Below are 55413 nucleotides of genomic sequence, written 5' to 3'. Positions count from 1 at the left end.
CCAAAGAATCCAACCCCCAGCTAAAAGCTACCAGAGCTGGAGCAAGGCCAAAAGAAACCATGTCAGAGAGGGAATCATATTGCACACCAAAGGCACTTTGAGTGTCGGTCAGACGTGCAACCCGCCCATCCAGGCCATCCAAAACCATAGCCACAAAAATTGCGATCGCGGCAGCCTCAAAGTTTCCGCTCATACCGGCAATAATTGCGTAGAAACCGCTAAAAAGGGCTCCGGTGGTGATTAGGTTGGGCAAGAGATAGACACCGCGCGCGCGCACCTTTTTGCCATTCTCTGCAACCTCTTCCTCAATGTGCTCGTCGACGGGCAGACGAATTTCCTCATTCAGACCACTAATTGGGTCTTCGGGCTGCTTATCATCCCCTTGAACGCTCATAGACTCTCCGTTAATGCATTTTGCAGCCAGCGAGTGTACGCCATTGCCCTGTGTGGGCACAGGGCAAAAAAAAACGGCGGGATATCCCGCCGTTTTTTTTAGTTAAACAGTTCTCAACCGTTGCCTTCTGTCCGATCAATAATTTTATTCGCTTTGATCCAGGGCATCATGGCACGAAGCTTGGCACCCACCTGCTCAATTTGATGCTCTGCCCCAATACGGCGCTCAGCCTTTAAGCGCGGCTGTCCAGCGAGAGATTCCAACATAAAGTCCTTTGCGAATTTCCCGGTCTGAATATCCTTCAAAACGCGCTGCATTTCTGCTTTAGTCTCATCGGTAACAATCCGCGGCCCAGTGACATAATCACCGTACTCTGCAGTATTGGAAATAGAATAGCGCATGTCAGCAATACCGCCCTGATACATCAGGTCGACAATCAACTTCAGCTCATGCAGGCACTCGAAATAGGCCATCTCAGGCGCGTAACCGGCCTCAACCAGAGTTTCGAAACCAGCGGTCACCAGGGCGGAAACCCCCCCGCACAATACAGCCTGCTCTCCAAAAAGGTCTGTCTCAGTCTCCTCCCGGAAATTGGTTTCAATAATTCCAGAGCGGCCGCCACCATTTGCACTGGCGTAGGAAAGTGCCAGTTCTTTCGCATTGCCGGAAGCATTCTGATAAACCGCAATCAGAGTTGGCACACCGCCCCCTTCAAGATAAGTGGAGCGTACAGTATGCCCGGGACCTTTTGGCGCAATCATAATGACATCTACATCTGCGGGCGGCTCAATCAGTTCGAAGTGCACATTGAACCCGTGAGCAAAGGCGAGCGCCGCACCAGATTTTAAATGAGGGGCCACTTGCTCTTTGTAAATATTGGCTTGGTACTCATCCGGTGCCAGAATCATTACCACATCAGCATCTTTGACCGCACTCTCTACCTCGGCAACACGCAGGCCGGCACTCTCCGCTTTGCTCCAGGAGCCAGAACCTTTGCGCAAACCGACAACAATATTTTCTACACCGGAATCCTTGAGATTATTGGCGTGGGCATGCCCCTGAGAACCGTAACCGATAATCGCAACATTTTTCCCGCGAATTAAAGACAGTTCACAATCTTTATCGTAATAAACTTGCATGACTAAATTCCTATTTCCTGCTATCTAAACACTTAATACTTTTTCACCGCGGGCAATTCCAGAAACCCCGGAGCGCACGACTTCCATAATGGTGTGCTCTCCCAATGCCTGTAAAAATGCATCGAGTTTTTGACCGGTACCGGCAACCTGAACCGTGTACATACTGCTGGTAACATCCACTATCTGCCCACGAAAAATATCTACACTTCGTTTGACCTCATCGCGCTGGGCTCCATTGGCGCGCACCTTTACCAGCAATAATTCCCGCTCGATATGAGAGCCTTCAGTAAGGTCAACCAGCTTCACCACATCAATTAATTTGTTGAGGTTTTTTGTTATCTGCTCGATCTTGTGATCATCACCTATGGTCACCATGGTGAGGCGTGACAAAGTGGCGTCTTCTGTAGGCGCCACAGTCAAGCTCTCAATGTTGTAGCCGCGCTGGGAAAACAATCCCACAACTCGGGATAGCGCTCCCGGCTCGTTCTCCATCAAAACCGAAATAATTCTCCGCATTTCCCTAACCCCTATGTCCGTTCGGTTTTGCTCAGCCACATATCACGCATGGAGCCACTCGGCATGACTTGCATCGGGTAGACATGCTCAGAGGGATCGACGTAGACATCGATAAACACCGTGCGGTCTTTATGCGCAAAGGCCTCCTGCAGTTTTTCATGCAGGTCTTCTCTTCGCTCAATCTTCACACCCAGGTGGCCATAGGCTTCTGCAAGCTTGACGAAGTCCGGCAGAGACTCTTCGTAGACACTGTTGGAAAGGCGCCCTTCGTACTGCATTTCCTGCCACTGCTTCACCATGCCTAGTGCCTGGTTATTGAGACACAGAATCTTAACCGGCAGATGGTATTGAGTAGCGGTGGACAATTCCTGAATACACATCTGGATACTGCCCTCACCGGTCACACAGACAACTTCTTTATCTGGGTGGGCAATCTTCACCCCCAGGGCAGAAGGCAGACCAAAACCCATGGTGCCGAGCCCGCCGGAGTTAATCCAACGGCGCGGCTTGTCGAAATGGTAATACTGGGCGGCAAACATCTGGTGTTGTCCAACATCAGAGGTCACGAAGGCATCGCCCTCGGTGATATCGTAAACCGCACGAATGACCTCCTGCGGCATGATCAGGGCGCCGTCAGTTTTGTATCGCGGAACGGTATAGAGGCCGTGACGTTCACGCCAGTCGTCTATCTGACGCCACCAGTCAACGATTGCTGACTGGTCCGGCTGTTCCTCACTGGATTTAAAGGCTTCCAGCATATCAGCCAGTACTGACTGCACAGTACCAACGATGGGAATATCGGCGACGATGGTTTTGGAAATAGAAGCCGGGTCCACATCAATATGAATAATCTTGGCTCCCGGACAAAATTTGCTGGGTGTATTGGTAACGCGGTCATCGAAACGCGCTCCCACCGCCAGAATGACATCTGCATGATGCATAGCGGTATTAGCCTCGAAGGTGCCATGCATGCCGAGCATACCGAGAAAACGTTTATCGCTACCGGGAAAAGCGCCGAGTCCCATCAAGGTATTGGTCACGGGATAATTCAAATGGCGAGCCAACTCAGTGAGCAGTTCGGAGCCATCCCCCTGAACCACACCACCGCCAGCGTAAATTACCGGTCGCCGCGCCGATAGCAACAACGCCACCGCCTTGCGAATTTGTCCACTGTGGCCCTTGCCCGCCGGAGTATAGGAGCGCATGCGCAGCTTATCCGGGTAGCGATAGGGAAAGCGCTCGGCGGGGTTGGTTACATCCTTGGGTACATCAATCACCACAGGGCCAGGGCGGCCAGTCGTGGCTATATAGAAAGCTTTCTTAACGATCTCGGGAATATCCTCGGCGTTCTTCACCAGGAAACTGTGCTTTACGATTGGCCGCGAGCACCCAACCATATCGGTTTCCTGAAAGGCATCTTCACCGATCTTATCGCTGGGCACCTGACCCGAAATCACCACCATAGGAATCGAATCCATATAGGCGGTAGCAATTCCGGTAATCGCATTCGTGGCCCCTGGACCCGAGGTCACAAGTACAACACCCGCCTTGCCTGTTGAGCGGGCATAGCCGTCTGCAGCGTGAGTAGCACCCTGTTCATGCCGCACCAAAATGTGTTTGATGGACTTCTGCCTAAAGATGGCGTCATAGATATGCAGTGCCGAACCGCCCGGGTAGCCAAAAATCAGATCTACCCCTTCATCCTGCAGCGCGCGAACCAACATATCGCCGCCGGAAAGTAATTCCACTTGAGTCTCCTCAATTCACCTAGTTGGTAGGATAGCCATCACCAAAGAACCGCTAACCGAACGAACAACAAGAATGTTGAACGGCAATTGTAAAGGAAAATGATGACAGATATCAGCCTGTTGCGTGTTTACATGCCGATTTTTAGGATGAGATCATCGCGCGCAGTAAAACACCCAGCCTGAAACCGACACGGCGGTGTCCGAATTGCAGGCTAGCAGGCCTCCAGGGGTAGGGAGAGCCTCTCGGCGGAATTGCGGCGGAGGGGTGGTCCACCTGTGCTAGTGTCCTGGCCGCGGGTGTGCGGAGACGACTACTCGCCGAGGAAACAGTCGATTTTGCCAATCCAACATTGACTGTCAATAGACATGACTGAAAGTGTTAAGAGAGTTACAGGAAAGTCCACCGTTACCGGTACAATATGTCGGGTAAGGAAAGATACAACTATAAGGGGTAATCCGATGCGCATCGCACTCGCAATGCTATTCTCCGGCCTGGCACTGGCCGCTCAAGCCAACGGCATCTACAAGTGGGTGGATGAGAACGGCGTAGTGCACTTTGGGGAGCAGCCACCCAGTAGCACTGAAGTTGAAGTTATAAAGAAGCCGAAGTCGGAGCGCTACAAACAATGGGAAGCGGAACAACAGGCTGCGATAGCTGCAGAAAAAGCCATACAAGTGGCTGCCAAGCCCACTCCCGAGAGAAAAAATACCACAAAACAAGAAGCTCAAGGCCCCTCAAAAGTGGATGAGCAAGTAGCCCGCGCCCAAGCAGCTGCACGCGCACAACGCTGTGAGTCCTCCCAGAAAAACCTAAAAGCCCTGACTACCCACGCTCGGGTACGTGAAATCGACGAAGAGGGTAATCACCGTATGCTGGGAGAAGATGAACGCCAGGAACGCATTACCAAGGAAAAACAGAGTATTCGCGATAACTGCTAAGCCCTAGCTTTTAAAGCTCTTTATAAGGCGTTTCGTTAAACTGCTCCAGGCTGTAACGCTCGGTGTAATAGCCGGGTTCAAACAGCCTATCTGCCCTGGGCACCGTCACCCGCGCAATACTCAGCTGCTTAACCAGATAGGGGCCATCCTGATCGGCATCGCGGATCATCAGACCGTAAAATTCGAAGGGGATCCAGTGGCGCCCTGGAGAAAGCTCAACCGCATATTGGGTGCTGCCAATGGGCGTCTGCTCATCGTTGTAGAGGGAACCACGGAAGTAAAAACGGCCCTGTTGCAATATTTCCACTTCGGCTTCCACTAGTAAATTACCCTCACTGGTAAGCGAGTCCCGCAAGTTGCCGGTATAGCTGCCCGTATCCTCTGACAGTGTAAATGCCGCTGCATCGCGCAGGCCATCGATATCCGTATCCACGATGATCTTATAAATACCCGTTGGCAGCGACTGCCCTTGGTAAGCTCCCGCCTCTATCTCCGCCTCGTAAACCAAGTCCCCGTTACCATCTTCAAAGGTCAGTGAACCCAGCACATGTTGGTCATCCAACACCATTAGGGCGGTCAGGTCCGCTGGTACCTTGACACCATCGCTATCGGTCTGAAAGGCGAAGACACGCACGGTATCACCATACAGATAGAACTTCTGATCAGTCCACAGGGTCAAGGTGTCTCCATTGTCACTGTAGGTAGTGCGCTGGTCTGGGGCATGGGTCTGGGAAATCGGATCCTGCGAAGCGCTCTTGATCGCGCGATTTTCCGGTGGATAGCGGTGAAATTTTGCTAGATCAGAGAGCAGTGACTGGTGCAATTCGGTCTTGACCGGCCGCGCCTGGATCTCCTGCCAAACCTGAACAGATTTATCCTCGACCGGTTTCTCTTCAACCAGCGCTACCTCTTGAAGCTCGCCCCTCTGTGGCTGTGGGGCATGGAGCCCCCCAGCTTCCGCCTTGGCAACAACCGCTGTGGATACTTCCCCACCCTCACCAGTGAACCAATAAGCCACGGCTGCGGCGATAAAGACAATGGATCCCAGGATGGCTAAGTGCCCCTTGAGGCGATTGTTACTGACGGACATGGGCTAGCTCCCGCAAAAATTACTGAGTACAGGCGGCAATTCGGCCGGCGCTGTTTTTACCAACCCCACAATTCAAACCATCGGGAATGCCATCGTAATCCGGAGACAAAATACCGCCATTGCGCTGAGCATCGTGATCGGTATAAATGCTGGCCAGATTGTAGGAGCGAGCCGTACCCTTATTGTCGTTGTCACAGGAGAAGGTGGCACTGCCGTAGGCAATACCCATGAAGGTGTCGTACTGCTTGAGGTTTGACCAGAGGCTTCGTTTGCCGGAACCAGAACAGTTCATCTGGGAGGCGAGATTAATGTAACCATCATCTTCACCATTCAGCAGTGCCGAGGAAACGCTTTCTGCACCGGGAAAGCCCGCGTAGCCGCCAATGGTGTAGACAGGCGCACCCAGATTAGTGCCCACGTAATTACGCACGGTATAAATATCGTTGGTCTGCATATAGCGCACCGCGGCACACTCCCTGCCAAAGAAGAGGTCATTGATCACCTCGTCATACCAAGTGCCATTACAGATACGATCCACGCCCTCGGTACCGGTGATTGCTCCACCAGTGGTGAAGATCGCAGCCACTCCGCTAATCGCACTATCAAAATCCACAGTAACCGCGTTGGCATCACTCAGGCTGGCAACCTGCACTTCCTCAGAAACGGTTTTACAGCTCTTGCTGCCCCACCAAGTTGTAGAGCACTTTTTAACATCCTGTACTTCAGTATCTGTGTCGTACTGATTGTAAGCACGATTGTAGTAAGGTGATCCTTCAACAGCGTTGCCAGCGATATACATTATCTGCGCAGCGCCCTGGCTGTGGGAAATAATCCAGAAGGTATCATCGGCAGAACACTGGTTTTCGTGTTCGAACCTGTCTCCGGCTCCACTGCGAATCTGAATAATTTGCCGTGCAATTTCACCGGAGGTTTTATCGTGCCAGTAGGGCAGCTCACCCTCATCGGTAGAGTTGTACCCCACTACTCCGTAATTGCCGCCGCTGACTAGCAGCTGGTCGATAAAACTGCTGTTTTTATATTCATCGAAATAGGTTTCGCTCCAATAGTCCAGTGCCGGTTGCACTAAACTCCCATCGCTCGCTGTACTGGTTGTATGCCCCTCGACTCCATGTCCATGGACCAGGATGTAGCAGTTCTCCGCTACCGCTGCAGAAGTGCCTACCATCGCAGCAAAAAAAACAGACAGGCCTGCGCCCAGTCGTTTAGACAGTGTCATGGTTATTGACCTTTATAATTTTATAAGTGGATATTTACTGACTGCAGAGTCTCGAGGTATCCGTTTCGCAACACACTGCAGACCCCTGCAACTTATCTGCTGAGGTGGGTGCCGCAATAGGATTTATGGCGCCACAGGATGATCAAGTGCGCCACATGAGGCGACCGGTTCGTCATAATTCACATTATTGTTTTCTTAGATTGATACGCCTTTGCTATGATCGAATTAACGCCACCCGGACGGCAAAGAGTCATGAGAGACCAGAATAAAAATATGTCCGGCCATGCCGGCGTGCCTAAAATATTTGCACCCTATTTCGTTACAGCTGCTGCGCGGCTGGGTATTCCTATTGGTACTCTAATTGAGCGGCTGCCTTTCGCATTTAGCTGGAATCCCCGCGAGAACGAGCGACTGAGTTACAGCGAGTTCAATGCACTGATTGAAAACCTGGTAGCACTTTCCCCAGTTTCTTCACCGGGACTCAGTTTCAGTCGCTTTCCTATTATCTTGTGGCTGGAAGAAACCATTATCGAGGCGCAACCCTCCCTGCGGCGGCCACGGGAAATACTGCGCCCTGCGGAAATTGTTTTATCGCAAACCCTGGCACCGCTACTAAGATTCGAAACAAGACAAGAAAAAGAATGTGAAGTCCTCACTCTGCAATGGCGCTTAGAATTATTTAGCGAACCGGTAAACCATTTCTTTGCCGAAATGTTAATGGCCCGAATCGCGGAATTATTGCGTACGCTGAACCCCCAGTTTACTGAGGTATGCGGTGTTAAGTTGCGCAGGCCAAAACCCGAGGATGATTCTATTTATGCCCGTATATTCCAAAGCCCAGTAGAATTTGACTGTGATACCAACGCCATTATTCTTGGCTCTGAAACACTGGATTTTCCTATCCCCAGCTACCACAAGTTACTGCGTAGCCAGAGCCGCAATGTTTTAAAAACTGTCCTACACAATACGCTATCGAGTTACAACTTAGCCGCGAGCCTGCGCTCATGGCTGGAAAAACACATTCTCCGCGAGGAAGTCACCATTAAACAGGCCGCCGCTCACTTTCGCACCAGCGGCCGCACCCTGCAAAGGAGATTGAAAGAACAGGGGGTTACTTTTCAGGAGCTAAAAGACAGTGTCACCCTGGCCCTGACCAAACATCTACTGCTGTCCTCCAGTGAATCTGTCGAGAGTATCGCAATAAAGCTGCACTTTGCCGAGCGCGCGGTATTTACCCGCTTCTTTAAAAAACACGAGGGGGTTACTCCCAGTGAGTTCCGCCGTAGTAACACCACAAGAGGTATCCTCGACGCTTAAAAGTATCATGCACGAGGCCATTAATTGCCCTGCACTTGTGCCCTTATCTTTTCGTAATCCCGCCCCAAATAAAGATACATGGCTGGTACCACAAAAAGCGTAAACAATGTGCCAATCGTCATACCCGAGGCGACGACCAGCCCCATGGCAAAACGGGCCCCACCACCGGGCCCTGAAGCAATCAGCAGTGGCACCATTGCCAGCACCAGTGATGCCGTTGTCATTAATACCGGCCGCAGACGAATAGAAGTAGCCTCCTCTATAGCAGTACGCTTATCCACTCCCCCCATTTGTAGTTTATTGGCAAACTCTACAATTAGAATTCCATGCTTGGAGATAACACCGATTAGAGTCACCAGTCCCACCTGGGTATAGATATTAAGTGTGGTTAGACCCAGGCTTACAAAGATCATAGCGCCGCACACACTCATTGGGACAGTCACTAACATAATGAGAGGGTCGCGCCAGGACTCAAACTGTGCCGCCAGCACCAGATAAATTACTATCAGTGCAAAGAAAAAAGTTATGACTAATTCAGAACCTTCCGTTTTGAATTGACGGGATTGACCGGAGTAGTCCACAGAATATTCGGCTGGCAGTATTTGCCTCGCCGCATTTTCCAAAACGTCCAACGCTTCACCTAGGGTGACGCCCGGGCGCGGCACCCCGGATATCGTAACCGCATTAAGTTGCTGGAAGCGTTTTAATTGCTGTGGTTCAACGATTTGGCGCAGATTAATCAGGGTATTAATAGGAACCAGGTCCCCGTTAATCGCCCGGATATAATATTGCTTCAACTGAGCAGGAGTCAGGCGATCAACTCGCTCGACCTGGGGGATCACCTTATAACTACGATTATCAAGTGAAAAGCGATTAACATAAGCACCGGAAAGCATTGCCCCCAGGTCACGACTGAGGTTCACCATATCCACCCCCATAGTCGCAGCCTTCTCTCGGTCTATTTCAATAACAACCTTGGGCTTATCAATTTTTAGATCGGAATCCAGAAAAATAAACTTCCTGCTTTGCAAGGCCTTTGCCATGATCTCACTGGCAACATCGGCGAGGTTCTCCACTGGTTCTGTTGCCCCGATAACAAATTCCACCGGCAGTTGACCACCTGCAGTGGGCAAGCTCGGCGGCACAACCACAGCCACTTTAAGACCAGCGATGTTGCGCACATCCTCACTGATTAGTTCCTGCATTTGTGCAGTGTCACGTTTACGCTTTTCCCAGGGCCCTAATACAAAGCCCGCCGTAGCATTATTGACACCACTGCTAAAAGTACCGGCGCCATTGAGCAGGAAAATATTTTCCACCTCAGTATAGAGATCAGCAATATCCACCAACTCCCCTGTATATTGCTCAACATAATCCAGTGTGGCATAAGCATCTGCTGTGGATATAGTGAGGACCAAACCCCGATCTTCTGTAGGCTCCAGCTCCTGCGGTGAAGTAATAAAAAGAAAATAACAGCTCACCAAAACAATCAAACCGAAAAGCAAAATAACGCTGCGTTCCTCTAATGCGTTGTGCAAGCGCTTTTCAAAACCCTTCTGTAAATTCGCAAAGCGCCGCTCCAACCAGGCCTCCAAGCGTGTCCCCCCACCGTCACGCGGCCTCAGTATCCTAGAAGCCATCATTGGTGAAAGTGTTAGCGCGACCACACCCGATAGCAGCACGGCACCGGCGAGAGAAAACGCAAACTCGATAAACAGAGTTCCGGTAAGGCCACCGAGAAAGCCAATAGGAATATACACGGCGATCAAAGTGGTAGTCATGGCTACTACTGGCCATGCTAGTTCTCGAGCCCCTACAATGGCTGCTTCGCGAGGCGTGAGCCCCTCTTCAATATGGCGGTGCACATTTTCCAAAACGATAATCGCATCATCCACGACTATGCCAATAGCCAGCACCATACTTAACAGAGTTAGCAAGTTGATGGAAAAGCCCATCAACAGCATCAGAAACATTGCACCCACTAGGGAAAGAGGAAGCGCGATGGCAGGAATCAAAACACTGCGCAAAGACCCCAGAAACAGGTAGATGACCACGATAACGATGATCACTGCCTCGACAATGGTACGCACCACCTCAGAAATAGAGTCCTGAATATACTCAGTACTGTCATAGGGAATTTCTCCCTGCATCCCCTCCGGTAACTGCGGGAAAATTTCACTCTCCAGCTTTTCCCGTACATGTTTGATAACATCCAAGGAGTTTGCATTGGGGGCGACTTCAATAGCAATAAAAGTTGCAGACTGCCCGTTAAATGTCACAGAGCTATCGTAAGTCTCCGCTCCCAACTCAATATCCGCTACATCTCTAAGTCTTACCAATTGATCGCCGCTCGCCCGCACCACCAGATTTTGAAAATCCACTTGGCGGGAAATATCCGTGTCTGCACGTATTTCTATTGCTACTCTAGAGCCCTTGGTAGCCCCCGCTGCAGAAAGGATATTGTTATTCCGCAGGGCATTGGCTACGTCTTCAGGTGTCACCTCCAACGCAGCCATTTCTTTAGGCTTCAACCAGGCGCGCATAGCAAAAGTACTGTCCCCAAGCAAACGTGCACGCTGTACCCCGGCTATAGTAGCCAGCTTGGGCTGCACAACCCGAACTAAGTAATCGGTAATTTGATTGTTAGCAAGGATCTCCGAGGAAAAAGAAAGGTACATGGCAGCGGTTGTTTCCCCTTGCTGCATCTCCACACTGGAATCCTCAGACTCTTCGGGCAAGTCGCTACGCAATTTATTTACCTTGGCAACAATTTGAGTCAGCACCTCGTTGGGGTCGTAATCAAATCGCACATAGGCATTGATGGTCGAGAGCCCCTGTACGCTGGTAGATACCATGTAATCTATGCCATCCGCCGTTGCAATCTCCTGTTCAAGCGGCGTGGTAATAAATCCCTGTACAAGATCGGAGTCTGCTCCCACATAGACAGTAGTGACTGTAATAACTGCATTCTCCAGTTCCGGATACTGGCGAATATTTAATTCAGTTATTGAGCGCAAACCCAGCAGAAAAATAAATAAACTGACTACTGAAGCTAATACCGGTTTACGAATAAATATTTCTGTAAAATTCACCGCAACACCCAGTAGAAATTAACTGTTTTCAGGAGTGGGAGATGGGTCCTCTGGCGGCTTGTTCTCATTGTTGATTACCGCAGCCTCACCGTTGCGCAATTTGAGCAAGCCGCTGCTGGCCACCTCATCGCCCTGTAGCAATCCTTCTACAATTTCCACCAGATCACCGCGCTCCTCCCCGGTTTTAACAAAACGTTTGTTTGCGGTGACACTGTTATCAGAGGCATCCGTTTCCAACACAAAGACCGATACGCCATAGGGAGCAAACAACAAGGCCGTTCGGGGGACCGAAAGTACTCGACGGCTGGCTTCAATTTTTACAGAAACCTGGGCAAACATACCTGGGCGCAGGTGCTTCTTGGGGTTTTCGAGCGTAGCCTGTATCAGGAAATTGCGGCTGGCCCTATCTACTCTGGGGTCTACCGCGGTAATTCTCCCCAGATAGGTTTTACCGGGAAAAGCATCGGTAGTCAGGCTGATTGGCATCCCCTCCTTAACCAGAGAGTATTTCTGCTCTGGCAGGGAAAAGTCGACAAAGATAGGCGTGAGCTGTTGAAGAGTGACTACCGCGTCCCCCGGGCTGACATTCTGCCCAAGATCAATACGGCGTATTCCTAGAACACCATTAAAAGGCGCCAGCACTCTACGCTGATCCACCCTGGCGCGCTGTACCTCGATATTGGCCACTACCTGATCCAAGGTGCTACGTGCACTATCGAGCTCTGCTTCGGTGGTCACACCACGCGCGGTAAGCGTTTTAATTCGTGCATAATTGCGCCTTGCCAAACGCAGCTCAGCATCCAGAACCTGCAGCTGTGCTTTCTCCGGCTCGGCGAATATTTCCACGAGAAGGTCGCCTTTGTGTACATACTGGCCGGACTTGAAGTGGATAGCACTAACCACACCCTCGGCCTCTGTCGTAACCTCAACACCATTGACGGCACGGACTGTACCAACCCCGCTTAAATCCTCTGGCCAATTTTGCACCTGCGCCTTCGCCGAGGTCACTGTAGGAGCCGGCAAACGCATATTGTCCAGAAATTGGTTCACCATGCGCTGGGCAATAAATTTATACGCAAAAATACCGCCAAAAAGTACCAGGCACCCGAGCAGCATTAGCACCATGCGTTTACTGATAATTTACCCCCGATCATTCACAACAATGCCGCGGATCAACAAGACGGGAAGTCTGACTCTGGGAGCCACCAACTGAACAGACCACCAGATTTAGTTTATAAAGAAAATCCCGTGCGTATTGTTAGACTCTCATTGGATTAGCCTGAAATGATATTTGAACGCCATGGAAGGGACGGAAGTGACGATAATGGTGGAAAGATAGGTACCTGCACCCAATTTTTGAGCGAGATAAAGAAGGAGGAAGAAAACGAAATATCCTACTCTAAGAGTCGATGAAACAGATGTATAACTACCTGTTTCATCGACAGACAAACGAATAATACCGACTAGCGGAATACCGCCCGATCACCCTCGACATCCGCGTGGATAGTGGTGCCGGGAGTAAATTTACCTGCGAGCACATCTTGCGCCAGTGGGTTTTCCAGCCAGATTTGTATCGCCCTTTTCAGTGGCCGCGCGCCATAGACCGGATCAAAGCCCACCTCAGCAAGCTTATTCAACAGGCCCTCGGAAACCTCCAGCTTCAGATCACGCTCGCTCAGACGGCGGCACAATTGTCGCAACTGAATTTCCGCAATGGAGCGCACTTCCGCCTTATCCAGCGGGTGGAATACCACTACCTCATCAATACGGTTAATAAATTCTGGGCGGAAGTGATTACCCACCACTTCCATCACCGCATTTTTCATCTGTCGATAACGAATTTCGGCATCTAAGTCATCACCACTCTCGGCGCTGGCAAACTTCTGGATCAGGTCCGACCCCAGATTGGAAGTCATCACTACAACAGTATTGCGAAAGTCCACGGTGCGACCCTGGCCATCGGTCAGGCGACCATCATCCAGCACCTGCAGCAGGATATTGAATACATCCGGATGTGCCTTTTCCACTTCATCGAGCAACACCACTGAGTAGGGTTTACGGCGCACCGCCTCAGTCAGGTAGCCGCCCTCCTCGTAACCCACATACCCCGGAGGTGCGCCTATCAGGCGGGCCACTGAGTGCTTTTCCATAAATTCCGACATATCGATGCGCACCATGGCATCTTCGGTGTCGAAGAGAAATTGTGCCAGCGCCTTACAGAGCTCAGTTTTACCAACCCCGGTGGGGCCCAGAAATAGGAAAGATCCGTTGGGGCGATTAGGATCGGCGAGACCCGCACGGGAGCGCCTCACCGCATTGGCGACAGCTTCCACCGCTTCACCCTGGCCTATAACACGTTTGTGAAGCTCGTCTTCCATACGCAGCAATTTTTCCCGCTCGCCCTCCAGCATTTTGGAAACCGGGATACCTGTCCAGCGAGAAACAACTTCGGCCACTTCTTCATCGGTCACCCGATTGCGCAACAGGCGCGGCTCTTCACTTGCCTCATGGGTTGCAGCAGACTTCAACTGCTGTTCCAGCTGTGGGATAACACCGTACTGCAGCTCCGACATTCGGGTTAAGTCACCGGCGCGACGTGCCGATTCCATATCCAACTTGGCCTGTTCCAGTTTCTCTTTCAGGTCGTGGCTACCCGCAAGCTGGGATTTCTCCGCTTTCCAAACTTCCTCGAGATCGGAGTATTCCTTTTCCAGCTGGTGAATTTCCTCCTCCAACTTGGCTAAGCGCTTCTGTGTGGCCTCGTCATCTTTATCTTTTTTGACTGCCTCGCGCTCGATTTTAAGTTGGATTAAACGGCGCTCCAGTTTATCCATCGATTCCGGCTTGGAATCTATTTCCATGCGGATACGACTGGCCGCTTCATCGATCAGGTCGATGGCTTTGTCCGGCAGCTGACGATCGGTAATATAACGCTGGGACAATTTGGTGGCAGCAATGATGGCCGAGTCGGTGATATCCACGCCGTGGTGCACTTCGTAGCGTTCTTTTAATCCCCGCAATATGGCAATGGTATCTTCCTCGGTGGGCTCATCCACCAGTACCTTTTGGAAGCGACGTTCAAGGGCCGCATCTTTCTCGATGTACTGGCGATATTCATCCAGGGTTGTGGCGCCAACACAATGCAACTCACCACGCGCTAGAGCCGGTTTAAGCATATTACCGGCATCCATAGCGCCCTCGGCTTTGCCCGCCCCCACCATGGTGTGCAGCTCATCAATAAACAGAATGATCCGCCCTTCCTGCTTGGAAAGCTCATTGAGAACAGCTTTTAAGCGCTCTTCAAATTCTCCTCGAAACTTGGCACCGGCCAGTAGGGCACCCAAGTCCAAAGACAACAGACGCTTGTCTTTGAGGCCCTCGGGAACCTCACCGTTCACAATTCTCTGAGCGAGCCCCTCGACAATCGCGGTTTTTCCCACACCGGGTTCACCGATCAGTACCGGGTTGTTTTTAGTGCGGCGCTGCAATACCTGTATCGTACGACGAATTTCATCGTCGCGACCAATCACCGGATCCAGCTTGCCGGCTATCGCGCGTTCGGTCAGATCCAAGGTGTACTTATCCAATGCCTGACGTGCCTCTTCCGCATTGGGATCGTCAATTTTTTCATCACCACGCACTTTTTGTATCGCTGCCTCTAATTGTTTTAAGTCGCCATTGGCATTGAGTATTTTGGCAATTTCCCCTGCAGCAGAATCAAACGCAGCGAGTAAAACTGTCTCACTGGAAATAAAACTATCACCATTTTTTTGCGCTTTTTTATCCGTGAGGTTCATCAGGCGCATCAGCTCCTGCGACATACCCACGTCCCCAGTGGGGGAGCTGATAGTTGGCAGGTTATCCAGCCTTTTAGCCAGGTCATTGCGCAGACCATTTAGATTAAATCCGGCCTGCGACAAAAATGCAGGCACGCTGCCGTTATTTTGGTTGAGCAGCGCAAGCAATAGGTGCTCTGGATAAATTTGGTTGTGATCTCTGCCAACGGCCAGAGATTGTGCATCGGCAAAAGCTGCCTGCAGCGGGTTTGTCATTCTGTCTATACGCATGAATGCAACCTCTCCTACTCGGGGATTTTGTGTAGTACTGGGTCGATAGCAGCCAAGCGGCGCCACGCTTCAGTGTAGTGTTGAGAAATAAAATAGGGGCGGGAGGAAGGTTTTCAATGATTTAAATCAATTGGTGGGAATTCCTAACGTAAATCACTAATGCGCAAAATAATTTTTTCTTAAATCTAGTTTTAAATCCACACCTGAAGCTTGATTTTTGCGCTTAAGACCCCAATAGAAGTCAAAGGAAAAAGTGATTCACTCTGCCATAGCCTTACCCCAACTCAGGCAAAGGAAGCGAAAGCGAAGTAAGACATAGAAAGCACAGCAAAAATCACTCGCCTTTCTTTACAGTGTTCTCAGCTTTCATCATCCGCCAACCAGATTAATGAAGCCATTCGTCCGGTAGTTCTTTCCCTGCGGTAAGAAAAAAAACGTTCGGCTTCATTCACTGTACAATATTGTCCCCCGTAAATATTTTCTATGCCAAGTTCAGCCAATTCAGCTCGCGCCAGGGCATAGATATCAGCAAGAAAGTGCAAGGGTTTCTTACTGTGGGGACGAAAACACTGAGCAATCGCCTCGGTATGCGTGCCACTTTGCGCATGCTCGAAAAAGGCTTCTAAAACATCGACGCCCGTTTCAAAAGCTTCGGGGCCAATCGCAGGCCCCAGCCAGACTAGTAATTCTTTTGGGTCGCAATCAAGCGCAGTAACCGTGTTACGCAAAATGCCCTCGGCCAAACCGCGCCACCCCCCATGTGCTGCAGCTACCCTGGTGCCCGTCTTGTCGCAGATAAGCACCGGCAGACAGTCGGCTGTGAGAACCGCGCAAGCAGCGCCACCGCCAAGGTTAAAGCTGGCATCAGCGGTACGCACAAGCCCATCGCTCTGTGCCTCAATGACCTTGTCACTATGAATCTGCTCCAGCCACTGAGGCACCGCCGGCAGCTTCAACTCCTCCGACAACTGCTGCCGATTGGCCATTACTGCAGACTCCTCATCCCCCACATGGGCGCCGAGATTGAAGCTGCTAAAAGCTCCCGTGCTAACACCGCCATTGCGCAAGGTAGTGACGGCACGCACCCTGGCTGGCGCCGGCCAAGAGGGAGTCAGGTAATGATCGAGGGACATAGTTTTTCTGCTTTATATCGATGTTGCGGAGCGGGCCGTGACTGCACACTCCACCTCCAGTGAAGATATAGTCACAGATTTCACTCACTCCGATCCCTATTGAGGAGCTCGAGCAACTGAAGCATATCCGTTGGCATAGGAGCACACCAGTGCATATTTTCCCCGGTGCGCGGATGAACCAGAGCCAACTCTGCAGCGTGTAGGGCCTGACGGGGAAACCCCTGAAGTGCCTCAACCAGCTCCCTGTTAGCTTCGGCGGGCAATTTAGGCCTCCCACCATAAAGCGGGTCGCCGACCAATGCATGACGTATATGGGCCATATGTACCCGAATCTGGTGGGTACGCCCGGTTTCCAGCTTGCAGCGCAACAGGGTGTGGGCACGGAAGCGCTGCTGTACTTGATAGTGCGTGATGGCTTCTTTACCACCAAAATCGAGTACCGCCATTTTCAGTCGATTCTGGCGATGCCGACCGATAGGTGCGTCAACGCGACCGGGGCCGGTGATATAGCCTTGTACTAAAGCGTCATACTGCCGACTGACCGTCCGCTGCTTCAATTGGTCTACAAGGTGTACCTGTGCCGGTAAAGTCTTGGCGACAACCATCAGGCCACTGGTATCCTTGTCCAAGCGGTGCACAATGCCAGCACGGGGAATCATCTCCTGATTTGGGCAGTGGTGCAGCAAGCCGTTTAGCAAAGTGCCATCAGGATTACCCGCAGCCGGGTGAACCACTAGGCCTGCAGGCTTATTGATCACAATGAGACTATCGTCTTCATAAACAATATTCAGGTCCAGGGCCTGGGCGCTCCAGCTTCCCTGAGCCTCCAACTCCGCGCGTAAACTGAGCTGCTCACCGCCAAATAGCTTATCCTTAGGCTTGGCAACAGCACCATTCAAGGTGAGCTGGCCGCCTTTGATCCAGGATTGCAGGCGAGCGCGGGAGTAATCGGGAATTAATTCGGCTGCTGCCTGGTCTAATCTTCGACCAGCCATACTGGCCGGAACTTCAATATCGAGTTTTAGGTGGTCATTCATCAAACAATTGCAAATACTTTGGGCAGCTCCGGGACTGTGTTTAAATGTCTGGAGCGCCAGATTAATCTTGGCGGATAGTTTAATAAGGTAGAGTGTGAGAATGATAGAGCGAGGGGCTATGCAAGCCTGGAAAATGCTGTCGCTGGCCTTGGTGTCGGTATTATTGGTTGCCTGTGCCAACACCGATGACTCAGAAGAGGGCCTGCCCACTGGCAACCGCACTGAACAAGCCTTCTACGAGGCTGCCCAGCGGCAACTTCGCACTAGCCAGTGGGATCTGGCGATCAAGAACCTGCGCGCCCTGGAAGACAACTTCCCCTTCGGCAACTATGCAGAACAGGCCCAGCTGGAGCTGATCTACGCCTATTACCGCAACTATGAAAACGATGCCGCCATCGCCGCAGCGGACCGTTTTATCCGGCTGCATCCGCAACACCGCAACGTCGATTACGCCTACTACATGAAGGGACTATCCTCCTTCACCGAGGGCGCCGGCCTGTTTGAGCGCTTTATGCCTACCGACCTCACCAACCGAGATCCAGGCGCTGCTCGCGAATCCTTCGCCTACTTCTCTCAGTTGATGGCCCGCTATCCGGAAAGCCGCTACGCCGCAGATGCACAGAAACGCATGATTCACTTGCGTAACCTACTGGCTCGCTATGAGATCCATGTGGCCAACTACTACTTCAAGCGCGGCGCCTACCTCGCCGCCGCCAACCGTGGCCGCTATGTTGTGGAAAACTTCCAGCAGACTCCGGCCGTACCCGATGCACTTGCAGTGATGGTACAGGGCTACCACATGATGGAGATGCCGGAGCTGGAAGCCAACGCCCTGAGCGTGCTGCGCAACAACTATCCCAAGCATCCAGCGTTCAATGAAGATGGCACTTTCAACTATGACTTCTTCAAAGGCGCTAGCGGTCGCAGCCTGGTACACCGTGTTACCCTCGGGTTGTTTGAAAAGTCTGATCCCGAAGGTTTCGATAGCCGCGAGCTGTATAACCCCGAGTACAACCGCGATGAAGCCCCTCTCCCTCCGGAGCTGATGTAATACCCTTACAGAACATAAAACGGCGCCTTTCGGCGCCGTTTTATGTTCTAGTCCAGCTTACTCGCCAGCCTTCCAGCCATTGGTTATCGGGTAGCGTCGATCTCGGCCAAAACCCCGCTCTGAAATCCGCACACCCACGGCAGCCTGGCGACGCTTGTACTCATTGCGTGATACCAGGCGCACCACACGCTCAACAATGCTGCGCTCAAATCCCTGCTTAACAATTTGCTCGGCACTGTAGTCTCTGTCGACGTAGAGATTCAGAATCTCATCCAACACTTCGTAGGGAGGCAGACTGTCGGTATCCGCCTGATCTGGGGCCAACTCAGCACTTGGCGGTCTTGTGATAACAGTTTCAGGAATGACTTCCGAGACCGTATTTCGATAGCGAGCCAACTCAAACACCAGCACCTTGGGTACATCTTTTAGCGCGTTGAAGCCCCCAACCATATCTCCGTAAAGAGTCGCATAACCGACTGCCATTTCACTCTTATTACCGGTGGTCAGTACCATGGCCCCCTTCTTATTGGAGATCGCCATAAGCAATACTCCGCGAGCTCGCGCCTGCAGGTTTTCCTCGGTGGTATCTCTCGCACTACCTGCAAATTCTTCCGCCAATGCCCCCATGAAGGCATCGAAAATGGGCTCGATTCCAATTTCCCGGTAATCGACGCCAAGGCGCTGTGCCTGATCGGCGGCATCGGTCTTACTCAGATCTGAAGTGTAATGGAATGGCATCATCACTGCTTCCACCCGATCTTTGCCCAGTGCATCCACGGCAATCGCCAGGGTCAAAGCCGAGTCAATGCCACCTGAGAGTCCCAGTACCACACCGTTAAAACCATTTTTATTAACATAATCGCGTACTCCCAGTACCAGCGCCTGATAAACCGATGCCAGATCCCCCATAAGGGGCGCCACCTCACCGGGTAATAGGGTTACTCTTCCACTCTGCTGGGAAACCGATACGGGCAGTAACTGCTCGGCAAATTCTTCTGCCCTGGCGCAGATCTGTCCATCGGCATCCACAGCCATTGAACCCCCATCGAAGACCAGCTCATCCTGACCACCACACCAATTCACATACACAATTGGTGTTTCTGCTACACGCGCCTGAGTGGATATCAACTCCTGTCGCTGAAGAGATTTACCGCGATGAAAGGGAGAGGCATTGATATTCAGAATCAATTTGGCCCCTGCCTCTACGGTCTGCTGTATGGGTTCCCGATGCCAGATATCCTCGCAAATGCTAAAGCCTACCGAAATACCCTTGATATCCACGACACAAGGTTGATCACCTTTGGTGAAATAACGCTTCTCATCGAATACTTGATAGTTTGGCAATTTTTGCTTGGCATACTCCGCCACCAAATCTCCGTTGGCAATCAGGCCCGCCATATTAAATAGCTTGCCGTTTAGATGGCGGGGATAGCCGATCAGAATTGCACAGGGCAGTTGAACAGCTTTCAATGCTTCCAGTGCAGCCTCAACGCGAGTTTGCATACTGGGACGCAGCAGTAAATCCTCTGGAGAATAGCCACACAAAGTCAACTCGGGAAAAAGGACCAGATCGGCACCTAATTCACGGTGGGCCCTGTTAGCCACCTCAATCACTCGAGCGGTGTTACCTGGAATATCTCCTACGAGAGAATTGATTTGTGCCAGCACTAGCTGCAAAGTAGACATGGTTAAACCTCGGACAAGACAGGCCGCCATTGTAACCCCTGTGGGCTCTAACGGCAGCGGTCACCATAACAACATACCGGGAAACCACCTTGAGTAGTGCCAACGACACCAGTACAACCCCCTCTTTTCAACACCATGAGCTATTGCGAATTTGCGCAATTTATCGGCTATCTATCGCCCTAGTGTTACTTGGAATTTTCTATTCAGATATAGGAGCCGGCGCCCTTGGAGATACTGCACCGCTACTTTTCTTATATACAAGCGTGGTGTATTCCCTACTTAACTTTGGCTGGTTAATTTTTTTACGCCAGCAAGCCTATCAAGTAGGTACAGGCCAAATTGGTATCATTCTGGCCTGTGATATTCTGGTTTTCCTTCTTTTAATTGAATCCAGCGGTGGCTTGAACTCCGGTCTCGGCTATCTACTGCTAATCAATTGTTCAATCGGATCTATTCTTTTAGACCGCCGAATGAGTGCCTTCTTCGCGGCGCTGGCAAGTCTCGGGGTCATCGGCCTAGAGTTGTATAATTTGATCTCAGGTAAAGGCACCAGTCAGGATATTGTCGCCGCAGGAAGCCTAGGCCTGTTGCTATTCGCCACGGTGAGCGCATTACAGTATTTGTCTGTACGTATTCGTAGCGCCAATATTCGCGCCGACCAGCAAAGCCGCCAAGCTGCACACCTTCAGCGGCTGGCACAGCAGATTATTGAGCGTATGGGCACCGGAGTACTGGTAATGGGCCCTACTGGCCAGCCCGAGCTGATTAATCAGGCAGCCCGACGGCTCTTGGGAGAGCAGTTACACGCTAAAAGCCTCGCAGGGGGCTCACTACTCCAGTCAATTCGCCAGTGGCGCGATACTAAAGGACCCGATACTTCACTGCTACAAGGGGACAATGGTAGAGAACTGCACCTAAACTTCGCGAAGCTCGAGCATGAAAGCGGCAACAGTTCACTGGTATTCGTAGAAGATAATCGCAAGCTAACCGTAGCTGCACAGAAATTGAAACTTGCCTCTCTCGGACATCTCACCGCCTCCATCGCCCATGAGATTCGCAACCCTCTCTCGGCTATCAGCCATGCTGCCCAACTGTTGTCTGAGTCCTCCCAATTGGCTGAGGAAGATCACTATCTCACCGAGATCATCTGTAGGCAGAGCCAGAGGGTTAATCAGATCGTCGAAAATGTTATGCAACTCTCGCGGCGCCGAGCAGGCAATCCCCAGGAACATGACATCAGTAGCTGGCTACAACAGTTGATACAAGACTATAACGCCGGATCCATTGGGGCAGATCAAGTTGAGCTCGACCTACCTGAGAACCCCCTCAAAGCCAGGTTTGACTCGGCACAAATGGCCCAGGTGGTCACCAATTTAACCGACAATGCCCTGCACCACTCTCAAGTAGCCTCCGGCAAGAGACATGCCTCAATTAGTGTGTACTACAATTCTGAGCGCGGTTGTACTCAATTGGATGTGAAAGACCAAGGGCCTGGGGTTCCACAGGCACACCAAGACAAGATTTTTGAGCCCTTTTTCACCACCGGCAGCCGCGGCAGTGGTCTGGGTCTTTATATTGCCCGAGAACTCTGTGAAACCAATCAGGCCAATCTCTACCACTGCCGTAGCAAGGATGATATGAGTTGCTTTAGAGTTGAATTTGCTCACTAAAAGAATGTGACTTGATTCTGCTCAGGAATATTTCCCAAAATGTATGAGAATATTCGTAAAGAATTTCTGACATAATCAGAATCGGCACCTTTGCCCACAATCTCCACAAAACAAGAAAAGACAGAGAATTGATGCTACCTCTGGCCCTGGTTGTCGATGACGAACCGGATATCTGCAAACTAATCACACTCACTCTGCAGCGCATGGATGTGAACTGTCACACCGCCGCCAGCTTAGCGGAGGCAACACGCCTGCTTAAAGAGAACCACTATGATTTTTGCCTGACCGACCTGCGTCTGCCAGATGGCGATGGTCTACAACTAGTCGAGCATATCCAGAGTGGTGTTCTTCGAGACTTGCCCATCGCAGTGATTACCGCGCACGGCAATATGGATACTGCCATTAAGGCGCTAAAGCTCGGCGCATTTGACTTTGTCAGTAAACCGGTCGATTTAGAACGGCTTCGCAACCTCGTTCAGCTGGCCCTACGCGTGAATAGGGAGCGAGATCCACAACAGAGCAAGAGCGCGAAGCAGCTGCTCTTAGGGGAAGCCCCCAATATGCGCAAGCTGCGCGAACAGATAGCCAAAGTTGCGCGCAGTGATGCCCCGGTTTATATCAGTGGCGAATCGGGCTCAGGTAAAGAACTGGCTGCCCGGTCCATTCATTCCCAGGGAGCCCGTGCCGACAAACCTTTCGTCCCCATTAACTGTGGAGCCATTCCCACTGACCTTATGGAGAGCGAGTTTTTTGGGCATAAAAAAGGCAGTTTTACCGGCGCACATAAAGACAAAGCGGGTCTATTACAGAGCGCTCAGAGCGGTACTCTATTTCTTGACGAAGTTGCCGACCTACCTCTGGATATGCAGGTCAAGCTTTTGCGTACAATACAGGAAAAACGTATTCGGGCTATAGGCGCAAGCCAGGAAACTCCTATCGATGTACGTATCCTCAGCGCTACTCACAAGGACCTGGCCAAAGAGGTCAGCGAAGGGCGCTTTCGCAGCGACCTCTATTACCGCATCAATGTAATCGAAATATCCACACCCCCTCTACGCGAGCGCAGTGAAGATATACCCTTATTGGTCGATGCCATTATGCAGCGTATTGCCCAAAATTCAGGGACAATACCCCCTGGCATATCTACCGATGCCATGCAAGCCCTACAGGCTTTCCCCTTTCCCGGTAATGTTCGCCAACTCGAAAATATCCTCCAACGCGCCTTCACCCTATGCGATCATCAGGAAATTTGCCTTGATGACCTGCTACTGGAGAAGGATGAGCAATCGCAAGATCGAGAGGCTTCCTCTACTAGCACTAAAGGTGAAGCCTTAAATAGAAACCAATCGGAAGAAAACAATCGCTTTGATCCCAGCCAGTACAACTCCCTAGATGAATTCCTGCAGGATATTGAAAAAGAAGCGATTGAAAGCGCACTCACCAAGACTCGCTGGAACCGTACCGCCGCAGCTCAGAAACTTGGTATCAGTTTTCGCTCACTGCGTTACCGGTTGAAGAAATTGGGGCTGGAGACTTAAGGTGGTCAAGGGATATCACACTGATCCGTGTGATATCCCTTAGACATTCTTTTTAGCCATTAACAAAGTAAAGAGTAAAAAAAGAAGAGTCTCACCAGCACTCTGAAGTATTTGATCCAGTTGCCGTCCTAGCTCCTGCTTCATCCAACTTTAGCGCAGTGCATTCACTGTCTTTACTTTGGCTCTTTCCTGCAACAGGTTGCGCAGTAAGATCAAAAGTTGCTGCCGCTAAAATACCTGTGACTGTGTAGTAACCTTTCTCAGATTCAATACTGTTTCCCTCTGTGATTGATGCTGCGACGGCACAATTATCATTATTGTAAGTGCTATAAGTTGTAAAGCAGCGCTGTAACCTATGTGCAACGTCATTTAATACGGTTTGCGCATCAGTTCGATTCCCCTCTCTTATCATTTCCATATACGAGGGGATGGCTACAGCGCTGATGATCCCAATAATCAGAACAACAACCATCAATTCCACTAGAGTAAAACCTGAATTTGGTTTTTTAACATTCATTTTCATAAGCTACTTTCACCTAACGTATCCGTCTCCAAGAGATCCTTTCAATACCCCCAATCCGAAAACCGCCAGTAGTTCCAGCATTCCCACCAACATCTATGTATGGAGCAATAATTTTTCTTCCCGCAATAATTACATCGGAAAAACCGATAATAGCCTCGTCAACTTTTTTAGATCCACCAATGATCGACTCTCCAGCAAATCTAGGATCACCCAATGCTACTAATTCCATAATCCAGCCTGAGGCACCGGCAACACAAGGATCATCCGAAGGGATCAAAGTTGGGAAAATCAAGCGGTCATTAATCAGCAGGGGTTTACTAATTACTCTCTCTCCACTTATTGAAGAACCAGTAGAATTAAAATCCAAATACCATCCACTTTTTGTCGGCCACCAACTAGTGTCCCCATCGTTGGTAACGCTCCTAGAATTACCAGTTTCAACTATACTTTTTTGCATCAAATCAGAACGGTTGGTGCCTGACAAAACCACCCCTTTATCCACTATTCCATAAAAGCTATGAATAATGCTTCCAGCGGTTTGATCTGTTTGGCTTACATATTTCCCTGTACCAAAGTAAACCATAATCGCCCCATCTACTTCCGCATTAGAACCAAGTACCGGGGTAGAAGTAATTGGTTGAACCTTTCCATTTGGGTCCCTCGCAGTAAATAAGGGAGCATTACCTGAAAAAGCTAACTGCCATTTGCTGCCGGAAATGTCGAACTTCCACATATTACCCATCAAGTCCCCAGCATAAGCAGCATGCACCACTCTATTTGAGTCAATCAGTAATGAGGGACCGGCCAATCCATTATCCGTATTAGTATTTGTGGCAATTACCTGGATATCAGCTGGGTCAGCTAAATCAATCACCAGCAACTTAGCTTTATCATTGGCTGAATTATAACCATTACCAAATATAACTTTCCAACCATCCTCTGTAGGGGCAATTATTGGTCGCCCAAGAATATTGCCAATATCAGGATTAGAACCATCAATTTCAAATAGTATGTCAGGATTCTCAGGATCAGTAATATCTAAGGCAAATAATCCTTTAGCCCCTGCGCCATAAGTTCCAACGAGAACATTCATCCACTTTGGGCTACCGCTTTTATTCTTGGCAAAGTAGGCATCACTGACAAACAAAGGACCATCAACAAGATATTGATGCGGGTTATCCTCAGTACCATAATCCAGCGCTGCAACATTCTTTAATTTTGAATATATAGCACTGGGGACATATGCAAACTTTTCTGATCCATCAGATGAGTCAAAGGCATGCAGCATGCCATCATTCGAACTTACATAGAGAATTTCACTGCGGTTATTTTTTCGACCTTCAAGGTAGTCCTGATAGCTATTCCCCCCAAGATTGTCTGGAAGTGTTTTAAATTTTTGATCTTTATTACTCGCCAATACAGGGCTTGCATTTACAACATCCCCTAGTAAAACAGCCCTGTCACGTAGACCATCGACGTCTTCACCACGCACCCAGCTCAATCTTTGCTTTGCCAAATCTTCATCGTCAGTACCAATTAAGGCCGTCTTCTGGCTACTGGTTAAATTTGACCAAGAAAAATTAACCGTATCAGAACCATCAAAAGTTATGATATCTCGATTATTCGTTGGAATTTTTCCCGCTGTTGAGGTACTCCAAAGAGTCGTATCAGAAAGTGTTCCATCACTCTCCAGCCTAATAGATTTTATTTCGCCACTCCAATCACCCGAGTTGAAAATAGCTTGAAAGATTGCACTGTCTGTGCTCAACCTCGTTGAATTGGCTGCAACAGATGAAGAGGAAGCCTCTCTCTCATTTATTCTGGTAAGTAGATCGGAAAGCTGAGATGCAAATACAGTCGCATTTGCTGCATTGTAAAACCCCCCCCTACTGTTAACCCCAGCGTGGAGTAAATCATCTAGCTTCGCCGCATCACTATTATTAGGGTTTGGCCAGGAAATTGCCGCACCAGATTCAATAGCATTAAAAGCGGTATCAGAGTCAACACTACCTGTCACTCCTAAACCTACACCAAAGGTTACCATATGTTGCCAGTCTGCCGGATCAGCGTCCCCACTATCGACTTTATTATCGAGACTGCCATGTAAATCATTTTCCCAGTAGTACCTGGCTATATCTGCAAGAGTATTCGAACGAGAATCCTGAAATGGATTTCCATCATTACCATCTACATTACCAAAGCTAGATATACTGCTGTAATCATTACCATAACCATCTGTCATCAAAATGGTATAGCTCGCCCTACACGCAACTTGAGCACTGGAGTCATTAGTTCCAGGTTCCCCTGCCCAAGGACCATTCCTATCCGTTCGACTGTAATAGTCACCAACTCGCTTTAAGGCACTTAAGAGTGGAGTACCTGCCTGAGGAATATCTACACCGTAAAGATTTTCAAAAAAATCTTCACGATCATCTCCAGAAAAAGCGCGTACACCACTAATAATGGTACCCGTACTAACCTGATCTACATTGCTGGTTCCTTTATTTAGGGTTCCAAACCCCACTCTGAGACCTTCTGTTTGAGAAGAAAATGCCTTACCAATTCCAGCACGGGAAAGTAATACCCGGGAACGGTAATATGAATACCAATTAGCAAAATTCTGGATCTCCTCCTCATAACTACAAGAAGTAGTCGATAGTTTACAATCCGTTCGATCTTCGCTACGAGGGAAAGTCAGACCGGATCGAATCTCTTTACGGGTATAACTTGACGAATCAAAAAGACTACCATTACCGCTATATTGGAAGTAAGTAGCCGGATAAAAATACAAATAACCATTGCCACAAGCATCACTTTTATGGGAGTTCTTATTCGCAGAATCCCATAGCCAGCATTTTGCACGCTGATAATTATCAACTGTTAGATTTCTCCAACCTTTTGAAGTATTTGCTGGGTTATGGTAAGCCGCCTCTGGATTTGCCGCCGGCCAAAGAGAACCATCCTCCTTCGACCATGGTTCGTAGCGTATTTCTGGATTATAATATGTCTTATTATTATGAGCAGAACGGAAATAAGCCGCCCACTTATTATCATCTTCAAACCTTGGTATCGCCTGATCACCATTAGCCCAGTAATCACAACTTGATGTATCCCCATCTGCATATGGACAGGGTACAAATTTTACAGAGGAACTATTTGTTTCCGTATTTGGAAAAACATAGACGACCCGATCCAGCTTATTAAAGTAATTAGCCACTTCAGAAGGAGTAATCTCGAACTGCATTGAACCTGAGTCATCAAGAACAAACATAATATTCGGATCAGTACCCTGCTTTAAAAATAAAGGCTGTTGGGATAGCGTTAGGGACGCAGCACTATGGGCAATTCCAAGCGTTAGTGATGCGGCAATTACAGCAGAGAAACTTTTAATTTTTCTAGATATAAATGACATAGCTACTTTTCTCATCACCACTCAATCTTTCATAGTAGATTGCAAAATCACAACCGTATTTTCAGTACCGCCAACACCTCTACTAGTTATTCGGTAATAATTGGGAGGGACACCTTTATCCACAGACTCAAGATCAATAGCACCACCAGTTTCACCTGTATTACTTGCTTCAGTCGTCACCTTTTCCACAATATAAATTGGCTGGCTAGCTATATTTTCTAGATCAAGGTCAGCCTTTACCGACACACCAGACCAGCTAAAATCCAGCCAGAATCCACTATTTTTCGAACCATCTAACTCCTCACCATATCCAACAGTATCGCCATCAAAAATTGTACTAATAGGTTTATTAAGCTCGGTTATTAGATTTTCTTCAGCAACTCGAAGAGCAGACTCTGCGGCCTGAAACGCCAATTGACGATCCCGCATATTGCCTACCATAAGTTCCTGCATACCACTCCCACGGATAGCCGCAAGGCCAATAAATGTCATTAGCAACAACATGACCAAGCCAACTAACAAAGTGGCTCCTCGCTCCTGCTTGAAAGTACTGATTTCTTTATACATAGGAGACCTTATTATAATTAGGGCACACGGCTTCTTATTGTTACAACACTGGTAAACACCTGCCGAAGACGACGATCCCCTGGGTTATTTATAACTTTACCGTCAAAAGTGTATGGCTGGGCTTCTTGTAAAACACTGTCTTCAATACTAGCCACTAGTAAATCTAAGCGAACAGTTGAAACTTTCTTCCAATCAAGAATAGAACCGATTTTTTCTGCAGTTTGATAGGCATCAATAACATCATCATCATTGATATCCAAACCATAAGTGATCTGCATATCTTCAACACCTTCGAGCAACTCTTGTTGCTTTCCATTTACTTCCCTAAATAAGCTAGGGCGCCCGGAAGTTCCATTGGCAATATAGTAAAAAGTTGATTCTAAATTAATTACTTGAGCATCTTTTCCAAAAGAATTATGTCCGTCAGTAGTCTCATCGCCCCAAACTGCTACTTTGTTACCTGGCTCAAAAGAGGCATCCGAATGTTGTATTCCAATAGTTTCACTGGAGCTGGAACCAACAAAGCCGGTTGCCTGAAAAACTCTCACATAGCTACAACTTGATACTACAACGATATCACCTTCACAAAATCCACTATATTTATCTTTACCTTTATCACACTCTCCACTTTCCACTCCAGTATTCTCTACAAATATCTGGGTCGGATTACTCATATCCGCTACTCCAACGCCACTACCAAAGGCACTGCGAATTAAAATCGCATCAGTGCCTGCCAGTGCGCCATTTGGAAACCCAGCGACATCCTTGGAAGAATCCTCACCTTCTACAGCAACATCATATCGATAACTAATCAAGTCGCTGTTATTAAGGAAATTTTTCATATCTCCGCTACCTGAATGACGCGAAGGGTTTGCACATCCAACATAGCCAGCCATTCGAATATCTTCACTTAAAAACTCTATCGCCAAACGCCCAGTTTCCTGAACTCGCGACATTGCATTTTGCGTACTAAAGGTTAGGTTACTCGATAGAAATAGTTGGGTGACACCAGCTAGAAGCACTAGACCTACGGTAATTGATACCATAAGTTCTACCAGGGAGATCCCCGATTGTTCACGCATATACATCCCTCTAAATTCTCGTCATATACTGGAAGTTACTTTTATCCGCATTACCATCTGATCCGGTGGCATCATGTTCAGCCCATTGGATGACCACAGTACAAATATTATTTGTATCACATGAAATACCACCAGAGCCTTCTGGTAATAGCTCATTAAGTGCTTGTCGCCACTCGATCAGGTCAGATTGTGCCTGATTACCACTAGCCATTGGAGGAGCATCATTAATACCTAAATTATAATCAGCCAATCTGCCACGGCTCGCTCTCATTCGATCTAATAAATCGTAAGCAAGAATATTTGCTTGAGATCGCATGTAGGCACTATGATTGTACTGAAGTGCCCTGCTCTGTAGTGCGGCCAAACCAAGTAAAGATGTTGATAAGATCAATACGGTTACCATCACTTCAATTAAACCAACACCATACTGTGCATTAAATTTTTTCATATTATTCACAGCTTGTTTTAGATATTGAAATAACACCGGAGCTAGCGAGCACAATATTTTTTGCGCTATCTCCTGTACAGCCAGATGTTTTTACACTGATATTCGTCTGGACAAACCGACCTAGTGTACCCATACCCGTAAACCGCACAAACTTTGTTGCCGCATTTTGCGTAACACCAATAACAGCTTCCTCACCCTTAAAATCCCAACTGCGCAAAACACTATCAACAACAGGGTCAATAGCCTTTTCTGTCAAGGCTCCATCAACAAAAACTATCCAGCCATCAGACCATTTATTTTCTCCTGCACAACTAGAGCCATTACTACTTGCACAAATTGATACATTAGTACCGCGTTTTACCGCCTCACTACGAGAATAATGAAGCGCATTAATAAAATCATCGGCTAATGCAAATGACCTGTAATTATTAATCATATCTGTAAAGCTTGGGATAGCGACCGAGATTACAATTGCTAATACTGTCATAGCTACCAACAACTCAATTAAAGTAAAGCCGCTTTGAGTCTGCTTTTCCCCATGAGTACTTATAAATCGCTTACGATGCATTATTTCCTCAATTTACTCATAACTTACGTTCACTCATCCGCCAAGCATCTAGCAGTTAAAAGTCACCCAACGGTATAGTTAACAATTTAGCATCCTCACTTTCTTATCTCTATTAGCGACCGACAAGCGGCTTTTTCTGGGGGCTTAATGGTCTTCATAAGGAGAACTACTTCAAGGAGTAGAGATATGTATGAAGAATAAACAAGGGTTCACATTGCTTGAATTACTGATAGTTCTCACTGTATTGACGGTACTGGTGATGATCGCAACACCAAGCTTTATTTCAATGATTCAAGAGACACGCCTAAAAGCAGTAACCGAAGAACTGTTTAATGCTGTTCAATTGACTCGTACAAATGCTATTACCCACAATCAAAGAGTAACCATGAGAAACTTCGGAAGTTGGGAATTAGGCTGGGAGATTTTTCTGGATCCTGATAATGACGGTTTACGCAGTAACGATGAACACTTAATTCTCAAAAAAGAAGCCCTGAAGGAAGTGCAAATAGCACCTAACTCGCCAGTAAAGGACTATATTTCTTTTATAAGCTCAGGTGAAAGCCGGAAAACAGGCTCGCCATTGGGGGCGTTCCAAGCTGGAACACTACATGTCTGCGCTCAGGAAGTTCAGGCCGCACAGGCTCTAATCCTATCAAGAAGTGGGCGAATGCGGATTGAAAAGGCAGATATCGGCAACTGCCCCTAAAAAGGAAGTTACAATTATCAACATTTAGAAAGGCGCTAGCGCAGCTCCTTGGGCAAAGAGAAGCGAATATTCTCCTCACGCCCATCCATCTCTTCTGGCACTGTGGCACCAAGCCGTTGCAATTTGCCAATCACCTCTTGCACCAGTACCTCTGGAGCCGAGGCACCGGCGGTGATGCCAATGGATTTTTTGCCTGTGAGCCAATCGGCATCAATATCAACAGCGCCGTCGATTAATTTGGCATCGGCACCACAGCGCTCGGCCAGTTCGCGCAGGCGGTTGGAGTTGGAGCTATTAGGGCTGCCCACAACCAACACCAGGTCGCTCTCCAGAGAAAGTTGGCGGACAGCATCCTGGCGGTTTTGGGTGGCGTAGCAGATATCATCCTTGCGCGGACCGCGGATGTTGGGAAAGCGCTGTCGCAAGGCATCGATTACCCGGGCAGTATCGTCCATGGATAAGGTGGTCTGGGTAACATATGCGAGATTATTCTCGTCATTCACCTTTAGCTTGGCCACATCCTCCTCGTCTTCGACCAAGTAGATAGCACCACCAGCAGTGCCATCATACTGACCCATAGTGCCCTCTACTTCCGGGTGTCCGGCGTGGCCGATTAGTATGCACTCGGCGCCATCACTGCTGAATTTGCTGACTTCGATATGCACCTTGGTAACCAGTGGACAGGTGGCATCGAATACACGCAGGTTGCGATCTTCTGCTTCCCTTTGCACAGCTTTGGATACACCGTGGGCACTGAAAATAACGATAACATCATCGGGCACTTCCGACAGCTCGTCCACAAACACGGCACCGCGCTCGCGCAGGCTTTCCACCACAAACTTATTATGTACCACCTCGTGACGTACATAGATGGGCGCACCAAAGACATCTAAGGCACGGTTAACAATATCAATCGCGCGGTCGACGCCGGCACAGAAGCCACGGGGATTAGCCAGTCGGATTTGCATTTTTACTTCAGCACTCTTTCGATAATCTATTCAACGGGTGAAAAATTGCCCTTATTGAATCGAATCCACTGCGATAATTTTTACGTGGAAGCTCAGTGTCTGCCCTGCCAGAGGGTGGTTGAAGTCAACGGTTACTTCATCTTCCTCAATCTCGCGAACTACACCGGGTAATTCACCACTTCCATTATCAAAGGAAACTACCAAGCCAGGCTCCAGTTCAATATCCGGAGCGAAGCTGTCGCGGCGCACCTTTTGCATGTTGGCCGGATTACGCTGACCGAAGCCCAGCTCAGGGGGGATTTCGATTTCCGCCTCATCGCCAGCTTTGAGACCGAAGAGGGCTTTTTCAAAGCCTGGCAGCAGGCTGCCATCCCCCACACTAAAAGAAGCGGGATCGCCTTTGAAAGTGGAGTCCACCTCGGTACCGTCATCCAGCTTAAGGCTGAAGTGCAGAGTTACGCGGCTGTGCTCGCCGATAACGCTATTACTCATGGTTCGTTAAACTTCCGCGTTATTTTTTGTCTTGTCGCCGTCTTTTTCTGCAAAGAAAAGCAACTCTATAACCAGCATGGCCGCGCCGATACTGATACCCATATCCGCCACATTAAACACTGGGAAATGCCAACTACCGTAGTACACGGAAATAAAGTCCCGCACATATCCCAGCAGAATGCGATCCCACAGATTTCCGAGAGCACCACCCAAAATCAGGGCCAGGGCACAGGGTTCCCAGCGCTTTAGCGCTGGCAAACGCCACAACCAGATAATGACCACAATGCTAAACACCATTGCGATCACACCAAAAAACCAGCGCTGCCAACCACCCGCATCAGACAGGAAGCTGAAAGCTGCACCATAGTTTTCCGCATAGGTGAACTGCAGAAAGCCCGGAACAATTTGCACCGATGGGCCGTACATAAATTCGCCCACAGCCCAGACTTTAGTGGCAACATCCAGAACCACCACAGCCAGTGCCAGCCAATACCAGCGCCAGGGGTGGCCGAATAGCAGATTAGTCTTAGGCATAGTGCCTTACCTCGCCCTCACCAGCCACATTCTCTACACAGCGACCGCAAATATCCGGGTAATCACTGTTTTCACCCACATCTGCACGGTAGTGCCAGCAACGCTCACATTTGGGGTGATCCACTTTGCTCACACCAATTTTAAGACCTTCAAGCTCGGTGCTTTCAGCACCCGCCGCATCGCTGAGAGGCTGCACTGAAGTGGAAGAGCAAATCAGTACGAAACGCAGTTCATTCTCCAACTCGAGCAATTTCTCGCGTAGATCATCATTGGCATACAGAGTAACTGCCGCCTGCAGAGACCCACCAATTGCTCCAGCAGCGCGCTGCTCCTCCAATACCTTGTTTACCGCCGTTTTCACTTCGGCCATTACAGCCCAATAGGCCGCACCTTTATCGGCTTCGGCTGACAGTTTGGGCAGCGGATACCACTCTTCGATAAACACGCTATCGGCATTATTACCAGGAATAAACTGCCACAACTCTTCCGCAGTGAAGCTGAGGATTGGGGCAATCCAGCGCACAAATGCCTGCACAATATGGTAGAGCGCGCTCTGTGCGGAGCGACGCGCGACACTATCTTCCTTGGTGGTGTACTGGCGGTCCTTGATGATATCCAGGTAGAAACCACCCATTTCAACCACGCAGAAGTTATGCAGCTTCTGGTAAATCTGGTGGAACTGGTAATTATCATAGGCTGCCAGGATCTCATCCTGCAGGTGTGCAGCTTTATCCAGTGCCCAGCGATCTAGTGCCAGCAACTCTTCCTCCGGCAACAGGTCTTTTTGCGGATCGAAACCGGCTAGGTTAGATAGGAAGAAACGGGCGGTATTGCGCAGGCGGCGATAAGAATCGGCGGTGCGTTTAAGGATTTCGTCGGAAACGGCCATTTCACCACTGAAGTCGGTGGCCGATACCCACAGGCGCAGTACATCTGCACCCAACTTATTAATTACATCCAGGGGAGCAACGGTATTGCCAATAGACTTCGACATTTTGCGCCCCTGCGCATCCACGGTGAAACCGTGGGTGAGTACCTGTCTATAAGGCGCGCAACCATTAATGGCGATAGAAGTCTTCAGGGAAGATTGGAACCAGCCGCGATGCTGGTCGGACCCTTCCAGATATAGATCGGCGGGGAAGCGCAGCCCTTCGCGGCGCTCCAACACCGCGTAATGGGTCACACCTGAGTCGAACCAGACATCGAGGGTGTCGGTAACTTTCTCGTAATGTTCCGCCTCATCACCCAGAAGATCCCGAGCATCCAGATCAAACCAGACATCCATACCCTTTTCGTCAACCAGGGCCGCCACTTTATCCATCAACGCAGGAGATTCCGGATGCAGCTCGTGGGTCTCTTTGTTCACGAACAAAGCGATAGGCACCCCCCAGGTGCGCTGGCGGGAAATACACCAGTCCGGGCTGCCATTGAGCATGGAGTCGATTCGGGCCTTACCCCAGCCGGGAATCCACAATACGTCATCGGCGGCTTTTTGCGCCTGATCCAGCAGGTCATTTTGCCGCATGCTGATAAACCACTGAGGAGTCGCACGGTAGATCAGCGGTGTCTTAGTGCGCCAGCAGTGCGGGTAGCTGTGCTCCAGCTTGCCCTTGTGCAGCAGCACACCGCGCTCCTCAAGTAATGCAACAATCTTGTCGTCCACTTTATAGACATGCTCGCCAGCAAATAGCGGCACACTGTCGCGATAAACACCATTATTATCAATGTAATTGAGGGTCTCGATACCGTAACGTTTGCCTACCTGGAAATCGTCCGGACCGTGGTCTGGGGCTGTATGTACACAGCCGGTTCCAGCATCGGTAGTGACATGATCGCCCAGGACAATGGGCAGCAACTTGTCGTAGAAGGGGTGATGCACTTTCAAGTGCTCCAGGGCCGCGCCGCGAATGCGACCCACAACTTCCCCTTCGAAGCCTGCGCGGGCCAGTACCGCATCCTTTAAGGCTTCTGCGATCAACAGGCGGCGCTTGCCTGCCTGCACCACCACATATTCCAGTTCACCGTTTACGGAGACCCCCTGGCTCGAAGGTAAGGTCCAGGGTGTTGTAGTCCATATCACCACCGACAGTGGGCCTTCTCCGGCATGGCCACCAGAGGCATCGGCTATGGCCAGGTCCGCCTCTTCACTCACTGGGTAGCAAACGTCAATGGAATAGGAGACTTTATCTTGATACTCCACTTCCGCTTCCGCCAACGCGGAACCCCCCACCACACTCCAGTAGACCGGTTTGAAACCGCGTGCAAGATGGCCATTTTTCACCACACGGCCGAGGGCGCGAATAATATCGCCCTCAAACTGAAAATCCATGGTGCGGTAGGGGTTGTCCCATTCGCCAAACACTCCCAGGCGTACAAAATCTTTCTTCTGCCCATCCACCTGCTTGGCGGCATATTCACGGCACTTCTGACGGAAAGTCTTATGGTCCACCTTGCTGCCAGCTTTGCCAATTTTCTTCTCTACGCGGTGCTCAATCGGCAGGCCGTGGCAGTCCCAGCCAGGTACGTAGGGAGCATCGAAACCACTCAGGGTTTTCGACTTGATAATGATGTCTTTGAGAATCTTGTTAACTGAGTGACCAATATGAATATCGCCATTCGCATAGGGAGGGCCGTCGTGCAGGATAAATTGCTCGCGCCCGGCACGCGCTTCGCGGATTTTTTCGTAGAGCTTGTTGTCCTGCCATTTTTTCAGAATTGCCGGCTCACGCTGCGGCAAATTGCCGCGCATGGGAAAATCGGTCTCAGGCAGATTCAGGGTCGCTTTATAATCAGTCATTGGTTGTCTACTTCAGCTCTAGTAGAAAAATAAATTAGGTCGTCTCAGTTTATTGGTGCGGTCTAGGATTTTGTTTAAACCACTGCCGGGCATTTTCAATATCCTCGGCGATACGAGCCTTGAGAATATCCAACGAGGCAAACTTCTCCTCGTTGCGCAACTTGTGGCAGAACTCCACTGCGAGCTCTCGCCCATAGAGATTGCCATTGAAATCAAACAGGTTCACCTCCAGCAGGGGGCGCGCGCCCTCGCCCTCTACAGTGGGACGAAATCCCACATTGGCCACGCCATCTATGTCTTGGCGCCCCGTAGCAAGCTCAGAACCATCTGTGGCAGTGGTGCGCACCGTATAAACGCCAACTAACGGGGAGCGGTAGCGCTGCAGGCGCACATTGGCCGTGGGCGCGCCCAGCTGACGACCGAGTGAACGCCCAGGCGCCACCCTGCCGGTAATCTTGTAGGGCCGCCCCAAGAGGGCCTCGGCCAGCTCAAAATCACCATTCTGCAGGGCTTCGCGAATACGGGTACTGCTCACCCTGGAGCCGCGTATTTCCATAGTCGCGGTATCTTCCACGGTAAAGCCATGCTGGGCGCCCATCGTTTGCAGGAGGCTATAATCTCCACTGCGGTCGCAGCCAAAACGAAAATCATCGCCCACCACCAGATGGCGAATGCCCAGGCCATCGAGCAGTATCCGCTGGATAAATGCCTCAGCACTGAGGCCGCGCAGGGTATCGTTAAACTGCAGGCACAAGACTCGCTCCACGCCCACATCGAACAGCGCCAGCACTTTTTCCTTAAAACGCATCAGCCTCGCGGGAGCCTGCTCGCCAGAGAAGAACTCGTGGGGCTGGGGTTCAAATATAATGGCTACCGAAGGAAGGCCCTGCTCAAGCGCACGCTGCTGCAACTGGGCAATGATCGCCTGATGACCAAGATGTACGCCATCGAACGAGCCGATCGTCGCCACGCATCCTCGGTGGCGGGGGCGCAGGTTGTGCAACCCGCGAATTAGTTCGCGTTCCTGGGCCAAAACGATCTTCCCATCCTCATAAAATCGAGCCGCACAGTATAGCGGATTCCCACAGGGCGGCCAGTAGCGACTGGCCCATAGAATTCATGCCATATTGGCGTCTATTCAAAGTTAACTGGTGGCGCGGAAGTGACGTGGGCGCAGGCCTGACACAAATAGGGTAAACAGGTAGGCCAAGCCCCCTGCGGCTACTATTACACCCATACGCCAGGCCCGTTCAAACCAGCCCCAGGCACTCCAACTTTCCCAGACGTGAAGGAGCCCCATCAGCACAGCGATCATCGCCAAATTCGCCGCTATCAACCGCAACAGGAATCGCCCCCAACCCGCCTCAGGCATGTAAACGTCATCCCGGCGCAAACCCTTGTACAGTAACCAGGCGTTGATTGCCGCCTGGCAGGCGGTAGCCAGCGCCAGTCCCATATGGCCGAGTTTAAAATAATGATTCAGCGGGATAACAAACAGAAGGCTCAGCACCATCTTGGCCGAAATTGCGATCAAGCCGAAACGCACCGGTGTATAGGTATCCTGACGGGCAAAATAGCCCGGCGCTAGCACTTTGATCAACATAAAAGCCAACAACCCCAAGGCGTAAGCTCGCAGGGACCAGGCCGCCATCTGCATATCTCTGGGCTGCATCTGGCCGTATTGGAATAGCGTGGTCAATAGCGGCTCAGCTAATACCACAAGGGCTACCGCCGCAGGTAGGGAGATAAGGGTAACGCTGCGCAGCGCCCAGTCGAGGGTATGGCGAAAGCGGCGCGGATCTCCATCGCTGTGCAGACGAGACAAGCTCGGCAGTATCACCGTTGCCACAGCCACACCAAATACCCCCAGCGGTAATTCGGTCAGGCGATCGGAAAAATACAACCAGGAGACGCTGCCACTGGGCAGGAATGAAGCCAGCAGCGTATCCAATACCAAACTGATTTGAGTGACCGAGACTCCAAAAATTGCCGGAGCCATCAGGCGCAGAATTTTGCGCACCCCCGGGTGGCTCCAATCCCACTTGGGCCTTGGCAATAACCCCTCGCGCGCCAGAAAAGGCAGCTGAAACAGCAATTGCACCACTCCGGCCAAAAGCACACCCCAAGCCAAGGCCAGTATCTCCGGATCGAACCAAGCCGTACCTATAGTTGCCGCACCAATCAACACCAGATTCAACATAATTGGCGTCAGTGCCGGGATCGCAAAGCGATCAAAGCTGTTCAGAATAGCGCCGGTGAAACCCGCCAGTGAGATCAACATCAGGTATGGGAAGGTAATTTGCAACATGCCGGTGGCGAGCTCAAACTTTTCCCTTTCGCTGCCATCCCACCACCAGCCAAATGCAAAGATCCCCGTCACCAGAGGCGCGCACAATACGCCAAATAAAGTAACCAACAACAAAACACCGCCGAGTGCTCCCGCGACGCGATCATTGAGCTCTCGTGCTGCAGCAATGCCCCCCTTTTGGCGGTACTCCGCCAACACCGGCACAAATGCTTGGGCAAAGGCGCCCTCAGCAAACAAGCGGCGGAAAAAGTTAGGGATTTTAAACGCCACGAAAAAAGCATCGGCGGCATCCCCAGCCCCGGCAAAGCGCGCCAGGGCCATATCCCTGGCCAGGCCGGCAACCCGGGACAACATCGTTGCGGCCCCCACCACCGAGCTGCCGCGCAGGAGTCTGGATGTACCGGTTTTTTCGACGGGCTGGTCTTGGGTGGGCGGCGACTGGGGCAACGCTGTGACTCCTGGATTTGGGCGATATCTGCTGGCCGGCAAGTCTACCGCAATTCCACAAAAGTCATTGAGAGATGGATATCTTTATGCTCCTACGACCTGGAGCCCACGAGCCTATACTAGCTGTGAATTAGTGACGCGTCCCACGGAATCGGTGGCGCGGGGAGAAGACAGGATGACCATTAACGCTTTGATTATTGCCCTGGCACTGGCGATTGTGCTTTACATTGCGATAATGCGTGGCCCCCGCCCCCAGCGTGTGCGTGTCCGCGTAGATTCGCCCCGCGACCGGCGCTACCACCGCCTGAAATAACAGGACACACCGGTTGCCATCTTTCGCCACAATTGCGCAGCGATTTGCCACCACTGCGCCACGCCAGTGCCTCCTTGGAGCTTTTTAATAGCACTCAAACGGGCCACACACAGCCCCACCGAGTAAAAGAAAGCCTCCAAGGAGAGTAAGCAATGAAAAAAACATTAATGGTTGCAGCCCTGACTTCCCTGATCGCCTCTGGTACCCAGGCGAATGAACTCAACGAATCGAAACTGACCCCGGCCAAGCAGGCCACGGTCTTTACCACGGCAGCCGTTGCCGGTGCCGCTGTAGGGGGCCCTGTCGGGTTTATCGCCGGCGCAATCGGTGGAGCCTGGCTCGGCGAACAGGTCAAGCAAGCAGAAGAGGCTGATATGCTGGCAACACAACTGACAGAGAGCCGTGCAGAGCTCAGCAACCTGGCACAGCAACTGGATGCGGCTCGACTGTCCGCGAATGATGCCAGCCAAGTGGCACTGGATTCATTACAGTTCCAGATGCTATTCACCACCGGGGAAGACGAACTCCAGACCACCCAGCTTCAACAGCTGAATGCCATGGCAGACTTCCTGAAACGCCATCCCCACCTGCAAATACAACTAGAGGGACACGCGGACCCACGGGGCAGCGATGGTTACAACAACGTGCTCTCTGACCAACGTGCCCTAAGTGTTGAACAGGCACTGATCTCTCTGGGCATTGACGCCTCCCGCATCAGCCGTCGCGCTATGGGCTCCACCTACTCGGAGGCCCCCAAGGGCGATGTCGACGCTTACGCCATGGAGCGCCGTGTTGATATCCGCTTTTCCCTACCGGAATCCATGGCCGGACACTTCTAACAACTGCTAAACAGCCGCGATGGACTGCAAATCCTCGCGGCTGCGCAAGGTGACTTCAAATCGCTATTGCGCCTGTGGACTGATTAAAAGTATGGCCACAAACTCTCCTCCTTGAAAGAAACCCTGTTGTGCTTGCGGGCCATTTGCGCCCGCCTTTTTGCCAATAAGCTGCTATTTCGTGCATGATTCTCCGCCACAAAGGAAGCAGCCGGAATCAGCCATGAGTGCAACTATCGCTATTGTCGAAGACGAACGCGCCATCGCCGAAAATTACCGCGATGCATTACGCCGCAGCGGTTATCGAGTCGATCTCTACAGCGCAAGAATTGAGGCCATGGAAGCTTTCCGGCAGCGACTGCCAGACCTGGCGGTAATCGACGTCGGGCTCGGCAGTGAAGTGGAAGGCGGTTTTGAACTGTGCAGGGAGCTGCGCGCTATGGCCCCCAGTCTGCCAATCCTGTTTCTCACCGCCAGAGATTCCGAACTGGATATTATTTCGGGACTACGCCTCGGCGCCGACGACTATCTCACTAAGGATATCTCCCTGCCCCATATGCAGGCGCGTATCAACGCGCTGCTACGCCGGGTCAGCGTACTGCGTGACCAGAGCGATGAAGGGGAGAGCCTTACCCAGGGCAAGCTGGAATTGGATATTTCCCGGTTGCATTGCCACTGGGACGGAAGGGTAGTTGATCTCACTGTCACTGAATTCTGGATTGTCCACGCTCTAGCCAAGCGCCCCGGGCATGTGAAGTCCCGCAGTCAGTTGATGGAGGCCGCTCGGGTAGTTCTGGATGACAACACCATCACCTCCCACGTAAAGAGAATCCGCAAAAAATTTCAGGCCCTGGATAATGAATTCAACGCTATAGGTACAGCCTATGGCATGGGCTATCGCTGGCAGCTCTGATTGCCTCGGCAACATAGCAGCCGGTCTACAGCTTTTCGGGGACCCGTAGATGAAACTTCGCCGACAACTCCTATTGGTGAGCCTTGTGGCGCTGGCTCTGCCCTGGGCCGGCTGTCAGTATCTCCGTCAGGTGGATGCGGCACTGGCCCAGGGCCAACTACAGGCCCTCGAGGCCACAGCTGCTGCAATTGCCGCGCGCCTGGCCAGCGCACCAGAGTTAATCGCTCCCGATCCCGCACGCCATGCTAGACCGCCTGGAAGCCAGCTCTACTTAAACCCCCTCTCCCACCCTCCAGTTGTAGATGGTTACGGAGACGATTGGCGTCCCTGGGAGCTTACTCCCCGAGAACTGCTCAATGAGCAGCACATGCCCCAGGCCCAGATCACACTCGGCCAGTATGCTGATCAGATCTACCTACTGCTAACAGTCAGTGATGAGACCCCAGCCTACCGGGACCCTCGCACAAACCTGCTCGCCGGAGGGGATACCGTTCAGCTGTTTACCAATGGGCGCCATTATCTGTTGCCGGTGGCGAGCCGGGGGCCTGTCGAGGCCTTTTGGCACAATCCACGCGAAGGCAGCTACCAACGCGAATTGCGCCTACGCGGGCGCTGGACCGCTTCACCGAAGGGGTATCAACTAGAGCTCAGCCTTCCCTACACACTCACACGTGGCAGCCTGTCCATTCAAATACTCGACCGCACCAGTAGCAACGGTTCCCCACCAGTTCACAGTACCAGCACCCTTCCCGCCGATGGCCTGCCGGGGCACTTAGTTGCTCCACTGCCCAAGCTGCAGGGGGAATTGGACCACTTTGCCCGCCCAGACCTGCGCTTGGCAGTCGTAGACAGCGAAGGATTCTTGCTCGCCAGTAACGGCCAACCACAGGTGGCCAATGAGGAGCAGAACACACCGCGGCCCTGGCTGCGCAGTTGGATTTATCGCAAACTGCTTGCCAGGGAAGAGCTACCAAAGCTACCCCAAAATGAACTGCCGCTAAGCAGTGGCATTGGACGTGATACAGCCGAGCAGTGGTTTGGCGGGCCACTACAGTCGCGTATAGGAGCAGTCAGTGTGCCCGTGATAACCCGGGCTGACGAAGTCGTAGAAAGGCCTCTGCTGGGACGAGTGCTTGTGTTGCAGTCCGCTGAGGCTATGCAGTCGATGACCGATAGCGCCGCACACAGGTTATGGTTGATTAGCTGTGCGGCAGCAGCAACCGCACTGCTGTTTTTGCTCGGCTACGCCAGCTGGCTATCTTGGCGCATTCGCAAGCTGCACCGCGCTGCGCGCAATGCGGTCGACAGCAGTGGCAAATTGCGTGGCAACTTTCCCCTCTCCTCTGCCAGAGACGAACTGGGCGCACTTAACCGTGCCTTTGCCAGTCTGCTGGGCGAGCTAGATCAGTATCACCAATACCTGCGAACCCTCGCCAGTAAATTGTCCCACGAGTTGCGCACGCCTCTCGCGGTGGTGCGCTCTTCACTCGATAACCTCTCCACCGGCAAACTGGATGAAGACAGCCGCCGCTATGCCGAACGCGCACTGGATGGCAGTGCCCGCCTATCCGGCATCCTCAACAGCCTCTCTGCGGCTAGCAACCTGGAAGCCAGCATTCATCAGGCAGAGCGCGAGCGCTTTGACTTGGCGGACCTGCTGGAAGTTATGGTGCAGTGCTATGGCGACGCCCACCCCCGCCACCAATTTTCTCTGAAAAAGCCTAATGGAGAGCTTCGCTGTGAGGGCGCGCCGGAGCTATTGGCACAGCTTTTAGATAAGCTGGTAGACAATGCCTGTAGTTTCGCCCCAAAGCACAGTGAGATTCAGCTTGCAGTCTACAGCGAAAAGGACGGATACCTAATTAGTGTGAGTAACGACGGTCCATTGCTACCCAATGGCTATGCACACAAGCTGTTCGATTCCCTGGTATCTGTGCGTAAGGAAGGTGACAACGCTGGGCATTTGGGCCTTGGATTGCATATCGCTAAATTGATTGCTGACTTTCACCGAGCCCGCTTGGAGGCTCGAAATCGCACAGATAATAGCGGTGTGGAGTTCAGCCTAAAACTGCCGACCCGCTAATCACGCACCAGCACCGGCAGACAAAGCGCAAGCTATCTGCCCAGATGGTTGACAAACAACCAGCTGTGGGGATAATGTCGCGTCCCGATCGGGCCCCAGGGCCTGTTAGTTACAGATTTATAGATTCCAGACAGGAGCAACCGGTGGCCAACTCACCTCAAGCGAAGAAACGCGCGCGCCAGAACGACAAGCGCCGCATGCATAACGCCAGTCTGCGCTCCATGGTGCGCACCTACATTAAGAAGGTAGTTGCGGCCATCGATGCAGGCGACGCTGAAAAAGCAAAAACTGCATACGCAGAAGCGGTTCCCGTTATCGACCGCATGGCAGACAAAGGCATTATTCACAAGAATAAAGCCGCTCGTCACAAGAGCCGCCTGAACGCTCAGGTTAAAGCTCTCGCCGCCTAATTCTTTAGGTAGCAGACACAAAAAACCCCGCAATGCGGGGTTTTTTTATGCCTGAAAGCCAGTACTTCTGCTAGAGCAAGATAAGGTTATCTCTGTGTATCAACTCATCGTCATCACGATAGCCGAGCAACTCAACAAAGTGCTCCGATGACTGCCCGAGAATCCTAGCACTCTCGCTGCTGTCATAATTTACAAGACCACGGGCGATCTCATGTCCCGCACCATCAAGACAGGAAACCAAGTCTCCCCGGTGAAAACGCCCCTGCACCGCGGTCACCCCCACCGATAGCAAACTCTTACCACCATCGCGCAATGCCCTCTCAGCACCACTATCGAGAGTGAGACTACCGCGCGCCTGTAGCTGCCCGGCAAGCCAGCGCTTCCTCGCCGCCAAGGGGTCCGCTTCCGGAAGCAGGAGAGTTCCCAAATCCTCACCCTTCCATACCCGCGTTACCACTCCCTCTCTGGCACCCCCGGCAATTACAGTGCAGGCACCGGAACGAGCCGCCAGTTGTGCCGCACGTACTTTGGTGGTCATACCTCCTCGTCCCAGACCACTGCGGGAGTCCCCCGCCATCCCCAGCAGCCTCGGATCCCGCGCCGAGGCCTCACCAACGAGCTCCGCATCGGGGTTATCGCGAGGATCTTCGGTAAAGAGCCCATCGGCATCAGTCAAAATCAACAGGGCATCCGCCTCGACAAGGTTAGCCACCAATGCCGCCAAGGTGTCGTTATCACCGAAACGTATTTCATCGGTTACGACGGTATCGTTTTCATTGACGATCGGCACAGCCCCCAAGGAGAGTAGTGTTCGCAATGTACTGCGCGCATTGAGGTAACGAGTGCGGTTGGAGAGATCATCATGATCCAACAAAATCTGCGCGCTGCGTATATCGAAGCGACCGAAAGCCTGCTCATAGACCTGCACCAAATGGCTCTGCCCTATCGCAGCTGCGGCCTGCAACTGATGGATCGACTCCGGTCTGCGGTTCCAGCCGAGACGATCCATACCCGCGGCTACTGCCCCAGAAGAAACCAACACCACTTCAACACCCTGCTGGCGCAATTCGGCGATCTGCGCCACCCAGGCGCAGATCGCCGAATTATTGACGCCTCGACCGTTATCAGTAAGTAGGGCACTGCCAATTTTTACCACCCAGCGCCGCCCCTTAGAAAGCCCTCTACGGGACACTGATACGGAGCCCATACTTCCTCCCTGGACACCGGCCCCTAGGGGCCTATCGAATTATCATCACATTGCCGGTAAAGAGCCGGAGCTGACAGAAATTCTGCGCGGCAGCACAGATTTGCCACCGGAAACATACGATTCAAGAGCGATACTCAATATCGACATCGTGATCTTCATCATCCCAGTCTTCGTCATCATCGACATGCCCCTTGGCAGCCCTGCGCTTGGCGCGATGGCTATCCCGAAGCTCCTCGATACGCTCGCGGGCTTCGCGCTGCATCTGACGCTGCGCCTCCAGTTCAGCCTCAGCCAATTCCGGATCGCGATCCTCCTGCTCTTGGCGCTCCTCCAGGTAATCCATCAAGCGGCCGCTAAGTACATCCGTACCCTCACCGCGAATAGCCGCCACCCGGAACACCGGCCCTTTCCAGCCCAGCGCATCCACAACTGACTGACAGCGCTCTTCCAGTTCAGCAGCAGGCACCAGGTCAGTCTTATTCAGTACCAGCCAGCGCTCGCGACCCGCAAGAGTATCGCTAAAGCTAGCTAGTTCACGCTCGATAGCGCGGGCGTTCTCCACTGGGTCCGAACCATCAAATGGCGCCAGGTCTACCAAATGCAGGAGCACCCGGCAGCGAGTCAAATGCTTGAGGAAACGAATACCCAGGCCTGCTCCTTGAGCCGCCCCCTCAATCAAACCCGGAATATCGGCAATCACAAAACTGCGATGCCGCTGTACCTGTACCACGCCTAGGTTTGGCACCAAGGTCGTGAAGGGATAGTTAGCCACCTTAGGCTTGGCCGCCGATACCGCCCGAATAAACGTGGATTTGCCGGCGTTGGGCAACCCCAACATTCCCACATCCGCAAGTACCTTCAACTCCAACTTCAGGCTGCGAAGCTCACCCTCGCTACCATTGGTGGTCTGGCGAGGGGCTCGGTTAGTACTCGATTTAAAGCGCGTATTACCCAAACCGTGAAAGCCCCCCTGGGCGACCAGCAGGCGCTCACCGGCCCGGGTCATATCACCAACAGCTTCACCGGTATCCACATCGATTACTGTGGTACCCACAGGCACTTTAAGAACAAGGTCTTCCCCTTTGGCCCCAGTACAGTTACGCCCACGGCCAGGCTGGCCGCTCTCAGCGGCGTAACGGGGCTGGTAGCGGTAATCTACCAGAGTGTTGAGGGAATCATCGGCCTCCAGGTAGACGGAACCGCCATCACCGCCGTCACCGCCGTCCGGTCCCCCCTTCTCTACAAACTTTTCCCTGCGGAAACTCAGGCAGCCATTGCCGCCTTTACCCGCCTGCACAAATATGGGCGCCTCATCGACAAACTTCATAATCACTCCACCGCCACAGCGGTTGTCTCATCCGGTGCGCACATACACACACCTACCATCATATTCATCATACCAGCCGACAAGCCGCCACTCGCAGGCATCTGCCGCCCCAACTTCCCACCACCCCTCTATTAGGGCTGCCCCAACAAAAAAGCCCCGCAATAGCGGGGCTTTTTATGAAGCTAGGGCTTGCGACCGCTTAAGCAGTTTCGATAGAAACGAACTTGCGGTTGTTGGGGCCTTTAACTTCAAACTTCACAACGCCGTCCGCAGTGGCGAACAGGGTGTGATCTTTGCCCATACCAACGTTAACACCAGCGTGGAACTTGGTACCACGTTGACGAACGATGATGTTGCCTGCCGCTACAGCTTGGCCGCCAAAGCGCTTCACGCCCAGGCGTTTACTCTCGGAATCGCGACCATTTCGCGTACTACCGCCAGCTTTCTTATGTGCCATGAGTCGTTACTCCTCTCTTATGCCTTGATGCCAGTGATTTTAACTTCGGTGTACCACTGACGGTGGCCCTGGCGCTTCATGGAGTGCTTACGACGACGGAATTTGATGATCTTCACTTTCTCGCCGCGGCCGTGGCTTACCACTTCAGCAGATACTTTAGCGCCGTCTACAACGGGAGCGCCGATGTTGATTTTGTCGCCATCAACGACCATCAGCACTTTGTCGAAATCGATGGTTTCGCCAGTAGCTACTTCCAGCTTTTCCAGGCGAAGTACTTCGCCTTCTTCTACACGGTGTTGCTTGCCACCGCTCTCAATAACAGCGTACATATTTCTATGCTCCGGTATGGACGACACGAAGCAGCGGGAGGACTATCGAGTCACTGCTCCGCATTTCGGGAGCTTGCGCCGTGTTGTTTAACATCTATTTCGCCGGCGGCACCAACAACAGTAAAGCCGCGGAGCCCGCAATCGACGGGGCGCAGATTCTAATCAATTCGCCGGGTTGATACAATAGCGGCCCTCTGCCGCCCGAGCCTTCGGGGGCGCCTGTCTAGTCGTATTAAGGAACTCTCAAATGCTGCCTTTTCACCGGGTCGCCGCCGAAGACTTTGCCGCGGTCAACCAGCGTATTCTCGACCAACTGCACTCGGATGTCCCCCTGGTGGAAAATATAGGCCACTACTTGGTTGAGGCCGGCGGCAAACGCCTGCGACCCCTGCTGGTGCTGCTATGTGCCAGGGCCTGTAACTACCAAGATAAGGGCCATATTGATTTGGCCACCATTATCGAATTTATCCACACCGCCACCCTGCTTCACGATGATGTGGTGGACACTTCCGATATGCGCCGCGGCCGCCTTACCGCCAATGCCAAATGGGGCAATGCACCCAGCGTCCTGGTGGGAGACTTTCTATACTCCCGTGCCTTCCAGATGATGATTGCCCTAAAGGACATGCGCATCATGGCAATCCTCTCTGACACCACCAATACCATTGCCGAAGGTGAAGTACAGCAGCTGGTAAACGCCGGTGACCCAGAGGTCAGCGAAGAAAACTACTTCAGTGTAATTTACAAGAAAACCGGAGCGTTGTTCGAAGCGGCCTGTGAGACCGCCGCCGTTTTGGCCGACTGTTCCGCCGAGGAACAAAATGCCCTGAAACTGTATGGACGCCATTTAGGCCTCGCATTCCAGCTGGTGGATGACGCCCTGGATTATCGAGGCAACCCGGAAGAACTAGGCAAAAATGTCGGCGACGATCTTGCGGAGGGCAAGCCCACACTGCCCCTGATCTACACCATGGCCAATGGCAGCCAAAACCAGGCGGCTCTGGTAAAGGAGGCGATTGAACAGCGCAGTGCAGCAAAGCTGGTAGAAATTGTCGAGGCTATTGAGGCCTGCGGAGCACTGGATTACACCATGGAGCGGGCCCGCGCTGCCGTGGAGGATGCCAAAACTCAGCTGGATTTCCTACCCGAGAGTGATCAAAAAACCGCACTACAACAACTAGCCAGCTTTGCCGTGGAGAGAAATGTCTAGCAAGCTCGGAGTATCGTCCTAGCCCTAGACACGAGAAGGCCAGATGTCGTAAACCAGCGTCCATTAAAAAAGCCCCATAAAATGGGGGCTTTTTTAATTTCAAGGCGGCAGCTCATGAAGCCTATTCAGAGCTGATCAGGAAATCATGAACGAATCAGCGTTAGTAGCTCTTCGGTCTTCTCACGCATCAAAGCCTTATCCCCGCGGGACTCAACATTGAGGCGAATCACGGGTTCAGTATTGGACATGCGTAAATTAAAGCGCCACTCAGCATAAGCCACACTCAGACCATCCACATGCTCGACACTGAGTGCATCTGCACCATACTTTTCCTCTGCAGCTTTAATAACCGCTGCCGCATCCTGCACCTTGGAATTGATCTCACCCGAGCAGGGGAAAGCTGCCATGCGCTCTCCGACCAACTGGGACAGAGTCTTACCACTTCGGCTGACCAGCTCTGCCACCAACAACCAGGGGATCATGCCACTATCGCAGTAAGCGAAGTCACGGAAATAATGGTGTGCACTCATCTCACCACCATAAATGGCATCTTCTTTGCGCATGCGCTCCTTAATAAAGGCATGACCAGTTTTGCTCTGGACTGGCTCACCCCCAGCAGCACGCACAATATCTTCCGTATTCCACAGCAGGCGCGGATCGTGAACCACTTTGGCGCCTTTGTGCTTCACCAGGAAGGCCTCGGCAAGCAGGCCGACCACATAGTAGCCCTCGATAAAATCACCGTTTTCATCGAAGAAAAAACAGCGGTCAAAATCTCCATCCCAGGCAATACCAAAGTCGGCGCCACTCTCACGCACCGACTCTGCAGTAGAGGCACGGTTTTCCGGTAGAATTGGGTTGGGGATACCGTTGGGGAAATTCCCATCTGGCTGATGGTGAACCCGCACAAACTCAAAAGGCAAATGAGGGGCTAACGCATCGACAACTGCACCTGCACCACCATTGCCAGCATTCACTACCAGCTTCAAAGGCTTCAGCGTTTTACTATCAACATAACCCAGTAAGTGCTCAACAAAAGCCGGCCTGTGCTCAAAGCTCTGCAGTTCACCGCGCTCTGCAACAGGAGCAAAGTGGTTTTCCTCTGCCAGGCGCTTGATCTCCAATAACCCGGTATCCCCACTAATCGGCCTACTACCCGCGCGAACAAACTTCATGCCATTGTAATCCATGGGGTTATGGCTGGCGGTAACACAAATACCCCCATCAAAATCACCATGGAAAGTAGCGAAATACACTTCTTCGGTGCCGCATTCACCAATGTGGAAGACATCGGTACCAGCATCGCGCAAACCATTCACCAGGGCATCCGTCAGCTCACCACTGGTGAGTCGAATATCATGACCAACCACAACACGTTTCGCCCCCAGAAATTGGGCAAATGCCCGCCCCACCCGATAAGCCACTTCGGTATTCAGCTCATCAGGCACGCGGCCACGCAAATCATAGGCTTTAAAGCAGGTCAGCTCTGACACTTATTTTTTCTCCTCGGCAGCCTGTTCCGGCAGATACACATTTTCAAAGACGTGGTTAGTGGCCTCAATAAACCCTTCCACAGAGCCACAGTCAAAGCGCCGCCCTTTAAAAGCGTAAGCAAGAACACAACCCTGGCGCGCCTGGGTCAGCAACGCATCGGTAATTTGCACTTCCCCATTTTTGCCCGGCGGGGTATCGCGGATAAGATCAAAAATATCTGGAGTGAGAATATAGCGGCCTATGATTGCCTTGTTGCTTGGCGCATCTTCAGCGGCCGGCTTTTCCACCATATCCGTTACCTGGTATAGGCCCGGCTTGATTTCATTGCCCGCAATCACACCGAATTTATGAATCTGCTCCATAGGCACTTCTTCGACGGCCACTATGCTGCAGCGAAACTGCTTGTAAAGCTGCACCATCTGCGATAGTACGCCAAGGTCATTATTTAGACACAGGTCATCCGCCAACACTACCCCAAATGGCTCATCCCCCACCAAGCGGCGTCCCTGTAATATCGCATCGCCCAAACCACGCATTTCGCCTTGGCGGGTATAAGAAAAGCTGGCACTGTCAATCACCTTCCGAACAGAGTCCAAATAGCGCTCTTTACCAGTTCCGGCAATTTGGTGCTCCAGCTCGTAATTGGTATCGAAGTGGTCCTCAATAGCGCGCTTACCACGTCCAGTAACGAAACCTATCTCTGTAAGGCCGGCTTCGATGGCCTCTTCTACCCCATACTGCACCAACGGCTTGTTCACCAGTGGCAACATTTCCTTCGGCATCGCCTTGGTGGCTGGCAGGAAACGGGTGCCGTAACCGGCAACCGGGAATAAACATTTCTTGAGCATTATGCTCCCCCATGAACTTAAAACGAGCGCTCCCCCGCGCCCGACGGGAACCTAACATAGCTAAAAAGAGAGTTCACTTACAAAGGATGACGCCAAATTCCTCCAATGTGTCAGCGCTCTACACAAATGATCATATAAGATGTTGTGAAGGTAATTACTACGACAGTCACAAAAATAATTTTGACTGACTGGACAAGCGACACACAGCGCTTAGAATGCCCGCTCTTACAAAAACGCTCAACATGAGTTGCGTAACCACCCAAAGCCGGGGAGAAGATGAGTAATTTTGTTCAAAAAAGTAGCTACAACAGAGAGGAGCTACTGACCTGCTCCAGCGGAGAGATGTTTGGTCCAGGCAATGCACAATTGCCCGCCCCCAACATGCTGATGCTTGACCGTATCACCCATATATCAAAAGAGGGGGGAGCATATGATAAGGGTGAAGTCATCGCCGAGCTGGATATACACCCCGACCTCTGGTTTTTTGATTGCCACTTTCCCGGTGACCCGGTAATGCCCGGGTGCTTGGGGCTCGATGCTATGTGGCAGCTCCTAGGCTATTTTTTGGCCTGGAAGGGTAATCCCGGACATGGCCGTGCCCTCGGCTGTGGGGAAGTAAAGTTTACCGGTCAGATTTTACCTACCAGCAAGAAGGTAACCTACCACATTCAAATGTCTCGGCTTGTTGAACGAAAGCTGGTTATGGGTATTGGCGATGGCACTGTGTCGGTGGATGGGCGTGAAATCTACACTGCAAAAGACCTTCGCGTTGGTTTATTTACTCGTACTGATAACTTTTAACTTTATTAAGCTCAGGCGGGCAAAACTTTAAAGGCCTTTACTACCAAGTACTGTTGGAGATCACTATGCGTCGGGTAGTCATTACCGGGATGGGCATCACATCCTGTATCGGTACCAATACAAAAGAAGTTACCGATTCACTAAGAGCAGGCCGCAGCGGTATCCGCTTCCAGGAGGAGTACAAAGAGCTAGGCCTGCGCAGCCAGGTTGCAGGCCCTGTGGATATCGATTTCAAAGAACATATAGACCGCAAGCAACTGCGCTTTATGGGAGATGCAGCAGCCTATGCTTACATCGCCATGCGAGAGGCAATCGAAATGTCCGGCTTGGAGGAGAAAGACATCTCCAACCCTCGAACCGGCATTGTGATGGGTTCCGGCGGCACCTCCACCCAAAATATTATTGATGCCGCACACACGCTCAAGGAAAAGGGGGTTCGCCGTGTCGGCGCCTACCGAGTTCCCCAAGTGATGAACAGCACCGTTTCAGCCTGCTTATCAACACCCTATAAAATCAAAGGTGTGAACTACAGCATCTCCTCCGCCTGTGCCACAAGTGCCCACTGCATCGGCAACGGTGCCGAGCTGATTCAGATGGGCAAACAGGATATTGTCTTCGCCGGTGGCGGTGAGGAACTGGCCTGGAGTCTCACGCACCTGTTCGACGCCATGGGCGCTCTATCGAGCAAGTTTAACGACGACCCCACTAAGGCCTCACGCCCCTACGATGCCGATCGGGATGGTTTTGTTATCGCCGGTGGTGGTGGCTGTCTGATTCTGGAAGAAATGGACCATGCACTCGCCCGCGGCGCAACCATTTACGCCGAACTCACTGGCTACGGCGCAACTTCTGATGGATACGATATGGTGGCCCCGAGTGGAGAAGGCGCAGTGCGCTGCATGCAGCAAGCCCTGGCAGGTATGGATGGCAAAGGGCTTCAAGGCGGTGTGGACTACATCAACACCCACGGCACCTCAACCCCGGTCGGCGATATCGCTGAGCTAAAAGCCATGAGCGAAGTCTTTGCCGGCAAAGTGCCCGCATTTGCCTCCACCAAGTCTCTAACCGGACACTCCCTCGGCGCTGCCGGCGTGCAGGAGGCCATCTACAGTCTGCTAATGATGCAAAATAACTTTATTGCCGCTTCCGCCAATGTGGAGCACCGGGACCCAGAAGCGGAAGGGATGGATCTAGTCACTGAATTGCGCGAGTGCGAGATTAAGCGTGCCATGTCCAACAGCTTTGGTTTCGGTGGTACCAACGCGTGCCTGATTTTCGATAAAGTTTAAAGCCGTTATCTTGATCCAAATAAAAAGGGCGCCACATTGGCGCCCTTTTTACAATCGCTCTAAAGCTATTCCTGCTTCTCCGCATCCAGACGCTCCAACCACAGCTCCACCTGCCTAGTGAGGCCTTGGCGCCAGCTATGCTGCTGTATGCCAAAGACATCGCGCAACTTACCACAGGCCAACACCACCCCCCGGTTCTGGTCCGGCCCGGTTTCCAGTGCGCTGAATTGTGCGAACCTGCCCTCGTCGTAGAGTGACTGGGCTCGCTCCACAACCTCAAGGGCAAACTCCACCGCAGTACAGTCATCCGAGCTGCCGTAGTGATAGATCCCTCTAGCCTCAGCGCCACTGGCTAGTTGCTGCGCCACTGCAACTGCAACACGAGCCAGATCCAGGGCCGTGACCGGGTTACCGCTATTGCAGCCATCCAGTGTGACCGGCTCACCCGTCACAAAACCCCGTAACACCCGCCCCAGCAGAGCATCCGGATTGCTATCCACCATCCAGCCAAAACGCAGAACTGTCAGATTCTCAAATTCTGATAAGGCTTCCTCACAAGCCAGCCATTGCCGCCCACTGTGAGATTGAGGTGCAGCTACCTCATCCTCGTCATATTTCCTCGGTTCACCACCGGCAAAGACCGCATAGGAAGAGAGGTGAATAACATGCTGACAGGAGCACTGTGCCAATGACTCAGCAACCTCGAGGGCTTCCGGCATACCCTGGTCATCCGCGCATGCCGACGCATTAATGACAATAGAGGCGGGGCGCAACTTATCGAGTTCTGCGGGTGTGAGCAGCTGTATACGGAAACCAGCACGCTGCAGGCGTTTCTGCAGCGCGCTATCGATATCATTTCCGGCGCGAATTAGCGCAACCCGATCCGGCTTATATCCGGTATGTAGATCAGACACAGGGCAGGCCTGTTTTAGAAGGGGATATCGTCGTCAAAGCTATTATCAAAACCACCGGCAGGGCCCTGGCTTTGCTGCTGCGCAGGTTGCTGTTGGTTACTGGGAGCCGGGCGCCCCTGATTACCCTGCTGATAGCCACCTTGCTGGAAACCGCCTTGCTGTTCGTAACCGCCTTGCTGACCGCCCATCTGGCTCCCCATAGCTGCACCTGTCGCACCCATTGCGGCACCGCCCATACCCTGACCGAAACCGCCCTGCTCTCCGCGACCATCCAGCATTTGCATTTCGCTGGCAACAATCTCCGTAGTGTAGCGATCCTGACCAGTATTCTTATCCTGCCATTTACGCGTGCGCAGCGAACCTTCTACATAGACCTTTGCACCTTTACGTAAATACTCACCGGCAATCTCTGCCAAGCGGTTGAAAAATACTACGCGGTGCCATTCAGTGCGCTCCTGCTGCTGGCCAGTCTGCTTATCCTTCCAGCTCTCGCTGGTGGCTAAGCTGATATTGGTAACCGCACCACCGCTCGGCATATATTTGGTTTCCGGGTCATTACCCAGATTGCCAATTAAGATTACTTTGTTGATACCCCTGGCCATGGCCCTCTCCTCTCTTCGACCCGGGTCCCACCCGGAGCACTAATCATTCAATATTAAATTTCAGGTACGGTTTCACTCGTACTCTGAGTATGTAAGCACGCAGCCACTTACAGCTGCAGACAGTGTATTTTTATACAGCAGCATACAACAGACACCCACTGTTAGTAAGCGCTACCCTCACGGATGTCGGAGAGCCGCTCGCGCAGAGCCCACCAAAGCAGTATCCAAATTGCCACTACAACAAAACCGAGCCCCGCCACCGCACTGGTGCCACCGAGTCCGTACAGATATCCGCCCAGACTGCCGCCGACAAAGGTGCCAAAAAACTGTAGCGTCGCATACAGGCCCGAAGCTGCCCCACGGGCATCCTCTGGGGCTTTGCGAGTCAACTGGGCCGGCAGTAAGGCTTCCAACAGATTGAAGCCCACAAAGAAAATACTCAGCAGCAGTACAACTGCTATTGTTCCATTCATCGGCAGTAACGCCGCGCTGCCAGCCACCAGAGCAAGCGCCGCCAGGTTCAGCGCAAGCGGCACTTTGCCAGAGCGCTCGGCCACACGCATTAAGGGCAGCATAATGATAAAGGTGCCCAGCATTAGCGGACCATAAAGTTTCCAGTGCTCATCCGCCGGCCAATCCAGGCGATCGACTAGCACCAGTGGCAATGCCACAAACAGCGCCGTCAATAGTAAGTGAGAAAAGAAGGCCCCGCTGACCAGGCGCCAGGTCAGGCCACTACCCAATACTTTGCGGAAACCGCCCTTAAATACCGCAGGGCGCTTTGCTACTTGAGGTGTTGGCACCACCCGCCATACCAGCAACATGCCGAGTACGGCCAGTACTGCTGTCAGCCAGAAAATGGCCGGCAGTCCGCCAACACCCGCGAGTGCCGGGCCCAGTATTACCGCCAACATAAAGGCCACACCGATCGAGGCCCCGATCACGGCCATGGCAATGCCGCGCTTCTCATCCCGGGTCAAATCAGCCACCAGTGCCATCACTGCGGCAGCGATCGCTCCACATCCCTGTAACACCCGGCCAACAATCAGCCCATATACGGAATCTGTCTGCGCAGCGACGATACTGCCTAGGGCGAATAGCGCCAGGCCGGTATAAATTACGGGTTTTCGGCCCCAGCGATCAGACAGAAGTCCCAGCGGAATCTGCAATAAGGCCTGGCTCAAACCGTAGGCACCCATGGCCAACCCCAGCAGCATCGGAGTGCTATCACGATAGCCTTCACCGTACACCGTGAGCACCGGCAGCACCATAAACAGGCCGAGCATGCGAAACACATAAAGGGAAGCCAGCCCACCCAGGGCTCGGCGCTCAATAGAATTCATGCAGCTCCCGGAACAGCGTCAAGTGGGCGCGCATTGTACAGCGAGTGAGCGCCAGGCTGTAGTGGGAGCAGTACAACTTTCGCGGAGATCTAGCCTCGACCATAGTCGTCATCGAAACGGACTATATCGTCCTCGCCCAGGTAGCTGCCGGACTGCACCTCGATCAGCTCCAGAGGGATGGTGCCGGGATTTTCCAACCGGTGCGTCACCCCCAGGGGGATATAGGTGGATTGATTCTCGGTAACCAGCAGCTCTTCATCACCGCGGGTCACCCTTGCGGTGCCACGCACCACAATCCAGTGCTCCGCGCGGTGGTGGTGCATCTGCAGTGAAAGCTGCTGTCCAGGCTTAACCACGATGCGTTTTACCTGAAAACGCGGACCCGCATCGATAGAGTCGTAGTAGCCCCAAGGTCTATACACCTTGCGGTGTCGCTGGGCCTCGCTGCGGCCGGAGCGCTTGAGGCTCCCCACCAGTTTTTTCACCTCCTGAACCCGCTGTTTGTCAGCAATCAGCAGGGCGTCGTCGGTA

General features: G+C 51.7%; 48 protein-coding genes (2 of these 48 only partly in view). 14 read left to right on the top strand and 34 right to left on the bottom strand.

The window, feature by feature from the left end:
- From pssA to ACJJIB_RS04380, 4 genes are all read right to left on the bottom strand, one after another.
- On the bottom strand, positions 1–394 hold the start of the coding sequence (gene pssA, locus ACJJIB_RS04395; protein ID WP_252084473.1) for a CDP-diacylglycerol--serine O-phosphatidyltransferase. Its footprint begins 482 nt before the window's first position; the window shows 394 of its 876 coding nt (coding positions 1–394); its start codon is at positions 392–394; the stop codon falls past the left edge of the window.
- A 113-nt stretch (positions 395–507) separates the two neighbouring features.
- Positions 508–1533 (bottom strand): ketol-acid reductoisomerase, encoded by a 1026-nt coding sequence (gene ilvC, locus ACJJIB_RS04390; RefSeq protein WP_444887992.1) that lies wholly within the window; start codon positions 1531–1533, stop codon positions 508–510.
- A gap of 24 nt (positions 1534–1557) precedes the next feature.
- Positions 1558–2049, bottom strand: coding sequence for an acetolactate synthase small subunit (gene ilvN / locus ACJJIB_RS04385; protein ID WP_252084471.1), 492 nt, complete (start codon positions 2047–2049; stop codon positions 1558–1560).
- An 11-nt stretch (positions 2050–2060) separates the two neighbouring features.
- On the bottom strand, positions 2061–3797 hold the full coding sequence (locus ACJJIB_RS04380) for an acetolactate synthase 3 large subunit (RefSeq protein ID WP_444883732.1): 1737 nt from the start codon (positions 3795–3797) through the stop codon (positions 2061–2063).
- Between the two features lie 459 nt (positions 3798–4256).
- Here ACJJIB_RS04380 and ACJJIB_RS04375 point away from each other — a divergent pair, with 459 nt between their 5' ends.
- A complete protein-coding gene (locus tag ACJJIB_RS04375; RefSeq protein ID WP_444887991.1) occupies positions 4257–4736 on the top strand; it encodes a DUF4124 domain-containing protein in 480 nt (159 codons plus the stop codon).
- 10 nt (positions 4737–4746) lie between these two features.
- Here ACJJIB_RS04375 and ACJJIB_RS04370 read toward each other — a convergent pair whose 3' ends face one another.
- Positions 4747–5826 (bottom strand): DUF4785 family immunoglobulin-like domain-containing protein, encoded by a 1080-nt coding sequence (locus ACJJIB_RS04370; RefSeq protein WP_444887990.1) that lies wholly within the window; start codon positions 5824–5826, stop codon positions 4747–4749.
- A gap of 19 nt (positions 5827–5845) precedes the next feature.
- Positions 5846–7063: a hypothetical protein gene (locus ACJJIB_RS04365; RefSeq protein ID WP_444887989.1), complete on the bottom strand. Its 1218-nt coding sequence runs from the start codon at positions 7061–7063 to the stop codon at positions 5846–5848.
- Positions 7064–7315: 252 nt separating this feature from the next.
- On the opposite strand from ACJJIB_RS04365, the gene ACJJIB_RS04360 reads away from it, so the two are divergent.
- Entirely contained in the window at positions 7316–8380 is a 1065-nt protein-coding gene (locus ACJJIB_RS04360) for an AraC family transcriptional regulator (RefSeq protein ID WP_444887988.1), read from the top strand.
- Positions 8381–8400: 20 nt separating this feature from the next.
- Here the strand turns inward: ACJJIB_RS04360 and ACJJIB_RS04355 are convergent, their stop codons facing one another.
- The 5 genes from ACJJIB_RS04355 to rluD all read right to left on the bottom strand — a co-directional run bounded on the left by ACJJIB_RS04355 (position 8401) and on the right by rluD (position 17709).
- Entirely contained in the window at positions 8401–11472 is a 3072-nt protein-coding gene (locus tag ACJJIB_RS04355; protein WP_444887987.1) for an efflux RND transporter permease subunit, read from the bottom strand.
- A gap of 18 nt (positions 11473–11490) precedes the next feature.
- Entirely contained in the window at positions 11491–12588 is a 1098-nt protein-coding gene (locus ACJJIB_RS04350) for an efflux RND transporter periplasmic adaptor subunit (RefSeq protein ID WP_444887986.1), read from the bottom strand.
- 347 nt (positions 12589–12935) lie between these two features.
- Positions 12936–15539: an ATP-dependent chaperone ClpB gene (clpB, locus tag ACJJIB_RS04345; RefSeq protein ID WP_252084463.1), complete on the bottom strand. Its 2604-nt coding sequence runs from the start codon at positions 15537–15539 to the stop codon at positions 12936–12938.
- A 359-nt stretch (positions 15540–15898) separates the two neighbouring features.
- Positions 15899–16672 carry a peptidoglycan editing factor PgeF gene (gene pgeF, locus ACJJIB_RS04340; RefSeq protein WP_444887985.1) on the bottom strand — a complete coding sequence of 258 codons (774 nt, stop codon included), beginning with the start codon at positions 16670–16672 and terminating at the stop codon, positions 15899–15901.
- 80 nt (positions 16673–16752) lie between these two features.
- On the bottom strand, positions 16753–17709 hold the full coding sequence (gene rluD / locus ACJJIB_RS04335) for a 23S rRNA pseudouridine(1911/1915/1917) synthase RluD (protein WP_444887984.1): 957 nt from the start codon (positions 17707–17709) through the stop codon (positions 16753–16755).
- Positions 17710–17827: 118 nt separating this feature from the next.
- Here rluD and ACJJIB_RS04330 point away from each other — a divergent pair, with 118 nt between their 5' ends.
- On the top strand, positions 17828–18760 hold the full coding sequence (locus tag ACJJIB_RS04330; RefSeq protein ID WP_444883721.1) for an outer membrane protein assembly factor BamD: 933 nt from the start codon (positions 17828–17830) through the stop codon (positions 18758–18760).
- A gap of 57 nt (positions 18761–18817) precedes the next feature.
- Here ACJJIB_RS04330 and ACJJIB_RS04325 read toward each other — a convergent pair whose 3' ends face one another.
- Entirely contained in the window at positions 18818–20446 is a 1629-nt protein-coding gene (locus ACJJIB_RS04325) for an NAD+ synthase (RefSeq protein WP_444887983.1), read from the bottom strand.
- 89 nt (positions 20447–20535) lie between these two features.
- On the opposite strand from ACJJIB_RS04325, the gene ACJJIB_RS04320 reads away from it, so the two are divergent.
- Positions 20536–22116 carry a sensor histidine kinase gene (locus ACJJIB_RS04320; protein ID WP_444887982.1) on the top strand — a complete coding sequence of 527 codons (1581 nt, stop codon included), beginning with the start codon at positions 20536–20538 and terminating at the stop codon, positions 22114–22116.
- A gap of 131 nt (positions 22117–22247) precedes the next feature.
- A complete protein-coding gene (locus ACJJIB_RS04315) occupies positions 22248–23654 on the top strand; it encodes a sigma-54-dependent transcriptional regulator (protein WP_444887981.1) in 1407 nt (468 codons plus the stop codon).
- A 91-nt stretch (positions 23655–23745) separates the two neighbouring features.
- Here ACJJIB_RS04315 and ACJJIB_RS04310 read toward each other — a convergent pair whose 3' ends face one another.
- From ACJJIB_RS04310 to ACJJIB_RS04285, 6 genes are read right to left on the bottom strand one after another with little or no spacing between them, the layout of a single operon-like run.
- On the bottom strand, positions 23746–24177 hold the full coding sequence (locus ACJJIB_RS04310) for a type IV pilin protein (protein ID WP_444887980.1): 432 nt from the start codon (positions 24175–24177) through the stop codon (positions 23746–23748).
- A 13-nt stretch (positions 24178–24190) separates the two neighbouring features.
- Positions 24191–27604 (bottom strand): pilus assembly protein, encoded by a 3414-nt coding sequence (locus tag ACJJIB_RS04305; protein ID WP_444887979.1) that lies wholly within the window; start codon positions 27602–27604, stop codon positions 24191–24193.
- Between the two features lie 6 nt (positions 27605–27610).
- A complete protein-coding gene (locus tag ACJJIB_RS04300) occupies positions 27611–28156 on the bottom strand; it encodes a pilus assembly PilX family protein (protein ID WP_444887978.1) in 546 nt (181 codons plus the stop codon).
- Between the two features lie 17 nt (positions 28157–28173).
- Positions 28174–29238 carry a PilW family protein gene (locus ACJJIB_RS04295; protein WP_444887977.1) on the bottom strand — a complete coding sequence of 355 codons (1065 nt, stop codon included), beginning with the start codon at positions 29236–29238 and terminating at the stop codon, positions 28174–28176.
- Positions 29239–29248: 10 nt separating this feature from the next.
- Positions 29249–29686 carry a type IV pilus modification protein PilV gene (gene pilV / locus ACJJIB_RS04290; RefSeq protein ID WP_444887976.1) on the bottom strand — a complete coding sequence of 146 codons (438 nt, stop codon included), beginning with the start codon at positions 29684–29686 and terminating at the stop codon, positions 29249–29251.
- 1 nt (position 29687) lies between these two features.
- Positions 29688–30254 (bottom strand): GspH/FimT family pseudopilin, encoded by a 567-nt coding sequence (locus tag ACJJIB_RS04285; RefSeq protein WP_444887975.1) that lies wholly within the window; start codon positions 30252–30254, stop codon positions 29688–29690.
- A 190-nt stretch (positions 30255–30444) separates the two neighbouring features.
- On the opposite strand from ACJJIB_RS04285, the gene ACJJIB_RS04280 reads away from it, so the two are divergent.
- On the top strand, positions 30445–30960 hold the full coding sequence (locus ACJJIB_RS04280) for a GspH/FimT family pseudopilin (protein WP_444887974.1): 516 nt from the start codon (positions 30445–30447) through the stop codon (positions 30958–30960).
- Between the two features lie 35 nt (positions 30961–30995).
- Here ACJJIB_RS04280 and ispH read toward each other — a convergent pair whose 3' ends face one another.
- From ispH to murJ, 6 genes are all read right to left on the bottom strand, one after another.
- Positions 30996–31928: a 4-hydroxy-3-methylbut-2-enyl diphosphate reductase gene (ispH, locus tag ACJJIB_RS04275; RefSeq protein WP_252084450.1), complete on the bottom strand. Its 933-nt coding sequence runs from the start codon at positions 31926–31928 to the stop codon at positions 30996–30998.
- Between the two features lie 51 nt (positions 31929–31979).
- Complete coding sequence (locus ACJJIB_RS04270) at positions 31980–32420, bottom strand: FKBP-type peptidyl-prolyl cis-trans isomerase (protein ID WP_252084449.1); 441 nt, start codon at positions 32418–32420, stop codon at positions 31980–31982.
- Positions 32421–32426: 6 nt separating this feature from the next.
- Complete coding sequence (gene lspA / locus ACJJIB_RS04265) at positions 32427–32954, bottom strand: signal peptidase II (RefSeq protein WP_444887973.1); 528 nt, start codon at positions 32952–32954, stop codon at positions 32427–32429.
- Positions 32947–35751, bottom strand: a complete 2805-nt coding sequence (gene ileS / locus ACJJIB_RS04260; RefSeq protein WP_444887972.1) for an isoleucine--tRNA ligase — start codon at positions 35749–35751, stop codon at positions 32947–32949. Before ileS ends, lspA begins: the two co-directional genes overlap by 8 nt.
- Before the next feature lie 49 nt (positions 35752–35800).
- Positions 35801–36784: a bifunctional riboflavin kinase/FAD synthetase gene (gene ribF, locus ACJJIB_RS04255; protein WP_444887971.1), complete on the bottom strand. Its 984-nt coding sequence runs from the start codon at positions 36782–36784 to the stop codon at positions 35801–35803.
- A 111-nt stretch (positions 36785–36895) separates the two neighbouring features.
- Positions 36896–38413, bottom strand: coding sequence for a murein biosynthesis integral membrane protein MurJ (gene murJ, locus ACJJIB_RS04250; protein WP_444888903.1), 1518 nt, complete (start codon positions 38411–38413; stop codon positions 36896–36898).
- A gap of 97 nt (positions 38414–38510) precedes the next feature.
- On the opposite strand from murJ, the gene ACJJIB_RS04245 reads away from it, so the two are divergent.
- The 5 genes from ACJJIB_RS04245 to rpsT all read left to right on the top strand — a co-directional run bounded on the left by ACJJIB_RS04245 (position 38511) and on the right by rpsT (position 43061).
- The gene (locus ACJJIB_RS04245; protein WP_444887970.1) at positions 38511–38819 is read left to right on the top strand and encodes a hypothetical protein; all 309 of its coding nucleotides are present in this window, start codon (positions 38511–38513) and stop codon (positions 38817–38819) included.
- Between the two features lie 152 nt (positions 38820–38971).
- Positions 38972–39658, top strand: a complete 687-nt coding sequence (locus tag ACJJIB_RS04240; protein ID WP_252084444.1) for an OmpA family protein — start codon at positions 38972–38974, stop codon at positions 39656–39658.
- Positions 39659–39878: 220 nt separating this feature from the next.
- Positions 39879–40568 carry a proteobacterial dedicated sortase system response regulator gene (gene pdsR / locus ACJJIB_RS04235; protein WP_252084443.1) on the top strand — a complete coding sequence of 230 codons (690 nt, stop codon included), beginning with the start codon at positions 39879–39881 and terminating at the stop codon, positions 40566–40568.
- A gap of 49 nt (positions 40569–40617) precedes the next feature.
- Entirely contained in the window at positions 40618–42651 is a 2034-nt protein-coding gene (locus ACJJIB_RS04230; RefSeq protein WP_444887969.1) for an ATP-binding protein, read from the top strand.
- A 143-nt stretch (positions 42652–42794) separates the two neighbouring features.
- Positions 42795–43061, top strand: a complete 267-nt coding sequence (rpsT, locus tag ACJJIB_RS04225) for a 30S ribosomal protein S20 (RefSeq protein ID WP_020411431.1) — start codon at positions 42795–42797, stop codon at positions 43059–43061.
- A 70-nt stretch (positions 43062–43131) separates the two neighbouring features.
- Here rpsT and proB read toward each other — a convergent pair whose 3' ends face one another.
- From proB to rplU, 4 genes are all read right to left on the bottom strand, one after another.
- Complete coding sequence (gene proB / locus ACJJIB_RS04220; protein WP_444887968.1) at positions 43132–44268, bottom strand: glutamate 5-kinase; 1137 nt, start codon at positions 44266–44268, stop codon at positions 43132–43134.
- A 121-nt stretch (positions 44269–44389) separates the two neighbouring features.
- A complete protein-coding gene (gene cgtA / locus ACJJIB_RS04215) occupies positions 44390–45595 on the bottom strand; it encodes an Obg family GTPase CgtA (protein WP_444887967.1) in 1206 nt (401 codons plus the stop codon).
- A 199-nt stretch (positions 45596–45794) separates the two neighbouring features.
- Positions 45795–46052, bottom strand: coding sequence for a 50S ribosomal protein L27 (gene rpmA / locus ACJJIB_RS04210; RefSeq protein WP_067086922.1), 258 nt, complete (start codon positions 46050–46052; stop codon positions 45795–45797).
- A gap of 17 nt (positions 46053–46069) precedes the next feature.
- Positions 46070–46381, bottom strand: a complete 312-nt coding sequence (gene rplU / locus ACJJIB_RS04205) for a 50S ribosomal protein L21 (RefSeq protein ID WP_252084438.1) — start codon at positions 46379–46381, stop codon at positions 46070–46072.
- Between the two features lie 247 nt (positions 46382–46628).
- Here rplU and ispB point away from each other — a divergent pair, with 247 nt between their 5' ends.
- Positions 46629–47591, top strand: a complete 963-nt coding sequence (gene ispB, locus ACJJIB_RS04200; RefSeq protein WP_444887966.1) for an octaprenyl diphosphate synthase — start codon at positions 46629–46631, stop codon at positions 47589–47591.
- Positions 47592–47734: 143 nt separating this feature from the next.
- Here the strand turns inward: ispB and ACJJIB_RS04195 are convergent, their stop codons facing one another.
- Positions 47735–49084: a phosphohexomutase domain-containing protein gene (locus ACJJIB_RS04195; RefSeq protein WP_444887965.1), complete on the bottom strand. Its 1350-nt coding sequence runs from the start codon at positions 49082–49084 to the stop codon at positions 47735–47737.
- Positions 49085–49933 (bottom strand): UTP--glucose-1-phosphate uridylyltransferase GalU, encoded by an 849-nt coding sequence (galU, locus tag ACJJIB_RS04190; protein WP_444883699.1) that lies wholly within the window; start codon positions 49931–49933, stop codon positions 49085–49087. It lies immediately after the preceding gene.
- Between the two features lie 276 nt (positions 49934–50209).
- On the opposite strand from galU, the gene fabA reads away from it, so the two are divergent.
- Positions 50210–50734 carry a 3-hydroxyacyl-[acyl-carrier-protein] dehydratase FabA gene (fabA, locus tag ACJJIB_RS04185; RefSeq protein ID WP_444883698.1) on the top strand — a complete coding sequence of 175 codons (525 nt, stop codon included), beginning with the start codon at positions 50210–50212 and terminating at the stop codon, positions 50732–50734.
- Positions 50735–50799: 65 nt separating this feature from the next.
- Positions 50800–52023, top strand: coding sequence for a beta-ketoacyl-ACP synthase I (gene fabB, locus ACJJIB_RS04180; protein WP_444887964.1), 1224 nt, complete (start codon positions 50800–50802; stop codon positions 52021–52023).
- 65 nt (positions 52024–52088) lie between these two features.
- Here fabB and ACJJIB_RS04175 read toward each other — a convergent pair whose 3' ends face one another.
- From ACJJIB_RS04175 to ACJJIB_RS04160, 4 genes are all read right to left on the bottom strand, one after another.
- Positions 52089–52937: a sugar nucleotide-binding protein gene (locus ACJJIB_RS04175; RefSeq protein ID WP_444887963.1), complete on the bottom strand. Its 849-nt coding sequence runs from the start codon at positions 52935–52937 to the stop codon at positions 52089–52091.
- Between the two features lie 14 nt (positions 52938–52951).
- Positions 52952–53539, bottom strand: a complete 588-nt coding sequence (gene ssb / locus ACJJIB_RS04170; RefSeq protein WP_444887962.1) for a single-stranded DNA-binding protein — start codon at positions 53537–53539, stop codon at positions 52952–52954.
- A gap of 161 nt (positions 53540–53700) precedes the next feature.
- A complete protein-coding gene (locus ACJJIB_RS04165) occupies positions 53701–54882 on the bottom strand; it encodes an MFS transporter (protein WP_444887961.1) in 1182 nt (393 codons plus the stop codon).
- A gap of 89 nt (positions 54883–54971) precedes the next feature.
- On the bottom strand, positions 54972–55413 hold the 3' portion of the coding sequence (locus ACJJIB_RS04160) for a mannose-1-phosphate guanylyltransferase/mannose-6-phosphate isomerase (protein ID WP_444887960.1). Its footprint extends 965 nt past the window's final position; 442 of the gene's 1407 nt are visible here — the last part of the coding sequence; its start codon lies off the right edge, out of view — the gene reads right to left on this strand; it ends in the stop codon at positions 54972–54974.

This window comes from Microbulbifer mixtoriginis (SeqCode) (assembly GCF_052467705.1).
This window is presented reverse-complemented; position numbering and strand designations above follow the sequence as displayed.

Coding starts and splice junctions, on each gene's coding strand:
- cgtA (WP_444887967.1), bottom strand. CDS start 45,595: ATGAAGTTTGTCGATGAGGCGCCCATATTTGTGCAGGCGGGTAAAGGC.
- fabB (WP_444887964.1), top strand. CDS start 50,800: ATGCGTCGGGTAGTCATTACCGGGATGGGCATCACATCCTGTATCGGT.
- ACJJIB_RS04305 (WP_444887979.1), bottom strand. CDS start 27,604: ATGAGAAAAGTAGCTATGTCATTTATATCTAGAAAAATTAAAAGTTTC.
- galU (WP_444883699.1), bottom strand. CDS start 49,933: ATGCTCAAGAAATGTTTATTCCCGGTTGCCGGTTACGGCACCCGTTTC.
- fabA (WP_444883698.1), top strand. CDS start 50,210: ATGAGTAATTTTGTTCAAAAAAGTAGCTACAACAGAGAGGAGCTACTG.
- lspA (WP_444887973.1), bottom strand. CDS start 32,954: ATGCCTAAGACTAATCTGCTATTCGGCCACCCCTGGCGCTGGTATTGG.
- ACJJIB_RS04280 (WP_444887974.1), top strand. CDS start 30,445: ATGAAGAATAAACAAGGGTTCACATTGCTTGAATTACTGATAGTTCTC.
- ACJJIB_RS04315 (WP_444887981.1), top strand. CDS start 22,248: ATGCTACCTCTGGCCCTGGTTGTCGATGACGAACCGGATATCTGCAAA.
- pilV (WP_444887976.1), bottom strand. CDS start 29,686: ATGAAAAAATTTAATGCACAGTATGGTGTTGGTTTAATTGAAGTGATG.
- ACJJIB_RS04295 (WP_444887977.1), bottom strand. CDS start 29,238: ATGCGTGAACAATCGGGGATCTCCCTGGTAGAACTTATGGTATCAATT.
- ACJJIB_RS04285 (WP_444887975.1), bottom strand. CDS start 30,254: ATGCATCGTAAGCGATTTATAAGTACTCATGGGGAAAAGCAGACTCAA.
- ACJJIB_RS04360 (WP_444887988.1), top strand. CDS start 7,316: ATGAGAGACCAGAATAAAAATATGTCCGGCCATGCCGGCGTGCCTAAA.
- ispH (WP_252084450.1), bottom strand. CDS start 31,928: ATGCAAATCCGACTGGCTAATCCCCGTGGCTTCTGTGCCGGCGTCGAC.
- ilvC (WP_444887992.1), bottom strand. CDS start 1,533: ATGCAAGTTTATTACGATAAAGATTGTGAACTGTCTTTAATTCGCGGG.
- ACJJIB_RS04330 (WP_444883721.1), top strand. CDS start 17,828: ATGCAAGCCTGGAAAATGCTGTCGCTGGCCTTGGTGTCGGTATTATTG.
- pgeF (WP_444887985.1), bottom strand. CDS start 16,672: ATGTCCCTCGATCATTACCTGACTCCCTCTTGGCCGGCGCCAGCCAGG.
- ilvN (WP_252084471.1), bottom strand. CDS start 2,049: ATGCGGAGAATTATTTCGGTTTTGATGGAGAACGAGCCGGGAGCGCTA.
- murJ (WP_444888903.1), bottom strand. CDS start 38,413: ATGTTGTCCCGGGTTGCCGGCCTGGCCAGGGATATGGCCCTGGCGCGC.
- rpmA (WP_067086922.1), bottom strand. CDS start 46,052: ATGGCACATAAGAAAGCTGGCGGTAGTACGCGAAATGGTCGCGATTCC.
- ACJJIB_RS04165 (WP_444887961.1), bottom strand. CDS start 54,882: ATGAATTCTATTGAGCGCCGAGCCCTGGGTGGGCTGGCTTCCCTTTAT.
- ACJJIB_RS04370 (WP_444887990.1), bottom strand. CDS start 5,826: ATGTCCGTCAGTAACAATCGCCTCAAGGGGCACTTAGCCATCCTGGGA.
- ACJJIB_RS04375 (WP_444887991.1), top strand. CDS start 4,257: ATGCGCATCGCACTCGCAATGCTATTCTCCGGCCTGGCACTGGCCGCT.
- pdsR (WP_252084443.1), top strand. CDS start 39,879: ATGAGTGCAACTATCGCTATTGTCGAAGACGAACGCGCCATCGCCGAA.
- ispB (WP_444887966.1), top strand. CDS start 46,629: ATGCTGCCTTTTCACCGGGTCGCCGCCGAAGACTTTGCCGCGGTCAAC.
- ACJJIB_RS04310 (WP_444887980.1), bottom strand. CDS start 24,177: ATGAAAATGAATGTTAAAAAACCAAATTCAGGTTTTACTCTAGTGGAA.
- ACJJIB_RS04240 (WP_252084444.1), top strand. CDS start 38,972: ATGAAAAAAACATTAATGGTTGCAGCCCTGACTTCCCTGATCGCCTCT.
- ACJJIB_RS04325 (WP_444887983.1), bottom strand. CDS start 20,446: ATGTCTACTTTGCAGCTAGTGCTGGCACAAATCAATTCTCTCGTAGGA.
- clpB (WP_252084463.1), bottom strand. CDS start 15,539: ATGCGTATAGACAGAATGACAAACCCGCTGCAGGCAGCTTTTGCCGAT.
- ACJJIB_RS04365 (WP_444887989.1), bottom strand. CDS start 7,063: ATGACACTGTCTAAACGACTGGGCGCAGGCCTGTCTGTTTTTTTTGCT.
- rluD (WP_444887984.1), bottom strand. CDS start 17,709: ATGAATGACCACCTAAAACTCGATATTGAAGTTCCGGCCAGTATGGCT.
- ACJJIB_RS04350 (WP_444887986.1), bottom strand. CDS start 12,588: ATGCTGCTCGGGTGCCTGGTACTTTTTGGCGGTATTTTTGCGTATAAA.
- ACJJIB_RS04300 (WP_444887978.1), bottom strand. CDS start 28,156: ATGTATAAAGAAATCAGTACTTTCAAGCAGGAGCGAGGAGCCACTTTG.
- ssb (WP_444887962.1), bottom strand. CDS start 53,539: ATGGCCAGGGGTATCAACAAAGTAATCTTAATTGGCAATCTGGGTAAT.
- ACJJIB_RS04270 (WP_252084449.1), bottom strand. CDS start 32,420: ATGAGTAATAGCGTTATCGGCGAGCACAGCCGCGTAACTCTGCACTTC.
- ileS (WP_444887972.1), bottom strand. CDS start 35,751: ATGACTGATTATAAAGCGACCCTGAATCTGCCTGAGACCGATTTTCCC.
- rplU (WP_252084438.1), bottom strand. CDS start 46,381: ATGTACGCTGTTATTGAGAGCGGTGGCAAGCAACACCGTGTAGAAGAA.
- proB (WP_444887968.1), bottom strand. CDS start 44,268: ATGGGCTCCGTATCAGTGTCCCGTAGAGGGCTTTCTAAGGGGCGGCGC.
- ACJJIB_RS04230 (WP_444887969.1), top strand. CDS start 40,618: ATGAAACTTCGCCGACAACTCCTATTGGTGAGCCTTGTGGCGCTGGCT.